Origin of the sequence: Marinobacter alkalisoli (genome assembly GCF_045449855.1) — a bacterium.
Taxonomy (GTDB): domain Bacteria; phylum Pseudomonadota; class Gammaproteobacteria; order Pseudomonadales; family Oleiphilaceae; genus Marinobacter.
In genome coordinates this window covers 1-57,181 of the sequence record NZ_JBJJLC010000048.1, presented here as the reverse complement: position 1 = coordinate 57,181, position 57,181 = coordinate 1, and the positions used below count along the sequence as shown (strand labels likewise).

Annotated in this window: 49 protein-coding genes (1 of these 49 cut by a window edge); 33 read left to right on the top strand and 16 right to left on the bottom strand. The window is 59.3% G+C overall.

Annotation, left to right across the window (positions count from 1 at the left end; genetic code table 11):
• Window positions 1–145: the start of a proteobacterial dedicated sortase system response regulator gene (gene pdsR / locus ACJO5Y_RS17625; RefSeq protein ID WP_406989046.1), read on the bottom strand. It extends 557 nt beyond the left edge of the window; the window shows 145 of its 702 coding nt (coding positions 1–145); its start codon is at window positions 143–145; its stop codon lies beyond the left edge, outside the window.
• A 201-nt stretch (window positions 146–346) separates the two neighbouring features.
• Between pdsR and ACJO5Y_RS17620 the strand changes: the two genes are divergently transcribed.
• The 5 genes from ACJO5Y_RS17620 to ACJO5Y_RS17600 all read left to right on the top strand — a co-directional run bounded on the left by ACJO5Y_RS17620 (window position 347) and on the right by ACJO5Y_RS17600 (window position 4,577).
• Window positions 347–2,476 carry a marine proteobacterial sortase target protein gene (locus ACJO5Y_RS17620; protein WP_406989045.1) on the top strand — a complete coding sequence of 710 codons (2,130 nt, stop codon included), beginning with the start codon at window positions 347–349 and terminating at the stop codon, window positions 2,474–2,476.
• A complete protein-coding gene (locus ACJO5Y_RS17615) occupies window positions 2,473–3,084 on the top strand; it encodes a class GN sortase (RefSeq protein ID WP_406989043.1) in 612 nt (203 codons plus the stop codon). The genes ACJO5Y_RS17620 and ACJO5Y_RS17615 overlap by 4 nt, the downstream gene beginning before the upstream one ends.
• Window positions 3,085–3,132: 48 nt before the next feature.
• The gene (locus tag ACJO5Y_RS17610) at window positions 3,133–3,834 is read left to right on the top strand and encodes a lysophospholipid acyltransferase family protein (protein ID WP_406989042.1); all 702 of its coding nucleotides are present in this window, start codon (window positions 3,133–3,135) and stop codon (window positions 3,832–3,834) included.
• A 96-nt stretch (window positions 3,835–3,930) separates the two neighbouring features.
• A complete protein-coding gene (locus ACJO5Y_RS17605; RefSeq protein ID WP_213477575.1) occupies window positions 3,931–4,173 on the top strand; it encodes a GlsB/YeaQ/YmgE family stress response membrane protein in 243 nt (80 codons plus the stop codon).
• A 2-nt stretch (window positions 4,174–4,175) separates the two neighbouring features.
• Window positions 4,176–4,577 (top strand): MAPEG family protein, encoded by a 402-nt coding sequence (locus tag ACJO5Y_RS17600; protein ID WP_406989041.1) that lies wholly within the window; start codon window positions 4,176–4,178, stop codon window positions 4,575–4,577.
• A 60-nt stretch (window positions 4,578–4,637) separates the two neighbouring features.
• On the opposite strand, the gene ACJO5Y_RS17595 is transcribed toward ACJO5Y_RS17600, so the two are convergent.
• Complete coding sequence (locus tag ACJO5Y_RS17595; protein WP_406989040.1) at window positions 4,638–5,081, bottom strand: OmpA family protein; 444 nt, start codon at window positions 5,079–5,081, stop codon at window positions 4,638–4,640.
• 298 nt (window positions 5,082–5,379) lie between these two features.
• Between ACJO5Y_RS17595 and ACJO5Y_RS17590 the strand changes: the two genes are divergently transcribed.
• Complete coding sequence (locus tag ACJO5Y_RS17590; protein ID WP_406989039.1) at window positions 5,380–6,828, top strand: rhomboid family intramembrane serine protease; 1,449 nt, start codon at window positions 5,380–5,382, stop codon at window positions 6,826–6,828.
• 120 nt (window positions 6,829–6,948) lie between these two features.
• Here the strand turns inward: ACJO5Y_RS17590 and ACJO5Y_RS17585 are convergent, their stop codons facing one another.
• On the bottom strand, window positions 6,949–8,403 hold the full coding sequence (locus ACJO5Y_RS17585; RefSeq protein ID WP_406989038.1) for a hypothetical protein: 1,455 nt from the start codon (window positions 8,401–8,403) through the stop codon (window positions 6,949–6,951).
• 300 nt (window positions 8,404–8,703) lie between these two features.
• On the opposite strand from ACJO5Y_RS17585, the gene acnA reads away from it, so the two are divergent.
• The 4 genes from acnA (at window position 8,704) to ACJO5Y_RS17565 (ending at window position 13,258) form a co-directional block, all read left to right on the top strand.
• Complete coding sequence (gene acnA / locus ACJO5Y_RS17580) at window positions 8,704–11,460, top strand: aconitate hydratase AcnA (protein ID WP_406989036.1); 2,757 nt, start codon at window positions 8,704–8,706, stop codon at window positions 11,458–11,460.
• A gap of 141 nt (window positions 11,461–11,601) precedes the next feature.
• The gene (locus ACJO5Y_RS17575) at window positions 11,602–11,928 is read left to right on the top strand and encodes a DUF2288 domain-containing protein (RefSeq protein ID WP_406989035.1); all 327 of its coding nucleotides are present in this window, start codon (window positions 11,602–11,604) and stop codon (window positions 11,926–11,928) included.
• A gap of 18 nt (window positions 11,929–11,946) precedes the next feature.
• Complete coding sequence (locus ACJO5Y_RS17570; protein WP_406989034.1) at window positions 11,947–12,318, top strand: PA4575 family protein; 372 nt, start codon at window positions 11,947–11,949, stop codon at window positions 12,316–12,318.
• A gap of 31 nt (window positions 12,319–12,349) precedes the next feature.
• A complete protein-coding gene (locus tag ACJO5Y_RS17565) occupies window positions 12,350–13,258 on the top strand; it encodes a LysO family transporter (protein ID WP_406989033.1) in 909 nt (302 codons plus the stop codon).
• A gap of 31 nt (window positions 13,259–13,289) precedes the next feature.
• Here the strand turns inward: ACJO5Y_RS17565 and ACJO5Y_RS17560 are convergent, their stop codons facing one another.
• Window positions 13,290–14,099, bottom strand: a complete 810-nt coding sequence (locus tag ACJO5Y_RS17560) for a TatD family hydrolase (RefSeq protein ID WP_406989032.1) — start codon at window positions 14,097–14,099, stop codon at window positions 13,290–13,292.
• Window positions 14,100–14,260: 161 nt separating this feature from the next.
• On the opposite strand from ACJO5Y_RS17560, the gene ACJO5Y_RS17555 reads away from it, so the two are divergent.
• On the top strand, window positions 14,261–15,532 hold the full coding sequence (locus tag ACJO5Y_RS17555) for a D-amino acid dehydrogenase (RefSeq protein WP_406989030.1): 1,272 nt from the start codon (window positions 14,261–14,263) through the stop codon (window positions 15,530–15,532).
• Window positions 15,529–16,812, top strand: coding sequence for a methyltransferase (locus ACJO5Y_RS17550; protein WP_406989028.1), 1,284 nt, complete (start codon window positions 15,529–15,531; stop codon window positions 16,810–16,812). Before ACJO5Y_RS17555 ends, ACJO5Y_RS17550 begins: the two co-directional genes overlap by 4 nt.
• Here the strand turns inward: ACJO5Y_RS17550 and ACJO5Y_RS17545 are convergent.
• The 3 genes from ACJO5Y_RS17545 to ACJO5Y_RS17535 all read right to left on the bottom strand — a co-directional run bounded on the left by ACJO5Y_RS17545 (window position 16,769) and on the right by ACJO5Y_RS17535 (window position 20,990).
• Window positions 16,769–17,251 carry a DUF4124 domain-containing protein gene (locus ACJO5Y_RS17545; RefSeq protein WP_406989027.1) on the bottom strand — a complete coding sequence of 161 codons (483 nt, stop codon included), beginning with the start codon at window positions 17,249–17,251 and terminating at the stop codon, window positions 16,769–16,771. The two genes, ACJO5Y_RS17550 and ACJO5Y_RS17545, sit on opposite strands and share 44 nt — an antisense overlap.
• 70 nt (window positions 17,252–17,321) lie before the next feature.
• Entirely contained in the window at window positions 17,322–18,515 is a 1,194-nt protein-coding gene (locus tag ACJO5Y_RS17540) for an OmpA family protein (RefSeq protein WP_406989025.1), read from the bottom strand.
• Window positions 18,516–18,668: 153 nt separating this feature from the next.
• Entirely contained in the window at window positions 18,669–20,990 is a 2,322-nt protein-coding gene (locus ACJO5Y_RS17535) for an ATP-dependent helicase (RefSeq protein ID WP_406989024.1), read from the bottom strand.
• A 36-nt stretch (window positions 20,991–21,026) separates the two neighbouring features.
• Between ACJO5Y_RS17535 and ACJO5Y_RS17530 the strand changes: the two genes are divergently transcribed.
• The 3 genes from ACJO5Y_RS17530 (at window position 21,027) to ACJO5Y_RS17520 (ending at window position 24,136) form a co-directional block, all read left to right on the top strand.
• Entirely contained in the window at window positions 21,027–21,404 is a 378-nt protein-coding gene (locus ACJO5Y_RS17530; RefSeq protein ID WP_406989023.1) for a DUF2237 family protein, read from the top strand.
• Window positions 21,404–23,554, top strand: a complete 2,151-nt coding sequence (locus ACJO5Y_RS17525) for a tRNA(Met) cytidine acetyltransferase TmcA (protein ID WP_406989022.1) — start codon at window positions 21,404–21,406, stop codon at window positions 23,552–23,554. Before ACJO5Y_RS17530 ends, ACJO5Y_RS17525 begins: the two co-directional genes overlap by 1 nt.
• 69 nt (window positions 23,555–23,623) lie before the next feature.
• On the top strand, window positions 23,624–24,136 hold the full coding sequence (locus tag ACJO5Y_RS17520) for an ankyrin repeat domain-containing protein (RefSeq protein ID WP_406989021.1): 513 nt from the start codon (window positions 23,624–23,626) through the stop codon (window positions 24,134–24,136).
• Between the two features lie 71 nt (window positions 24,137–24,207).
• On the opposite strand, the gene ACJO5Y_RS17515 is transcribed toward ACJO5Y_RS17520, so the two are convergent.
• The 4 genes from ACJO5Y_RS17515 to ACJO5Y_RS17500 form a co-directional block, all read right to left on the bottom strand.
• Entirely contained in the window at window positions 24,208–25,362 is a 1,155-nt protein-coding gene (locus tag ACJO5Y_RS17515) for a porin (RefSeq protein ID WP_406989020.1), read from the bottom strand.
• A gap of 124 nt (window positions 25,363–25,486) precedes the next feature.
• Window positions 25,487–26,671 carry an acyl-CoA dehydrogenase family protein gene (locus tag ACJO5Y_RS17510; protein ID WP_406989019.1) on the bottom strand — a complete coding sequence of 395 codons (1,185 nt, stop codon included), beginning with the start codon at window positions 26,669–26,671 and terminating at the stop codon, window positions 25,487–25,489.
• Window positions 26,672–26,688: 17 nt separating this feature from the next.
• Window positions 26,689–28,239 carry an AMP-binding protein gene (locus tag ACJO5Y_RS17505; protein WP_406989018.1) on the bottom strand — a complete coding sequence of 517 codons (1,551 nt, stop codon included), beginning with the start codon at window positions 28,237–28,239 and terminating at the stop codon, window positions 26,689–26,691.
• A gap of 167 nt (window positions 28,240–28,406) precedes the next feature.
• The gene (locus ACJO5Y_RS17500; RefSeq protein ID WP_406989016.1) at window positions 28,407–30,098 is read right to left on the bottom strand and encodes a SulP family inorganic anion transporter; all 1,692 of its coding nucleotides are present in this window, start codon (window positions 30,096–30,098) and stop codon (window positions 28,407–28,409) included.
• 116 nt (window positions 30,099–30,214) lie between these two features.
• Between ACJO5Y_RS17500 and ACJO5Y_RS17495 the strand changes: the two genes are divergently transcribed.
• From ACJO5Y_RS17495 to ACJO5Y_RS17470, 6 genes are all read left to right on the top strand, one after another.
• Window positions 30,215–31,216: an IclR family transcriptional regulator gene (locus ACJO5Y_RS17495; protein WP_406989015.1), complete on the top strand. Its 1,002-nt coding sequence runs from the start codon at window positions 30,215–30,217 to the stop codon at window positions 31,214–31,216.
• 48 nt (window positions 31,217–31,264) lie between these two features.
• Window positions 31,265–33,205: an alkyl/aryl-sulfatase gene (locus ACJO5Y_RS17490; protein ID WP_406989182.1), complete on the top strand. Its 1,941-nt coding sequence runs from the start codon at window positions 31,265–31,267 to the stop codon at window positions 33,203–33,205.
• A gap of 5 nt (window positions 33,206–33,210) precedes the next feature.
• The gene (locus tag ACJO5Y_RS17485) at window positions 33,211–34,152 is read left to right on the top strand and encodes a LysR family transcriptional regulator (protein ID WP_406989013.1); all 942 of its coding nucleotides are present in this window, start codon (window positions 33,211–33,213) and stop codon (window positions 34,150–34,152) included.
• A 109-nt stretch (window positions 34,153–34,261) separates the two neighbouring features.
• Window positions 34,262–35,221, top strand: a complete 960-nt coding sequence (locus tag ACJO5Y_RS17480; RefSeq protein WP_406989012.1) for a tripartite tricarboxylate transporter substrate binding protein — start codon at window positions 34,262–34,264, stop codon at window positions 35,219–35,221.
• 36 nt (window positions 35,222–35,257) lie between these two features.
• A complete protein-coding gene (locus tag ACJO5Y_RS17475; RefSeq protein WP_406989011.1) occupies window positions 35,258–35,710 on the top strand; it encodes a tripartite tricarboxylate transporter TctB family protein in 453 nt (150 codons plus the stop codon).
• A 9-nt stretch (window positions 35,711–35,719) separates the two neighbouring features.
• Entirely contained in the window at window positions 35,720–37,219 is a 1,500-nt protein-coding gene (locus ACJO5Y_RS17470) for a tripartite tricarboxylate transporter permease (RefSeq protein ID WP_406989010.1), read from the top strand.
• A gap of 10 nt (window positions 37,220–37,229) precedes the next feature.
• Here the strand turns inward: ACJO5Y_RS17470 and ACJO5Y_RS17465 are convergent, their stop codons facing one another.
• Window positions 37,230–38,333, bottom strand: coding sequence for an enoyl-CoA hydratase/isomerase family protein (locus ACJO5Y_RS17465; RefSeq protein WP_406989008.1), 1,104 nt, complete (start codon window positions 38,331–38,333; stop codon window positions 37,230–37,232).
• A 121-nt stretch (window positions 38,334–38,454) separates the two neighbouring features.
• Here ACJO5Y_RS17465 and ACJO5Y_RS17460 point away from each other — a divergent pair, with 121 nt between their 5' ends.
• A complete protein-coding gene (locus ACJO5Y_RS17460) occupies window positions 38,455–38,787 on the top strand; it encodes a c-type cytochrome (RefSeq protein ID WP_406989007.1) in 333 nt (110 codons plus the stop codon).
• Between the two features lie 36 nt (window positions 38,788–38,823).
• Here the strand turns inward: ACJO5Y_RS17460 and ppnN are convergent, their stop codons facing one another.
• Window positions 38,824–40,206 carry a nucleotide 5'-monophosphate nucleosidase PpnN gene (gene ppnN / locus ACJO5Y_RS17455; RefSeq protein ID WP_406989006.1) on the bottom strand — a complete coding sequence of 461 codons (1,383 nt, stop codon included), beginning with the start codon at window positions 40,204–40,206 and terminating at the stop codon, window positions 38,824–38,826.
• A 160-nt stretch (window positions 40,207–40,366) separates the two neighbouring features.
• On the opposite strand from ppnN, the gene thiI reads away from it, so the two are divergent.
• Window positions 40,367–41,821, top strand: a complete 1,455-nt coding sequence (gene thiI / locus ACJO5Y_RS17450) for a tRNA uracil 4-sulfurtransferase ThiI (RefSeq protein WP_406989004.1) — start codon at window positions 40,367–40,369, stop codon at window positions 41,819–41,821.
• Window positions 41,822–41,824: 3 nt separating this feature from the next.
• Here the strand turns inward: thiI and ACJO5Y_RS17445 are convergent, their stop codons facing one another.
• Window positions 41,825–42,841 carry a histone deacetylase family protein gene (locus ACJO5Y_RS17445; RefSeq protein WP_406989003.1) on the bottom strand — a complete coding sequence of 339 codons (1,017 nt, stop codon included), beginning with the start codon at window positions 42,839–42,841 and terminating at the stop codon, window positions 41,825–41,827.
• Window positions 42,842–43,022: 181 nt separating this feature from the next.
• Between ACJO5Y_RS17445 and ACJO5Y_RS17440 the strand changes: the two genes are divergently transcribed.
• Window positions 43,023–44,477 carry an NAD-dependent succinate-semialdehyde dehydrogenase gene (locus tag ACJO5Y_RS17440; protein ID WP_406989002.1) on the top strand — a complete coding sequence of 485 codons (1,455 nt, stop codon included), beginning with the start codon at window positions 43,023–43,025 and terminating at the stop codon, window positions 44,475–44,477.
• Between the two features lie 240 nt (window positions 44,478–44,717).
• Window positions 44,718–46,883 (top strand): DNA helicase II, encoded by a 2,166-nt coding sequence (uvrD, locus tag ACJO5Y_RS17435; protein ID WP_406989001.1) that lies wholly within the window; start codon window positions 44,718–44,720, stop codon window positions 46,881–46,883.
• Here uvrD and modA read toward each other — a convergent pair.
• Complete coding sequence (modA, locus tag ACJO5Y_RS17430) at window positions 46,880–47,629, bottom strand: molybdate ABC transporter substrate-binding protein (RefSeq protein ID WP_406989000.1); 750 nt, start codon at window positions 47,627–47,629, stop codon at window positions 46,880–46,882. The two genes, uvrD and modA, sit on opposite strands and share 4 nt — an antisense overlap.
• A gap of 297 nt (window positions 47,630–47,926) precedes the next feature.
• Here modA and ACJO5Y_RS17425 point away from each other — a divergent pair, with 297 nt between their 5' ends.
• From ACJO5Y_RS17425 to arsJ, 3 genes are read left to right on the top strand one after another with little or no spacing between them, the layout of a single operon-like run.
• Entirely contained in the window at window positions 47,927–48,691 is a 765-nt protein-coding gene (locus ACJO5Y_RS17425) for a metalloregulator ArsR/SmtB family transcription factor (protein ID WP_406988998.1), read from the top strand.
• A 45-nt stretch (window positions 48,692–48,736) separates the two neighbouring features.
• Window positions 48,737–49,741, top strand: a complete 1,005-nt coding sequence (locus tag ACJO5Y_RS17420) for an ArsJ-associated glyceraldehyde-3-phosphate dehydrogenase (RefSeq protein ID WP_406988997.1) — start codon at window positions 48,737–48,739, stop codon at window positions 49,739–49,741.
• Between the two features lies 1 nt (window position 49,742).
• The gene (arsJ, locus tag ACJO5Y_RS17415; protein WP_406988995.1) at window positions 49,743–50,939 is read left to right on the top strand and encodes an organoarsenical effux MFS transporter ArsJ; all 1,197 of its coding nucleotides are present in this window, start codon (window positions 49,743–49,745) and stop codon (window positions 50,937–50,939) included.
• Between the two features lie 62 nt (window positions 50,940–51,001).
• Here the strand turns inward: arsJ and ACJO5Y_RS17410 are convergent, their stop codons facing one another.
• Window positions 51,002–51,406 (bottom strand): acyl-CoA thioesterase, encoded by a 405-nt coding sequence (locus ACJO5Y_RS17410; protein ID WP_406988993.1) that lies wholly within the window; start codon window positions 51,404–51,406, stop codon window positions 51,002–51,004.
• Window positions 51,407–51,600: 194 nt separating this feature from the next.
• Between ACJO5Y_RS17410 and ACJO5Y_RS17405 the strand changes: the two genes are divergently transcribed.
• The 5 genes from ACJO5Y_RS17405 to phoU all read left to right on the top strand — a co-directional run bounded on the left by ACJO5Y_RS17405 (window position 51,601) and on the right by phoU (window position 57,123).
• The gene (locus tag ACJO5Y_RS17405) at window positions 51,601–52,650 is read left to right on the top strand and encodes a substrate-binding domain-containing protein (RefSeq protein ID WP_406988992.1); all 1,050 of its coding nucleotides are present in this window, start codon (window positions 51,601–51,603) and stop codon (window positions 52,648–52,650) included.
• A gap of 150 nt (window positions 52,651–52,800) precedes the next feature.
• A complete protein-coding gene (pstC, locus tag ACJO5Y_RS17400; protein WP_406988990.1) occupies window positions 52,801–54,189 on the top strand; it encodes a phosphate ABC transporter permease subunit PstC in 1,389 nt (462 codons plus the stop codon).
• On the top strand, window positions 54,182–55,459 hold the full coding sequence (gene pstA / locus ACJO5Y_RS17395) for a phosphate ABC transporter permease PstA (RefSeq protein ID WP_406988989.1): 1,278 nt from the start codon (window positions 54,182–54,184) through the stop codon (window positions 55,457–55,459). The genes pstC and pstA overlap by 8 nt, the downstream gene beginning before the upstream one ends.
• 65 nt (window positions 55,460–55,524) lie before the next feature.
• Entirely contained in the window at window positions 55,525–56,367 is an 843-nt protein-coding gene (pstB, locus tag ACJO5Y_RS17390; protein WP_406989181.1) for a phosphate ABC transporter ATP-binding protein PstB, read from the top strand.
• 33 nt (window positions 56,368–56,400) lie between these two features.
• The gene (gene phoU / locus ACJO5Y_RS17385) at window positions 56,401–57,123 is read left to right on the top strand and encodes a phosphate signaling complex protein PhoU (protein ID WP_406988988.1); all 723 of its coding nucleotides are present in this window, start codon (window positions 56,401–56,403) and stop codon (window positions 57,121–57,123) included.
• Window positions 57,124–57,181 lie beyond the last annotated feature (58 nt).

Sequence of the window (57,181 nt, the reverse complement as noted above, 5' to 3'; positions counted from 1 at the left end):
GGTCCGGCAGGCTGTGGCGCAGCACCTGGAAGGCACTGCTTCGGTCACCATAGGCGGACACGCGGTAGCCCCGGCGCTCGAAAGCGTCCCGGTAGTTTTCGCGAATCGCGGGTTCGTCCTCAATCAAGACAATATGCCGCTTCATGTGTCCTTTCTGTCCTTTCCAGCGAGTACAGTAGTGTGCAGCGTCTATTTAATCACGCCTGCGTACGATCACAAGGAAACGGGGCGCTTTTGCCACAATTCACCACAATTGGTCGCCGCACCGCCAGATTCTGGCACAGGATGACCGCTTCCATGGGTTGAAATCAGCATCACGATTCATAAAAAAGAAAGGAATCCAACGATGCTGACTAGCGCTGTAGCAACCCCATCCCGCGGTGCGGCCACTCGCCCGACCGCACGTCGCGCCATCCGCTGTATGGAAGGGATCAGCCTCTGGCTGGCCGTCCTGCTGATGCTCGCCAGCCATTCGATGATGGCGGAAGCCATGGAGGCTCCCGGCCAGCCTGAGGGTGCCGGTGCTTTCCACTTTGTGGACAGTGACGGCCAATGGCAGGAGCCCGCCACCCTGTTGACCACCAACTACCGGGTCACGGTCAGCGGCCTGATTGCCGATACCCGCCTGCGCCAGAGCTTTGAAAACACCAGCCAGCAATGGCGCGAGGGCGTGTTCGTGTTCCCGCTGCCGGAGAACGCCAGCGTCTATGCCCTGACCATGACCGCCGGGGAGCGGGTGATTGTGGGTGAGATCAAGGAGCGCGCCGAAGCCAGGCGGCAGTACGATCAAGCCAAGAAGGAGGGGCGCAGGGCGGCTCGGGTGGACCGGCAGCGGCCCAACCTGTTCACCACCCGTCTGGCCAACATCCCACCGGGAGAGACGGTGAGTGTTGAACTGCATTACCAGCAGGCGGTGCGCTACCAGTCCGGTGAGTTCGAGTTGCGCCTACCCACCACCCTGACGCCCCGTTACATGCCCGGAACGCCCATTGCCGAAGGGCCGAAACAGTGGCAGGGCGGCTGGGCCACCCCCACCACTCAGGTGGCCGATGCTGACAAGATCAGCCCCTTCACCGTGCTGCCGGAGGATGTCGGCCCGGACAGCCACCGGGCGAAGGTGGAGCTGGTGATCAACGCTGGCCTGCCGGTCGCTAAGGTCTCCAGCCCGAACCACGGTCTTACCAGCACCTGGAACGGCGACGCGGTTACGGTCACCCCGGACGACGGCGCCATCCTGATGGACCGGGACTTGGTGGTGCGCTGGGCACCGGTGCGGGGGCAGGAGCCTTCTGCCGCGGTGTTCCATGAGCAGTGGCAGGGCGAAGACTACCTGCTCGCCGTGCTGGTGCCGGGCCTGAACCGTGACCGGAACCTGCCCCGGGAACTGGTGTTCGTGATCGACACCTCCGGCTCCATGGCCGGCCAGTCCATCGGCCAGGCCCGGGCCTCGCTGTTGCGGGGGCTGGACACCTTGTCGCCGGACGATCGCTTTAACGTCATCCAGTTCAACAGCCAGACCCATTCGTTGTTCATGCAGGCGGTGCCGGCCAATGGCCAGAATCTCGCCCGCGCCCGGCGCTATGTGGAGGGGCTGGGCGCCAACGGTGGCACCGAAATGGCACCGGCGCTGAAGGCAGCGCTGGGCAATGATTCGCCGCAGGGTGAAGCGAGCGGCCATCACGTCCGCCAGGTGGTGTTTATCACCGATGGCGCCGTGGGTAATGAAAACGCTTTGTTTGACCAGATTCGGCAGCAGTTGGGGGACCGCCGGTTGTTTACCGTCGGCATTGGTTCGGCCCCGAACATGCACTTCATGCGGGAAGCGGCGCGATACGGCCGTGGCAGCTACACCGCCATCAGCGATACCGCCGATGTTGCCGGTCCGCTGGACGATCTGTTTGCCAAAATGCAGTCGCCGGTACTGACCGATATTGATGTGGACCTCTCGCAAGCCGTCGGCAGCCCCGAAGCCTATCCCGCCAGACCCGGTGACCTGTTCGCCGGCGAGCCGCTGGTTCAGGTGATTCGCGGTGCGGGCAATGAGGGTTACCTGGGCGTCTCTGGCCGCTTGCCGGACGGAAGCCGCTGGCAGACTTCGCTGGACTTGTCCCGCGCCGCTACGGGCAAGGGCCTTCACCGTCACTGGGGGCGTGAGAAAATCGACAGCGTGATGGACCGGGGGCTGTCTGGGCGTGTTGATGACGAGGAGAAGCAACAGGTTCTCGAACTGGCGCTGACACATCAACTGATCACCCGTTACACCAGTTTCGTGGCGGTGGACCAGACGCCGGTACGGACAGCGTCGGAGCCCCTGGAAACCGACCATGTGCCTACCCTGTTGCCGGCAGGAAGCAGCTCCACCATGCTGCGTTATCCGCAAACCGCGACCATGTCGCCCTTGCTGATTGCACTGGGACTGCTGGGGCTGATGTTCTCGGCCGCCGCCTGGATGCTGCAACGGAGGGTGTTCGCATGAATCGCCTCCTGCTGTTGCTGACGATGACCTGTGGTGTTGTGCTGACTGTCGGGCTGTGGATTCCGTTCAAGGCTCTGGTGGCCCAGGAGCTGCTGGAGCTGGCTTGGGCCGAGAGCCAGGCCCGGCAAACGGAGACCCGTCCCTGGCCCTGGGCCGATACCTGGCCGGTGGCCCGCCTGTCGTTGCCCGAGCTCGGGCAGTCCATGATTGTGCTGGAGGGCGCCCACGGCGAGAGTCTGGCCTTTGGGCCGGGACAGGTACTGGGTAACGCCGCCGGGCCGGGGCCGGTGGTGATCGCCGGACACCGGGATACCCATTTCAGCAGCCTGCGCCACCTGCAATCCGGCAGTGAACTGAAGCTGCAGACGCGCTCCGGTCGCTGGTACAGTTATCGGGTCGATAACGTCCGCGTTGTCGACAGTCGTCATGAGCGGATCGATACCGGCCAGCTTGATGACGATACCCTGTTGCTGGTGACCTGCTATCCCTTTGACAGCCTCAATAACCGTGGCCCCCTGCGTTATGTCGTGGAAGCCAGAGCCGGCCAGCCGCCGGTTGCCAGCATTGATCATGAGCCCGTACAAATTGATACTGTTGCCGGGTTGTGAGTATGGCTTACACTTGTGCGCAAAATTACGTACGCGGGTTATTGTTCCATGGGTGTCCTGAGAAAAATCCTGGCCTGGTTGAGTGTGCCGGTTATCTGTTTTTTCGCGCTGTTGCTTTATATCGCGCGCCCATTCAATCCGGATAATAACCGGTTGCTGGGCTGGGCCGTTGCCCGGGTGGGGCGGTTTATTCTGGGCATGCAGCGACCGCTGAGCGGGCAGGAGAATATGCCCCGGGATCGGCCGACAGTCGTCATCGCCAACCATCAACACAACGACGACCTGTTCGTGATGGGGGATCTGTTACCGCCCCGCACCGTGACGGTTGGCAAATCGTCCCTGGTCTGGATTCCTTTTTTCGGTCAGGTCTTCTGGCTTGGCGGGAATGTGGTGCTCAATCGCGCCCGTTCCCACAAAGCCATCGCGGTGATGCAGGCGACCAGCGACGCCATCGTACAGGAACACAAGAGCCTGTGGATCTTCCCGGAAGGCACCCGCAGCCGCGGTCGCGGGCTGCAAAAACTCAAGAAAGGCGCCTTCCACGCCGCCGTGGCGTCCGGTGCCCCGATCACCATGGTGTGTGCCAGTCAGTATGAGGATGGCACCCTTGGCTGGTCCGGTCGCCGCGAGCCGGTGTCGATCCGGATTCTTCCTCCCGTTGAAACCTCAGGTCTGACCAGCGAAGACATTCCCGAGCTGATGGCGCGTTGTCACCGCGAGATGGAAGCAGCCATCGCGTCGATGGCCTGACCGCGGCCTGGAGCGGAAGTGCTTGAAGCAGAACAGAAAACAGGGCAGTCTTTCGGAGTCTGAACAATTCGTCCGAAAGGCGGGGAGAAGCGTGTTATGAATCTGATTCTGTTTCTGATTATTGGTGGTGTTGCCGGCTGGCTTGCCGGCCTGATCATGAAGGGCCGCGGCTTTGGCGTTCTGGCCAATATCGGTATTGGTATCGTTGGCTCTTTTCTCGGCGGCTTTGTCTTTCGCCTGCTGGGCCTCGCAGCCCAGGGCGCGGTGGGAGAGCTGGTGACCGCCACGGTCGGTGCGGTGCTGCTTCTGGCCATCGTCAGCGCCATCAAGAAGGCCTGAGCATGATTGTACCTGTTACTGCGGTATTCGCAGCGGTTACTGGCCTGCTGTTGCTGGTGTTGTCGACCTACGTGGTGCGTTTCCGCCTACAGTATAGAAAAGGTATGGGCGTCACCGATGACCGGGATTTTGAAGCGGCTGTGCGCGCCCATGGCAACCTGGTGGAATATGCGCCGCTGGGTTTGCTCATGCTGGCGCTCGCCGAGCTCAATGGGGTGCCCGGGTACCTGGTCTACTGGGCTGGCATGGCGCTCGTTGTCGGGCGTATTCTGCACGCCTGGGGCATGATCAGTGGTCGTGGGGGCACCCACAAAGCCAGGATGGCGGGCATCGCCCTGAACTGGCTGGCCATACTGATGACGGCAGTGCTGTTATTGTGGAATGTGTATCGGGTCTATGGCTGAGGAAAGACTCAGGGTGAATATCACGCCCTGAGCCTCCCGGCTTTCACTTGTGTTAAGTCCTCAGAGCGCCCTGGCCATTTCCTGGGTCAGGTACTCCAGTTCCAGGCGGCGGTTCGCCGCCCGATCCTCCGGTCGCGCGAGGGGGCGTGTACTGCCCCAGCCGCTGACCACAATCTGGGATTCCCTCACACCTTCCTGAACAAGTTGGCGGGCGACCGCGGTGGCCCTGAGTCGGGACAGGAAGCAGTTGTAATCCTCCGCCCCGAAATTGTCTGCGTGACCGTGGATATGAATACGCACGCCAGGCTGCTGGCGCAAATAGGCCGCATGCTGGCGCAAAATCTCCACATCCTGGCTGTCCAGGGCGTGCTTGTTGAAACCATAGTGGAAGCGCATCCGGTGAGGTTTGCGCGGGCTGCTTTCCGTGGTGGCAGACATCATCAGGCCCGCCTCTACAGCGGCTCTTGCCAGCATTTCCGGGTTGTCCAGTATGAGTACGGTCATGTCAGGGTCCTTGTTTCCGGTGTCCGGTTTTTTCTTGTTGTCCCCGGCTACTATTGGCGTAGCCGGGGACAACGGCAATTGGCGAATGGTCGATAACGGGTGTTTCACGCCTTACCGGTTGCCTGGGAGCTGTTCAGCGGCTCCCCTGATTGAATGGCATTTGTGTGAATCTGATGTGACAGCCATCCAATAACGGGGGTTGTGAATTACCCTGACTTCCATTTGAACGCGAAAAACTGGCCTTGCTGTGGTAAAAAGCAGACTTTCAGGGACAAATTATGATGAATTGTGACCGCCTATGCTGATTATTCCTGCCGAGAACGCCGTTAACTGGCGCCGACCGCCCTGGGTAACCCTGGGGCTGATCCTTACCTGCCTGCTTGTTTTCCTGTTCTATCAGGGTGGTGACAGCCGATTGCTGGAAGGAGCCATTGACGAATACCTGGCCTCCGACCTGATCGAGCTTGAAGCGCCGGTCTACGAGGACTACCTGCAACGGGAGATCCGCTTTGAGGGTGAGTCTGAACGGATTCTGGAGTTGCAGGATTTTCAGCAGTTGCAGGAATCCGGTGAAGACATCTGGGTAGCCGTCAGCCTGCTGGTCAACCCCGAGTTCTATCAGTACATGCGGGAAAACCGGGAGCTGCTGTGGGCGCCTGCCGAGAGACAGCAGTGGCTCCAGCAACGCGAGGCCATCCAGACCCGCTATATCGATCGTCTCAGCTCCAATCAACTGGGGCTGGTGCCTTCGGAACTATCGCTGTACACCCTGATCACCTATCAGTTCCTCCACGGTGGCTGGGGCCACATCATTGGTAACCTGGTGTTCCTGTTTCTGCTGGGCTTCACGGTGGAAAAGGCGCTCGGGCCGGGTCGTTATCTGCTGGCGTACCTGTTGTGTGGCGCCCTGTCGGGCCTGGTGTTCACCGCCTTTTCCCTCGGCAGTCCGGTGCCCCTGGTCGGCGCCTCCGGTTCCATTTCGGGGTTGATGGGGATGTATGTGGCCATCTACGGCTTGCAGAAAATCCGCTTTTTCTACTTTATTGGCGTCTATTTCAATTATTTTCGGGCCCCGGCGCTGGCGATTTTGCCGGTCTGGATCGGTAAGGAAATCTATGACTACTGGTTCGCCGGCGCCACCGGGATAGCCTACATGGCCCACGCGGGCGGTCTGATTGGCGGGGCGGCCCTGGTGTGGCTGCTGGGGCGAAGCGTGCTGCAGGTTCGTGAGGCGTTTTTCGAGCCGGAAGAGGAAGAACAAGACGAGCGCTTTACCACGGCCTACGCCCAAGCCATGGGTAGCCTGGGCCGTATGGAGTTCGAAATAGCCCGTCGTCAGTTTGAGGCTTTGCGGGAGCGTTATCCGGAACGCCCCATCCTCTTGGAGCATCTGTATCAACTGGCTAAATTACGACCGGACTTGCCAGAGTACCGGGAACGAACCCGCGAACTGATGAACGAAACCATCAGCCGCCGTCAGCCGGAGCGCCTGGTGGAAATCTGGCAGGAATACCTGGGCAAAGGGGAAGGGTTCGCTCCGCTGGCTGCCGAAGATCACAGCCGGGTGCTGTTTACCAGTTTGCGGCACGATGATCTGAAGGCGGCGGAAAAGGCCTTTGAGCGATTGCGCAGCACCGGCGATGAGTTGCTCACCAGCGAGGCCTGCCGGTTACTGGTGGAAGAATTCGAAAAACGCCAGATGGCGCCGAAAGCCCGTCACTATCGGCAGTTGTTGCCGGCTAACTGAGAGATTTGGGGCCATCGGTTGGGAGTGCTGTCCAAAACCCTGCGGAGCCATGGATGGCGGAGCGGAGCGTACAGGGACGTATTCACAGCGTGTTTTGGACAGCACTCCCAGCCGATGGCCTTACTCCTCAACCAGGAACGACGCCTTCGGGCCCTTCAGTGGCTCCCGTTTTTCTGCCTGTTTGAGATAGGTCGCGACTTGGTCGTGCAGCGGGTGGTTCACGCAGCGTTTCTGGACGTAGTTGAGAAACGCCGTAGCCTTTTCCCACTGGTTCAGGCCGTTGGCCAATGCTTGCGCCACCAGGATGTATGCGGGCGCCAGTTCGTCGCTCTTGGGAAAGCGTTTGTGGAAATCCTGCAGGAGCTTCAGCACAGCCTTGAGGTGGCCGCGCAGGTAAAGCGCCCGCGCGCATTGCACCGCCAGTTCCGGGTCATCCAGGCGGAAGCCGGGTTCCGCTCTTTCCAGGGTTTCCAGCAACCTGGCGATGCCGTCTCCGTCATTGCGGGCGGCCAGCCATCCCAGCAGTCGCGGGTGATAGCGGTACAGCTCGGCGCTGTCGTTGCGGGCGTCCAGTAGCTGGTAGAACTGGCCAAGACGCTGGCTGTTATGGGGATCCTTCTTCAGGGCTTCCTTCAACATGGCGTGAACCCGGTCGTAATTACCGTCCTTGAGGTTCATGTCAATGTCGGCATCCAGGCGGACGCTCCGGTCCTTCTTATGGGAAGGTGTTTCAGCTTCTGTTTCCTGAAAGTCGCTGGCGAAGCCCAGTTCTTCCTGATACTGGAACAGTAGGTAGCCAAGCATGTGGAACAGGATCAGGGTAAAGGTGCTGTTCAGGAAGCCGGCCAAAGGCTGGGAGAACCAGAAGGGAAAGTGGTTGACCGCAAAGTCCTGGGCGGCGCCGGAGGCGAGGGTCAGCAGTATCAGGTAGCCGTAAAGCAGAAAGTAGGGGGTGCCGATACGGGAAATCAGCACCGCCAGGTTCATCGGATTCACCGCCGCGCCCACGGAATGCTCCATGGCCAGCACCATGATGCTGGCGGGCAGGGCGAGAATGACAAATGCCAGCACCAGCATCATCAGTAGCGGCCCGCCTACCATAGCGGCCGCACCCACCAGGCCACCCATCAGGACAAAAACCAGCAACTGCAGGATGACAATGTCGAAACCGCTGCCGGTAAAGGCGACCGCCAGTGGTGGGGGCTTCATGTGGCCTTCGGCGGTGTGGTTGATGACAGCATAGGTATATTTCAGCAGCGCCACGGCCAGCAGCAGGGTGATGATGATCCCCACGATGTTGGGTGTGGTCAGCAATGGCACCAGGGTGCAGATGGCGATGACCAGCAAGGGGTCGGTGTGGAACGGGTAACGGAAAAACGCACCGAGCCGGTTCCAGAACGGTACCGCCTCGGTTGCGGCGCCGAGGTAGCGCATGACGCGGCTGCAGTGTGGGCAAAGGGCGTGGCGTTTGCGGCTATCGGCGTCGGGCATGCAGCGGCTACAGTAATGAATCTGACACTCACCGCAGTGCCACTTGGCGGGGTCGCCCGGGTGGTAATGACAATCGTGTTTCACAATCAACCTGGTTCTGGTCCATCAGAGAATCGGGGCTTAATAATGACAGAAGCCTGGCCTTCGCCACAATGGAACGGGTCGACAATTGTATGCTGGCGGCCCCGGCGCATTCACCGGAGTGATCCCGAACATTCATGCAACAGAGGTTGAAGTCTCGCCAATCGCTGCAATAGTTATAGGTGACTTCTCATGCGGGCGCCTTTACCCCAATCTATTCCAGACCAGTTGGAGTACATTGGGGTAAAGGCGCTTGTATAGCCTTCCGGAATGCTCGGATAACGACGAAAAAGGAGGCATCTCATGTCGACTGACAGTCCTGGTAAAGACAGCCTGAATACCTTTTCCAGCCTCAAGGCTGGTGGTAAAACCTTCCATTATTACAGCCTGCCCAAGGCAGCGGAGACGCTAGGGGATCTCAACCGTTTACCTTTCTCCCTGAAAGTATTGCTGGAGAACCTGCTGCGCAACGAAGACGACACCACGGTGGATCGCAGTCACATCGACGCCATGGTGCAGTGGATGAAAGAGCGCAAATCCGACACCGAGATCCAGTTCCGTCCCGCACGGGTGCTGATGCAGGACTTTACCGGCGTCCCGGGGGTGGTGGATCTCGCTGCCATGCGTGAGGCGGTGAAAGTGGCGGGTAAGGACCCGGCGATGATCAATCCACTGTCGCCGGTGGATCTGGTCATCGACCACTCGGTGATGGTGGACAACTTTGGTGATGCGTCGTCATTCAAGGACAACGTCACCATTGAGATGGAACGTAATCAGGAGCGGTACGAGTTCCTGCGCTGGGGCCAGCAGGCCTTCGACAATTTCCGCGTGGTCCCCCCGGGTACCGGCATCTGCCACCAGGTGAACCTGGAGTACCTGGGCAAGACCGTGTGGCAGAAAGAACAGAATGGTAAGCACATTGCCTATCCGGACACCCTGGTGGGTACCGACTCCCACACCACCATGATCAACGGCCTGGGGATTCTTGGCTGGGGTGTCGGGGGTATTGAAGCCGAAGCCGCGATGCTGGGGCAGCCGGTGTCCATGCTAATTCCGGAAGTGGTGGGCTTCAAGGTCACCGGTAAGTTGCGGGAAGGCATCACCGCCACTGACCTGGTGCTGACGGTCACCGAAATGCTGCGCAAGAAGGGCGTCGTCGGCAAGTTCGTCGAGTTCTACGGCGATGGCCTGAAGGACATGCCCGTGGCGGATCGGGCCACGATTGCAAATATGGCGCCGGAGTACGGTGCCACCTGTGGTTTCTTCCCCGTGGACGAGCAGACCATCAAGTACATGCGTCTGACGGGCCGGGAGGAAGAGCAGCTCGAACTTGTGGAAGCCTACGCCAAGGCGCAGGGGCTTTGGCGCGAGCCGGGCCATGAGCCGGTTTATACGGATAAGCTGGAACTGGACATGGGCGAAGTCGAGGCCAGCCTTGCGGGTCCCAAACGGCCCCAGGACCGGGTTGCTCTCAAGAACATGAAGGCGTCTTTCGAGTTGTTGATGGATACCGGGGAGGGGACCGGGAGCCGCGAAGCCAACCTCGAATCCGAAGGCGGCCAGACCGCAGTCGGTGTCGAAGACAGCTACGAACACCACGCCAGTCAGCCGCTGGAGATGAACGGCGAGAAAAGCCGGCTGGACCCGGGGGCCGTGGTCATTGCTGCCATTACCTCCTGCACCAACACCTCCAACCCCAGCGTGATGATGGCCGCCGGCCTGATGGCCCAGAAAGCGGTGGCCAAGGGGCTGCAAACCAAGCCCTGGGTGAAGACCTCCCTGGCACCGGGTTCCAAGGTGGTGACCGATTACCTGAGAGTGGGCGGTTTCCAGGACGATCTGGACAAACTGGGCTTCAACCTGGTGGGTTATGGCTGCACGACCTGTATCGGCAACTCCGGCCCGCTGCCGGAGGCGGTTGAGAAAGCGATTAACGAGGGCGACCTGACGGTGGCCTCGGTGCTTTCAGGTAACCGTAACTTTGAAGGTCGGGTGCATCCGCTGGTGAAAACCAACTGGCTGGCTTCACCGCCGCTGGTGGTGGCCTATGCCCTTGCGGGTAATGTCCGTCTGGACCTGTTCAATGATCCCCTGGGTACCGACAAGGACGGTAACCCGGTGTACCTGAAAGACCTGTGGCCCAGCCAGCAGGAAATCGCCGAAGCGGTTGAGAAAGTGAAAACCGACATGTTCCGCAAGGAATACGCGGAGGTCTTTGACGGTGACGACACCTGGAAAGCCATCAAGTTTCCGGAGAGCAAGGTGTATGAGTGGTCCGACACGTCCACCTACATCCAGCACCCGCCGTTCTTTGAGGGCATGGGCCCGGAGCCCGATCCCATTGAGGACATAAAGGAGGCCAATATCCTGGCCCTGCTGGGGGATTCGGTGACGACCGACCATATCTCCCCGGCCGGTTCTTTCAAGCCGGATACACCGGCTGGCAAGTACCTGCAGGAGCACGGGGTTGAGCCCCATGATTTCAACTCCTACGGCTCCCGTCGGGGTAACCATCAGGTCATGATGCGCGGCACCTTTGCCAACGTCCGCATCAGGAATGAGATGCTCGACGGCGTGGAAGGCGGGTACACCAAATTTGTTCCGACCGGCGAACAAATGGCCATCTACGATGCCGCCATGAAGTACCAGGAGCAGGGCACACCGCTGGTGGTCATCGCCGGCAAGGAATACGGCACCGGCTCCAGCCGTGACTGGGCGGCCAAAGGCACTCGCCTGCTGGGCGTGAAGGCCGTGGTGGCCGAATCCTATGAACGGATTCACCGTTCCAACCTGATCGGGATGGGCGTCATGCCGCTGCAGTTCCCGGAAGGCGTGGATCGCAAGAGCCTGAAGCTGACGGGGGAGGAAACCATCAGCATTGAAGGTCTGTCCGGTGACATCAATCCGGGTCAGAGCCTGAAAATGACGGTGAAATACAAAGATGGGTCAACCGAAAGCTGTGACCTGAAATCCCGGATCGATACGGCGAACGAAGCGGTCTACTACAAACACGGCGGTATCCTGCACTATGTGGTGCGAGAGATGCTGAAGTCCGCCTGACAGGCACACGGCCACCACTGCGCTTGAGGTGTGGTGGCCGTTGTTTTCCTTTCATTTACCTGCCGGGAGCAGATGTCTCGAATCAGGATTTCAGGTAAGCTGGAAACAATACAGAAAGTCTGAAGTTGCCGAGGCCTCGCCATGTCATCTACCCCGTCCCGGGACGAACTGCTTGCCAAACTGAACCTGGAAACCTCCCTGATAAACTGGCATGACCTGCAGACCTACTATGCCCGTGGTCATGTGGTCCGTGTCGCGTCCGACCTTGATTTGCTGGATGTTGCCGCGGAGCTTGCCGCCGACAACAAGGAACGTTTTGAACAATGGATGAGCGAAGAGCGGATCGGCGATGTGCCGCCGGACATGGCCCGGGCCTGGTATGACCGCAACGCCGAGTTATGGGCGGTGGTCGTCGCGCCTTGGGTACTGGTGCAGGATCAGGACCAGTCCAGCCATGCGCTCCACTGACCGGAGCGGGTGGACACGGTGAAGCTTCACTACTTTCATGGTCGCGGGCCCCTGCGGGCGTTGGTGATGGTCCGTGACGGGCGGCGGGTAGAGCTGTTTATAAAGCCTGTGGGTGAGGACATCTGGGCACTGGTTGCCCTGAGTGGCGCCCAGTCCGGCCAGCCGGAAAAACACCGTTGTCAGGGCCCATATCACAGTATTGGCCAGGCCGAAGCCGTGCTTCGTGCGGTTGCCGGTGCACTGCTGGAAAGTGATTATCAACCGCGGCCGGAGGATCATGTGGTCTGGTCGGTTCCGGCCCAGCGCCTGGCCCGCACCATTCGCACAGACAGGACTGCCAGTGACGGCAGCTGCCTGTTTGATCCCGACCAGTACGAACCCATCGGCTGAATCTCTCCATTTCTTCTGTTTCGAGGACGTCATGCTAACCGGCGCATTGCTGATTCTTGCCCCGTTGTTTCTGGGCTTTGCCCTGGCCCTGGAAAACCGCCGGTTAATGACCGCGATTCACTACACCGTGGAAGGTCTGGTGTATTTCATCCTCGCGCTGCTGGGGCTTGGCCTGGGACAAATGGAGGGGCTTGGCCAGCAATTGGGTAACATGGCGGTCCAGGTGGCTGCCTTGGTGACGGTGCTGTTGCTGGCGAACATGGCGGGGCTGTGGCTCTTCCATCGCTGGCAGCCGATGGACGTGGTCACCGACGGAGACTCGCCCCGCCCGGGCTATCAGCGCCTGTTCCTGGCTGGCCTCAAGCCCCTGGCTGCCGTTGCCGTGGGTGTGCTGGCCGGCTATTTTTTGTTGCCTGACCTGCCGATGGCAGAAGACCTGGCGACCTGGTCGCTGATGTTGCTGTTGTTCCTGATCGGACTGCAGTTGCGCAATGCCGGGTTGTCGCTGCGTAAGTTACTGATGAACAGACAGGGTCTGGGTATCGCCCTCGCCATGGGTGGCAGCTCTTTGTTGGCGGGGTTGGCACTGGCGCCCTGGATGGATCTTGCCTGGCATGAGTCCCTGGCGCTGGCTTCCGGCTTTGGCTGGTATTCGCTGTCGGGCATTGTGGTTGGCGATGCCCTGGGCCCGGCCTGGGGTGGTGTGGCGTTCCTCAACGACGTGATCCGGGAAATCATCGCCCTGGCCATTATTCCGCTGCTAATTGTCCGGCGTCCCGCCATGGCGATTGGCTACGGTGGCGCCACCGCCATGGATTTCACGCTTCCGGTCATACGCAGCAGCGGCGGGCTGACCTGCGTACCGGTGGCGATTGCCTCCGGTTTTGTGTTGTCGTTCCTGTCCCCGGTACTGATGGGGGTGTTCCTCTCCCTGGGCTGATTTTACTCAGGGAGGGTTTGACACACCGGCATCAGTGCCCGGGGAAGAACGTCCTCAGGCTGTTTTGATAGGTGTGGGCAAGTACCTCCGAAAGCGGCAAATCCTTCACTTCGGCGATTTTCTCCGCCACAAACGGGAGGTAAAACGGTGCATTCTCCCGTCCGCGATAGGGCACCGGCGTCAGGAACGGCGCATCGGTTTCCAGCAGGATCTGCTCAATGGGTGCCATACGTACGATGTCCCGCACATTTTCCGCTTTGTTGAAGGTGGTGATGCCATTGAATCCCAGGCACCAGCCCTGGTCCAGGGCGTACCGGGCGAGCCCCGGCCCAGAGGTGAAGCTGTGAATGACGCCGCGACGGGTCAGGGTGTCCTCGAACTCGCCCAGGATGGCAATGGTGTCTTCGTCCGCTTCCCGGCTATGGATGACCACCGGCCTGTCCGTATTACAGGCGATCTGGAGTTGGCGGCGGAACACCTGCCGCTGAACCTCTCGATCCGCGTTGTCATAGAAGTAATCCAGCCCGATTTCCCCTACGGCAATGATTTTTTCGTCACCGGCATGGGTCCGGATTTCGGCTTCCGCCGCATCGGAGTAGCTTTCTGCATCATGGGGGTGAATGCCTTGTGTGCCATAGACCCAGGGGGCAACCTGACTGAGCTCACGGACCCGGGCAAGGTTGTCCGGTGACACTGCAATGGTGATCATTTTCTCAATGTTGACCTGCCGGGCCTGCTCCAGGGTTTCCTCCAGGGGACGGTCCTTGAGGTAATCCAGGTGGCAGTGGGTCTCAATGATCGGATGATCAAATACGGGAATCTCGCGACGTTTCTTACTCATTGCCAGCTACTACACTCCATCGCAACCAGGAATTTGGCTGCTATTCTGAAAGTTTGGTCGAACAAGTTTAACAGCTTGTACGATTGTTGACCTGTATAGCATTGATAGGAAACTGCAGGGCGCCCTGGAACAGGGCTCCAAGTTAATGAAACGGAGAGCGCATGCATATTGTCGTCGTCGGTGGCGGTGTGGTGGGTATGACCACGGCTTATGAGCTGAATCGCAGAGGCCACCAGGTCACGGTGCTGGAGCGCCACGGGGTAGCGGGAAACGAAACCAGCAAGGGCAATGCGGCCCAGCGCTCCTACGGGGTGGTCTACCCCTGGGCCGATCCGGCGATGGTGTTCAAGGCGCTGCCCTGGCTGTTCAAGCAGGACGGCCCCCTGAAGTTGCGGGTACCGCCTTCGGTGGAAACCCTCCGGTTCATGTTTGCCACCCTGCGTTATGCCTGGTCCCCGGGTCTGTTCGGTCTGAACCGGCGTGCGATGTTACGGCTGGGTATGCACAGCCGGGAGCGCTTTCTGACCCTCGAGAAAGAGCTGGACCTGGCGTTCGATGGCGCCCACCAGGGCTTGCTCCATCTGGCCAGCACGCCGGAAGCACTGGAAGGCTACCGCGCCACCCACGAACTGCTGAATGAGTTGGGGATCCCCTCTCGTCTGCTGACGCCGGAGCAGGTCCGGGATGCAGAGCCGGGCATGGTGGGCGACGGTCCGCTATACGGCGCACTGCGCTACGACACCGACGGCACCGGTGACTGCCACCTGTTCTCCCGGGAACTGGCAAAAGCCTGTGAGGCAGATGGTGTGACGATCCGCTATAACGTTGAAGCAGAGGCACTGATTGCCGATGACCACCGGGTAAATGCCATTACCCTGCGAACCGACGGTGGCGCTCTGGAATCCCTGGAAGCTGACGCCTTCGTGATCAGTGCCGGCTGCTGGTCAAGCCACCTGGTGAAGCCGTTGGGGCTCGAACTGCCGATCTATCCGGTCAAGGGCTATAGCCTTACGGTACCCTTGAAAGACCTGGACTGTGCCCCGGTTTCCACCATCCATGATGACAACTTCAAAGTCGTCTCCACCCGCCTGGGCAACCGCCTGCGCGCCACCGGATTCGTGGAACTGGCCGACTTCAATCGCGACATCCCCGAGGCAAGGCTGGCGACGATCCGCAAATCCGTGGAATCCAGATTCCCGGGCTGCGCCGATCTCGACGCCGCCGAGAGCTGGACCGGCTTCCGCCCCATGACCCCGGACGGCCCCGCCATCATCGGCCGCGGTCCCAGAGACAACCTGTACCTCAACACCGGCCATGGCACCTTCGGCTGGACCCTGTCGGCTGGCAGCGCGGATGTGATTGCTCAGGTGATTGAGGGAGAGGAACCAGCGGTTTGTCTGGATGCTTTCAGGCCCGGACGATTCAGGGAATGATTCGACAAGCCAGTGCCTCGGTGGCGAATTTACACGACCCGGCAGAAAGTGTGTACAGCCGGTGGCAGCGACTCAACCAGTGGTTGTCAGCGCACCAGATACTGTGGCGGCCGGCGCCGTATACGGATCCCCGACCGGCCTGGACGGTGCAACACCGTGACCTTGTCTGTGACATCGAGGGACTCAGTGACAGTGCCTGTGAAGCCTTCGACGACTCCCCCGAACAGCTGGCGGAGCGGCTGGCGAGATTCCTGCCATCCCTCGGCGAAAGACAATCGCTGGTGGCACTGCCCGACATGAGGGATCAACAGGAAACCGTTGCGGCGAGCACTCTGCCGGAAACCCGCGCCACCGATATGCCGGGGCGCAAGCGCCTGCAGGCCGGTGCATTCGCTGCCGCAGTCTCACCCCTGACAGAGTCCGTCGTGGACTGGTGTTGCGGCAAGGGGCATCTGGCCCGCACACTCGCGGCACAGTGCCCCACACCGGTTACAGGGTGGGAGTGGGATGGTGCATTGGTGGCCGATGGCAATCGCCTGGCCCGCCACTTCAATGACGACGTTACCCTGCTCCGGCAGGATGTCATGGCCCCGGATCTCACCCTGTCTGAGGGGGTTCACGGCGTGGCGCTTCACGCCTGTGGGGACCTGCATCGCAGGCTGATTCGCAAGGTTTGCGAGGGCGGCGCGGCCAGGGTGAGTTTTTCACCTTGTTGCTATCACCTGACCGCCACGGCGAACTACCGGCCGCTGGCGGAGCGGGTCAACGGCTGCAAGGATACGCTGTCGCTGAGCCGCAGTGAATTGAGGCTGGCGGTTAGGGAAACGGTCACGGCGCCGGCCCGGGTAAGGGCGGAAAGGTCGCGCATCAGAAGCTGGCGCCTGGGCTTTGATGGCTTGCAGCGCGCCCTGCGCGGGATCGATGATTACCTGCCAGTGCCTTCCCATCCGGCGCGGCTGGCGGGTGAGGATTTCGAGACATTCTGTCGCTGGGCTGCGGAAAAGAAAGGGCTGGCATTGCCGGCTGGAACCGACTTTCACTATTGGCAGAGCGTTGGTGAGCAGCGATTAGCGCAGGTGCGTCGCCACGAACTGGTGCGCCACCTGTTTCGCCGGCCACTGGAACTCTGGATGGTGCTGGATTATGTGCTGTTTCTGGAAGAGCAGGGATACCAGACCAGGCTCGGCACCTTCTGTGACCGTGCGCTGACGCCCCGCAATATTCTGGTCGATGCCGTCAGGGCTTGCGGTAGTCCACCCGTTCCACGCAGCCGTCCTTGAAGTACACGTAGGTCAACTCGTACAGCGCACCGTAGTATTTGGTGTGGTACACCCAGGTTTCCTGGGGTGTCGGGTAGGTTTCGGGCGGGCGTCCAAAGGCCCTCAGAACATGATCCTTGGTCATTCCTTTCACCACCTGGTTGCGGGTCAGGTAGGTGCGCAGATCGGTCGAGTTGATGAAACGGCAGGTGTCTTCACTCTCCTGGCGGGCAGGCTGTCTGTCCTCTTCGTCGGTTTCTGTCGGGTCCGATGGCTTCGGCAGGTTATCGCCAAAATTGCCGCCAATGCGATTGTCCCGAATGGTGACGGTTTCGGAGTCCTCTCCGCAGGGCTGATCCGAGAAGCTGGTGCCGGTGTCGGTCTCACAACGGTAAACCTGCGCCTGGGCGGCGATGGGCAAGGTCATCAACACCAGCAGCAGTGACATCAGACGGACCATGACATTCTCCCGATAGAGACAGAAAAGGCGCCCGAAGGCGCCTTTTCTTGGAGGATAGCCTATCGGTTAATCAGCGGCTAACCTGGATGCGGGCCTCAACCCGACGGTTCTGGGCGCGGCCTGCCGGCGTGTCGTTGCTGGCAATCGGCTCTGCCTCACCGTACCCGGTGGCACTGACGCGGTCTTCATCCACACCCAGTGACTGGGTCAGACGCTCGGCAACCGCCTCGGCACGACGCTGGGACAGGTCGCGGTTGTACGCTGCATCACCAGTGCTGTCGGAGTGACCGGCAATTTCCACGGAAGTTTCCGGATACTCGGCCATGAAATCGGCGACCTTGCGGATTTCCGAATCGTAGGTGTTGTCGATCACCGAGCTGTTGTTGGGGAACTGAACGCGAAGCTCAATGGTTTCCACGGTTTCAGTCACACCCTCGCAACCGGTTGAATCAACCTCGGCGCCGGCTGTGGTGCCCGGGCACTGGTCTTTGCTGTCAACCACGCCATCGTTGTCGCTGTCCAGTTCGCAGCCCTTGCTGTTGACGCTGGCACCTACCGGAGTGTTCGGACACTCGTCGCGGCTGTCAACCACGCCATCGATGTCGCCGTCACGCTCGCATCCAGCGCTGTCCACCGTGGCACCTGGAGGTGTGCCGGGGCACTGGTCACGATTATCCGCTACGCCATCGTTATCGGCGTCCGCCGGCTTCGGATCCGACGTGGTGCGGTGGAAGGCCAGGCTCAGGCCCAGGGATACCTGGGTATCGAATGTGCTCTCGTCGATGCCATGGAATTCGCGCAGGTCACCGCGAATGGACACCAGATCGCTGACGTTATAACGAACGCCTGCGCCCACGTTGACGCGGGTCTCGTCGTGGTCGGAACCGGCTGTCTGCACTGCGAGCACGTCATCACCGAAATCGGCGTGGCCGGCACCCAGAGAAACATACGGGTTCCAGGCTTCATCCTGACCGGCAAAGTAGTAAGTGCCGTCGAGACGGATTTCGTCGAAGTCGGAAGAGCCGGGGCGGTATTTACGATCGGCATCGGCACGGGAGTAAACCGCTTCGACCGCCCAGTTCGGAAGGAACCGGTACTCTACGCCCACACCAAAGGTGCCGGTTTCACTCAGGTCGCGCTTGTCATCAAACAGCTGGTAAGCGGCGAACGGGTTGAGATAGAGAGATTGCTGATCGTCGGCCAGAGCCGGAGTTGCAAGGGATGCAGCCAGGGTGGCCACGGCAAGTGGGCGCATGATGTTCATGCAGAACCTCCTGTTCAGTTATCGTTAACAGCGACTTGTGAGAGTTGCTTCGAGTATTCCTGACGTTGAATTTACGTGACAGGTTTCAAAAAAACAAAGAAAGTTACATGAACGTCATTGTACGCATGACTTGCCACAAACGGATCTGGCTGATCAGGCCACGACGGTGAAGTACAGATGCGCGCTTTTTTTGCTGAAGTTCAGGGTTTCGCCAGAATCGAAGCGTACTTCAAACGCGCTGTCGTCTTCCGAGATAACCGCCCCCTCACCGAATATCGCGTGGCTCAGCCGGTCCCGGGCCCATAGCGGCGCGCCACTGGCTTTGGGATCCTGCTGCGTCCCTTCGAGTGTCACCGCTTCGCGGTCCGCATAACGATTGGCAACCGGCGTCAGCGGTGAGTTCGCCTGGAAGGCTTCGGTGTCATCGTCAGACCGCTGGTCAAGCCAGGCGCCAAACTCTGCGGACAACGGGAAGCACAGCTCATTGATGAACCGGCTGGGGCCCAGGTCGCCATCCAGATGGGGTTGGGTGCTGGCGGGGCGGGTGATCAGGTGCAGCTGTTCCCGTGTCCGGGTCATGGCCACGTACAGCAGTCTCCGTTCGCTCTCCATAAAAGCGCGGGGATCATCTTCGGCCCGGGGGCTGTAGGGCAGATACTTTTCCTGGAGTCCGGGGAGGATGACAGTTGGCCACTCCAGCCCCTTGGTGCGATGGATGGTGGATAGCAGTACCCCATGGCTGGTGGTCTCGCTGGCCTGTTTTTTCAGGGCCTTGAGGTGTTGCAGGGCACCGGCGGCATCTACGTCGAGGCCTTTCAGGTAGTCGCGGAAACCGTGGATGGTATCGATACGCTCATCCGCGGCTTCGTGGGTCAGTGCCAGGCTGCGGATGCCCTCGTACAGATCGGTGTGTTCGGCGTAGACCGCAATCGCGTTGGATACGGGGCCTCGATAACCCTGTAACCGGGCCAGAACTTCGCCCAGTTTCCGCAGCTTTTTTGCCGCCATGGGTGCCAGCGCGTTGAAATCCAGCGCCAGCAGCCGTTCATGCCAGCCGTTGTCGAAACCGGACAGAAAGCTGGCGAGTTGCTCCAGTTCCGGCTCCTTCAGACCAACATGGGGAAAGCGCAGGAGTTGCCGCGCCACGGTCAGGCGATCCTCCGGCGGCAGCTTTTCCAGCTTTCCGGCAATGACCGTCAGCAATGCGCCAACCGCCTGAATTTCACGGCTGAACAGGGCGCCCTTGCCAGCGTCGATACGGTAAGGGATCTGCCTGGCCAACAGTTTCAGCTCAATGGGTACGCTCTGGCTCCAGACCCGGAACAGAATGGCGGTGTCTGCCCGCTGCTCGGCAGCCTGTTGCTGGAGGATTTCCAATACGGTGTCGCTGTCAGTGGCGGACTCGTGCAGGGCGATACCGGTGTCCGGCGTGGAGGGGTGAGAGTGGCAGAGCACGTCCTTGCGACCGGTGTTGTGGCAGATCAGGTGGTTGGCCAGCAGGGCGACCTGATGGCCGTAACGGAAGCTGTAGCTCAGGGTTTGTTCCAGCGGGCTTTCGAACTCATCACTGAACCGCTTGAGAATGAACTCCGGGCTGGCGCCGCGAAATTCGTAGATGGTCTGGTCCGGATCCCCGACCACGGTGACGCGGGCCCGTTCGCAGGCGACGTAACGCAGCAGCAGGTGCTGGATTTCGTTGGTGTCCTGATATTCGTCCACGAGGATCAGGTCCATCTTGTTGCCGACCAGGCGTTGCAACGGCGGGTTCTGGTGAATCGCCATCACCGGTTCATACAGCATGTCAGCGTAACTGATGCGGCTCTGGCCTTTGCGCCACTGCTCAAAGCTGTGGAACAAGTCGATCAGGTAGCGATGCTTGTCGGAATACCCCAGTTCCTCGAAGACCACGTCCACCGGCGACAGGGTGGTTTTCACCAGATCAATGAAGCTGGTGGCGGTTTCCACAAAGTCTTTCTTGTTGCGGCGGATGTCATCGGCCAGGTCTTCCGGTGCCAGTCGCCGGGTCAGTTGCCAGGCCTGATAGCTGATTTCCTGCTCGCTCAGAATCTTGTCGGAGAATCCCGGCAGATAGCCCTCTCGCACGAAGCGTTTGTACAGGCGCAGGCCCATGGCGTGATAGGTGCGGACTTCTGGCGTTGCCAGCCCACTTTGACTGCACACCGCCTGCAGCTTACGCTCAAAGTCTGTCCGGGCGCTGCGATTGAACATCAGTACCAGCATGCGCTCGGGGGCATGGCCCTGCTGCAGGAGATAGCGGATGCGCCAGGCCAGTGTGGATGTCTTGCCGCTGCCGGCCACGGCGGTAATCACCGAATGCTCGTAGCCGGCGGTGATGATCGCCTGCTGCTCATCGGTAAGGTAATCCGGCAGTTCGGTGGTATCGGCTGTTTGGGGTTGGGTTTGCATGGGCGGTATTGTAGCGGGCGACTGGTAGTGCGGATACCGGTCCGACATAATTGCCCGCTTACTCCCAAACCAAAGGAGAGCATCATGCAGATGGCAGAAGCAGTAAATGTACTTGGCGAGCAGCTTGAAGCCTGTGGCAGGGATCCTGAGACCGGCTTCTACCGGGATGGCTGTTGCAACACCGGTCCGGACGACTTTGGCTCCCATACCGTCTGCGTTGTGGTCACCGACGACTTCCTGGCTTTCTCCAGAACCCGTGGCAATGACCTCAGCACTCCCAGGCCGGAATTCGGGTTTCCTGGCCTCAAGCCGGGGGACAACTGGTGCCTGTGCGCCGCGCGCTGGCAGGAAGCGTTCGAAGCCGGCTGTGCACCGAGGGTCAGGCTGCGCGCGACCCACCAGGCTGCCCTGGAAATCTGTGCGCTCACCGACTTCAAGACCCATGGAACCGACCTCAGCTAATGGGACCCGCCACCGCCAAGCCGGCACCGGACATTGACGCCTGGCGCAGACTGCAGCAACGGATGACCACCAGGGGTGAGCGCCGCCTTGTACTGCTGGAGGGTGACCGCGCCTGCGCCATCGACTGGCTCCGGCAGCTGTTGCCGGCCCTGCCATGGCAGGGCGGCATCTGGACGGGGAGGCCGGAGGTCGTGCCGGACGATCGTCTGCTTCCGGTGCCGCCGCAAAAGGCCCGCCAGTGGCTGGGGCGAGAGCTTGATGTGGTGGTCTGGGACGGCTGGCAGGGGAATTCTCCCGACAGTCTGGCGGCGTTGGCGGGTACCCTCAAAGCGGGCGGTTTGCTGATCTGGCTGATGCCGCCGCTGGATCAGTGGTCCACTTTCAACGATCCCGACTATGTCCGCACCGGCCTCGACGGGGCCGATCATCACCCGTTTGCCGCCAGGCTATCCACGGTTATCGCGGCATCGCCGGCGGTTATCCGCTTCAACCCGGCGGAGGACGCCGCCCCGGCCTTGCCGCAGTTGGATGGTCCGCGGCAACCGTTCGAGGTTGGCCAGACACGTGATCAACAACAGGCCATCGAGGCGATCATACATACCGGTCAGGGCCGTCGCCGCCGGCCGCTGGTACTCACCGCTGACCGTGGCCGGGGCAAGTCGGCGGCGTTGGGTATAGCGGCGGTCAAGCTGCTCCAGCAGGGCCGAAGGCATGTGGTGGTCACTGCGCCCGGTATCGAAGCCGTCGCGACCCTGTTCCATCATGCCAGGTTGACGGCCGGGGAGGGTGGTTATAAAGAAGGTCCGGCCGGAGAACTGGTGTTGCCGGAAGGTGCTTGCCTGAGCTACTTGCCGCCGGATCAACTGCTGGCTCAGGCGCCGGAAGCGGAGCTGATTCTGGTGGATGAAGCGGCGGCCCTGCCTGCCGAGCGTCTGGCGCGGATTCTCACCGGCTGGCCACGGGTGGTGTTCGCCTCCACCGTTCATGGTTATGAAGGGTCGGGGCGTGGTTTTGCCATCCGCTTTCGCCAGGTGCTTGATAGCCGTACCCCCCAGTGGCGCGGCGCGACCCTGAAAGCGCCCATCCGCTGGTCCGCCACCGATCCTCTGGAGCCGCTGATTTCACGGATGTTTCTTCTGCACGCCGATGCGCCCGATCAGGTACCCGGTGATGGAGAGACAAGAATAGAGCCCTGGGTCCCGGCCCGGGCCAGCGAACAGGAGCTGGCGGAAGCCTTTGGCCTGCTGGTGAACGCACACTACCGCACCACGCCCGCGGACCTGCGCCAATGGCTGGATGACCCCCAGGCGGTCAGCTGGCGACTGACGGTCGGAGGGCGGCTGGCGGGTGTGCTCTGGGCCAGACGGGAAGGGGGCCTGAGTCCGGAGCTGGCGGATCGGGTGATGCGCGGACAGCGTCGCGTGCGCGGCCACCTGTTGGCCCAGTCTCTCGCCAATCACAGTGGTTTTCCGGAAGCGGCCTGCTGTCACTGGCTGAGGGTGGTCAGGATTGCCGTGAGTGAGCAATGCCGGTCACGTGGTCTGGGAACCCAGCTGGTGGAAACCGCGTGCGCCTATGCGTCGGGCCGGGAATACGATGGGCTGGGTACCAGCTTTGGCGGCAGTGTGGCCCTGATCCGGTTCTGGCAGCAGGCAGGCCTGGCGCTGATCCGCCCGGGCATGACCCGGGAGACGAGTACCGGGGAATACCCGATCCAGATGCTCCGCAGCACCTCCGCACGCGGCGATGACCTGCTGCCAAGGATTCGCCGGCGCCTTGCCGAACACTGGCTGACCCTGGTTCCGCTCTACTGGCGGGATATGGACCCGGAACTGGTACACTTGCTGACAGCCGAACTGGCAAACGGACAGACCCTGAGTGACGAAGACCGCCGTGACCTGGAGAGCTTTGCCGGAGGCTATCGCGGTTTTGAGCTAATGGTGCCAGTATTGCGGAAAGTGAGCCTGGGGCTTGTCGCCGCCCGGGTTCTGGGCGAGAGCGACGACCGGGACCTGTGGCTTCGCCGGGTGCTCCAGGGTTGGTCGTGGCCAGAATTACAGGACGTCGGACTGTGTGAGGGACACAAGGACGGCGAGCGGCGATTGCGTCGGTTGGTCGGCAATATCATGCAGAACTCCGGTAACTTGTGACCGGCTCGATTTAATTCCTGCCCGGACCTGATCAGAATACGGTCAGAAAACACCAACAGAGACCTCATAATGGCCAAGGGAACCGGCACCCGCTGTATTTCACCCTTAGTATTCTGCTTCCTGTCGCTTTTTATCAGTAGCTGCACATCCGGTCCCCCGACACCGACGGACTTGGAGCGGATCCATTCCCTGGCTGTTGGCGATGGCGAAACACCGCTGATGGTGGCTTCCGAGAGTGGCAGTCGCCGGCTCGTGCAGCAGTTACTATCCGCCGGAGCGCAGGTGAATGCGGTGGACGCACGGGGTTCGACACCGGTTATTCGCGCCGCCCGCAACGGTCACGTGTCGGTGGTCAAACTGCTGGTCGCGGCCGGAGCCAACGTCAATGTTAGTCAGGACGGGCGCTCGTTGCTGATGCACATTGTCGAGAGTGGCGACATGCTGACCTCTGAAAGGCTTCTCGCCGCCGGCGCGGACGTCAACTACCGCTCGGGGGCTGGAATGACGGCCCTGGATGTGGCCCGGAACAACCATAACCGGGATCTGGAGATGCTGTTGATTCAGGCGGGGGCCAAGTTCTAGATCGACAGAAAAAAGCCCTGACACCAGGGTCAGGGCAAACTCCGTGCGTTGGGAGGGAATGCATGGAGGGGTTAGAAAGAGTACTGAGCCCCTACGGAGAGTGCGAACGGTGATCCCCCGCGAACGGTGGAGACACGATCGCCATGGGCATAGTCAGCTGTTCCGTAACGGCCGTTATCGTCGTTATCGGTCATGGTCGCGACCACATGCAGCGCCACGGGACGATAGGGCAGGTAGTAGGCGCCAACTGAGTATTGATCGGCGCCGTCATCACCTAACGCAAAATCCGATTCTCCGGCTCTTGCCCACTGGGTGCCAATGAGGAAGCGCGGCGTGAGTTTATACCGGGCGAAGACGGCATACTCCTCCCGTGACAGGGTGCCAGCCGCTGCCGAGAGGTCTGTGTCGATATCCCCGTACATGGCGCCGACGGTGGTTCTGGTGCCCTGGTACTTGATACCTGCCCGCCAGGCTTTGATTTCACCACCGAAGGCCTCTGACCAGTTTTCGTAGGTGCCCATGAAGGTCAGGTTTTTCAGCGCGTAACTGGCACTCAGGCTGTAAAGATCGCCGTCGTTGTTGTCAATGAAACGGTCCGAGGTGTCCTCAAGGCTTCTTTGGCCATCCATCGAATACAGCGCTGCCAGCTGAAAGCCCCCGACTCCATGATTCCACTGGATGGCGTTCTGAGCCCTCAGGTCCAGTCGGGCCGGTGACTGGGAACTCTTGCCAATGATGGCGTGGGGGTCGCCCACAGTGGATGAGTAAATGGTGCTGTTCAGGCCCATTCTCTTGTAGGGCGTGTCCATATGGCCGGCACGAAATAATCCGACTGGCGTCTGCAGCCCCAGGAAGGTATCCCGGGTACCGAGGGTATCCCCACCGTCGTTGTCGGGATTGAATTTCTGTTCGAGCTGCCAGACCACCTTGTAGGGCTCGTCCGCCAGTCCGTACGAACCCCTTAGGCCGAAAAGGGTGGTATTGGATGACAGGCCCACGCTGCCATCGGTGAGGCCGATGGATTGATCCTCCGGAGTGTCTCCCAGGTCCGAGTCGGCGTAGTCGACGGACAGCCTGATGACGCCATAGAGCTCAAGGGTTTCCCGGGTTTCCGGGTTCTGGTCGATATCTATATCGATCTCGTATGCGGCAACTGGAACGGACAGGACCGTCAGGCCAGTGAACGCGAGTGGCAGAATGGCATTTCTTGTCAGTGTGTTTTGCATGTCAATCTCCTGTTGTATTTGTTGTTTGTGGTTGTGGTTTGCGGGTTTTAAGGCAAAGCGGGCCTTATGGGGCCAGGCCACGTCTGGCCCCGGAAAAGTAATGAATCGGTGTGTGTCTGGACGGCTAGCTAGCGGCTTTCAGGTCTTTCAGCATGCCTTTGGCGATGGTGTTGCGCTGGATTTCACTGGTGCCGGTCACTATGCGGTACATGCGCAGCGCCCGGAATATCCATTCCACCTTGCTGCCTTTCATCAGGCCGGCGCCGCCGTGAATCTGGATTGCGCGATCGGCGATCTGGAAGGCGCGCTCCGAGGCAAAGAGCTTGCACATCGCCGAGGCTTCCCGGGTGTCTTCTCCGCGATCCAGTCTGCTTGCGACATCAAGCACCATGCTGCGTGCGGCATGCAGCTCCGTAGCCATATCGGCCAGCATGTGCTGGATGGCCTGGAAGCTGGCGATCGGCGTGCCAAACTGTTCGCGGCTTGTTGCATAACTGGCCGCTTCCATCAGCGCCTGGCGAGCAAGGCCCAGCATGGTTGGGCAATGCAGCAAACGGTTTACATTGATTCGGGACATGCCGAGCAGGAAGCCGCGACCGAGTCCGCCGACGATGTGACTTTCCGGAACCCGGACATTGTCCAGGCGTATGTCGGCGTGGCTTCGTTGGCCGGAAATCGGCAGGTAATCGCTGTTCAGCGATACGCCCGACCTATCGAAATCCACTAGAAAGGCAGTGACGCCCTTGGCACCAGCCTCCGGATCGGTCACGGCCATGAGAATGGCAAAATCCGCATAGGGTGCGCCTGAGATGTAGCGCTTCTGTCCGTTCAGGACGTAGTGATCACCCTCCTTCACCGCCCGTGTGGCTAAGCGGCTGGCGTCGGATCCGGCATTGGGCTCGGTCAAAGCAAAACAGCAGGTGCGCTCGGCACGCACTACGGGCAGGAAATGGGTTTCCAGCTGTTTCTCCGTGGCAAACTGAAACAAATGACCAACCCTGGGTGGTCCGCCAAGCTCTCCGAGGACGTGAGCCCCGAGTTTCGCTCCGGCAGAGACGACGTCTTCCTTCAAAAGGCACTGGTCGTATATGGTCAGCCCGCGGCCCCCAAGTTTTTCCGGTAGCTGCGCACCGTAAAGACCCGCCTCCCGGGAGGCTTTCCAGACCTGGCGCAACAGATCAATGGGCACCTCGGATTCGTAGGTGATGCGGTGTTCCTGTTCCAGTGGTTTCAGGTAATTCTCGATGAATTCGCGGGCTTCACGGCGAACCTGCTCGCCCGTTTCCGTCCCGGTAAATGTCTCAAACATGATCATGCCTCCGCGTGTTAACCGACCTGACGGTCCTGTTGCTGCCAGTATTTTTCCCGCACCAGGCGACGAGCGACTTTGCCGTTGGGATTTTTGGGCAGCTCTTCGGTGAACTGGATGGATCTCGGTTTCTTGAATCGCGCCAGGCGCGCGGCGCAGAATGTCGCCAGCTCGTTTTCCGAGACGGACGCTCCCGGCTTGGGGACCACCAGGGCGGTGATGCTCTCGCCCCACTCCTCATCCGGCACCCCGACCACGCAGCATTCGGACACGGCGGGATGATCAAAGAGGACGGATTCGACCTCGGCCGGGTAGACATTGAAACCGCCGGAAATGATCATGTCCTTCTTGCGGTCGATGATGTAGAAGAAACCTTCCTCATCCGCGGTCGCGATATCACCGGTGTGGTACCAGCCATCCTTCATCACTTCCGCCGTCAGATCCGGCGCCCGCCAATAGCCTTGCATCACATCAGGGCCGCGCACGAGGATTTCCCCCGGCTTGCCGGTTGCCACGGGGTTGCCGGCGTCGTCGGCAATGATGACGTCCGACTCGCCAAAGGCGCGTCCGCAGGACGCCAGCAACTCCGGTTTGTCAGCGAGACCGCGAATGTGGTCCGAGGTGAGCAGAGTAGTGATGGTGGATGTGGTTTCGCCTGCGCCGTAGCCCTGCATGAAAATGGGCCCGAAAGCGTCAATCGCCTCGCGCAGTCGTGCCGGTGCCATGGGGGCTGCGCCATAGGTGATGCGATTGAGGCTGGACAGGTCGTACTTGCCACCTTGTTGGGCATCCAGAAGGCGATAGATCATTGTGGGGACTGCAAAGAAGCGGGTGATCTTCTCACGCTCGATGGTGGCCAGCAGAGAGTCGATATCGAAGCGATCAACGAGGTAGTTGCACCCCCCGTTAAACAGCACCGGCATGATCTGCATGCCACTGGCATGGGTGACCGGCCCGACGTGCGCCACTTTTTCGACGTCGTTGCTGCGGGCCTCTGGGAGCATGAGAGATTTACGAATCAATGCCATGCGGTTGCCGAATGTCTGCACTGCTGCTTTCAGCCGACCAGAAGAGCCGGATGTGTAATGCAGAACGGCGGGTGCGTCGGGATCGAGTTCGATGTCAGGTGAGTTCGGCGCGCCTTCGGCGAGCAGCCCTTCGTAATGAGTGCTGCCGGATTTTCCAATCACCACAATATGTTCAATGGAGGGCAGGTCAGCCTGTTGATCCTGTACTTGTTCGGCATGCTCCGGGCCAACAATCAGAACTCGGGCATCGGCATCCTCGAGTACGTGAATGGCCTCATCCAGGGACAGTCGGGCGTTCAGTGGTGCCTTTACCAGACCGGCTTTGTAAAGCGCCACCTCAATCTCAACCAGCTCTTTGCGGTTGAGCGAGTACATGGCTACCCGGTCGCCAGGCTCGAGCCCGAGGCCCAACAGGGCATTCGCCAACTGGCTGGAGCGTTGGTCCAGTTCGTCGTAGGTAATTGAGCCCCTGGAATCAGCGACGGCGGGTGCGGTCGGCCAGTACCGTGCACTGCGACTGATAAATCGACCGAGGTTCATTGTTTTCTCCTTGTGTTCGGCGTTTCACAGAGTCATATCCAGATGATGCCGACAGAAAGAGATCAAGAAAAATATTATTTTTATTTGTTAGGTATCATGAAAAATGATGTCTAAAGGGAAGGTTGTGGGTAAGCCGCCTGGAAAAGCCTTGTGCGGCGGCTCCGGGCTCAGGTCAGCGAGTCAATGGCCTTCTCATCAGTGGCATAGATGTGTTCTTCCCTGATCAGTTGCGACAGCCCCGACCGCGACAGTGCTTCCCGGACGGCAAGCTTAGGTCCGGACAGGCAGAGCGTGATGCCTCTTGAGTCAAGGAAAGACCAGATATCCCGTAACGTGTCGAGACCCGTGGAATCCACCTGGTTCAGTGACGATGCCGAGATCAGCAGCACTCGAATATTCGGATCGGCGTCTACTTTTTTGCGGATGTAGCGCTCGAGCATGGGGGCGGTCAGATAGGTCAATGAAGCGTCCATGCGCACGCCCAGCACGCCTTCGGCAATGGGCGGAAGTTCGTAGAGCTTGCGGTCGCGAAAACCGCCGCTCTCATGGACACCCAGTTCAATGATGCGGGGCATGGCGTGGTGGTGGAGGAACGCCAGCAGGGAGGCGCCCATTCCCGCCAGGATTCCCCAATACAGATTGGGTACGGTTGCCAAGGTCACGATCAGTGTGACCAGTGCAACAAAGCCGTCCTTGGGGTTTTCCCGGCAGAGTCGGGTCAGTGACCGGATATCGATCAGTTGAGTGACCGGCACGATAATGATGGCGGCCAGGACCGCCGTGGGCAGGTGATACAGCAGCTGCGTCAGTCCGAACAGGGAAATTAGCACGATCAGCGATGCCAGGAGGGTTGCCCTGGCGGTTTTGGCGCCGCTGTAGGCGTTCAGTGCGGTGCGTGAAAAGGAGCCACTGACCGGAAAGGCACCGCTGAAACCGCTGGCTATTTTCGCCAGGCCCTGGCCGATGAGCTCCTGATTGCGGTTCCAGGGTTCGCCTGTTATCCGGGACATGGTGCGGCAACTGGACATCGCCTCGGTAAAGCTGATCAGGGCGATAATGGCAGCCGGCAGCAACAGAGCCAGATGCTGATCCAGCGAGAGGGTGAATGGCAGGGTCAGCCCCGGCAGGCCACTGTCGATAGAGCCAACGATGGCGCCGCCCAGTCCGTCAAACCCTGCCAGCAGGCTCGCTGCGACCCCTATCAGACACACAACCATCACGCCGGGCAGTCGTGAAGAAAACCGTTTGAGTGCAACCAGGGCCAGCATAGATCCCACGCCGAAACCGGCGGTCACCGCCAGGCGCACGGGTTCTTCCCGCCACGCTTGGGTGATGTGCGACAACCAGTGGCCATCAGCGCCGGAGGCAAAGCCCAATAGCGCCGGTAACTGGGAGATAATAATGATAACAGCGGCGGCATTGACGAAGCCCTGAACAACGGCATTCGACACCAGATTGGCCAGAATGCCCATCCGGAAGGCACCCATGAAAAACTGCATCAGACCGGAATAGACGGCGAGCCATATCGCCATGGCGATCCACTCTGGCGAGCCTGCAGCGGCCAATGGTTGCAGGGCGGCGAAGGTCAGCAGGCTTGTCAGTGCAACCGGCCCCACCGCCAGCAGGGAAGACGATCCGAACAGCGCCCCGACAATGCCGGGCAGCAAGGCGGCGTAGAGGCCGGTGACCGGAGGCATACCAGCGAGCTGGGCATAGGCCAGTGCCTGGGGGACCAATACCAGGCCAACGGTTATGCCCGCGATGGCATCGGCTCTTACCTGGCCTTTGGTGGGCGCGGGCCATGCCAGGAACGGGAAGAGTCTGATCAGCAGGCCGCCAAGAGGTGTTTTTGGATTCATTGCGTCTCCATTCAGAGAGTGACCGCGGGAAAGTGTCGTTAAGTTTTCGTACAAACGAAGTTGACATGCGATCCAAAAAATTACGAATATAGTAATCGATATCGGAGATTGTAATTATGTCGGACCCTAAAAACCAGTTAAGAACCCTCTCCAGAGGCCTGGATGTCCTCGAGTTGATTGAAGCGGCTCCCGCTCCGGTCTCGTTGACAGAGTTGGCACGTCAGATGGGAGAGTCTACGCCCATCGTGTTCAGAATCCTGCAGACCCTGGAAGAACGCAAGTACGTCTATCGCCGCGAGAGTGACAAGCGTTACACCCTCTCTGGTCGGCAGTCGGCCAGGGGCACGGTGTTCAGGGTGATGACGTTGTTGCGGGTGATTGCTGGCAGCGCATCCAGGGGGCGTTCACTGACTGAGTTGGCTTCCGGCACCGGGTTCGAAGCGGCGGTGGTTCAGGAATTGCTGGATCCGCTCATGGAGCGGGGAATTGTGGAAGTTAATCGTCTGGGTGAGGACCGGTGGCGCATGTCCGCCAAAGTCCTGGAGTTTGTTCGCCCCCTGCTTGCCGAAAATGACCTGACCACACAGCTGATCCCGGTGATGGAGCGTCTGGGGGCGGAAACCTCCGAAACCATCTCGCTTTTCCGGAGAATCAGCGACGAGCACGTGTTGACGGCTGTCCAGCCTAGCCGGCAGCCAATTCGTTATGTCATGGAAGTGGGTGAACGATTTCCCCTCCACCTGGGCGCGGCCGGGAAGGCAGAGCTGGCATTTATTTCTTCGGAGCAGAAGGCTCGGATACTGCAGCGATTGGGGGAAACTTCTTCTGCTCCCGATAAAGACCAGATGGATCGCCTTAACGCCGAACTGGAGCTCGTACGTCAACGGCGATACGCCGTTTCCGTAGGTGAGCGGGTAGAAGGAGCCACCGCAGTGGCATCACCCGTCAGGGACGCCGCAGGAGCTGTTTGTGGCGTGCTCAGTATCATGATGCCCTCCTTTCGGGTCAGTGACGAGCAGCTCCACCAGATGGGCGAAGCTCTGGTGAGCGCCTTGCAGAACGTATTCATCCCGGCCACGGGGGAGCAGTTCTGGCAGGGCCTTTCGCCCAAAGAATGACAAGGGCGCGCGGCGCCAAACAAACCATCAGGAGAAATCATCGTGAATATGCAGCCCGGTGTTATCAGCGCTGAACCAGGGACCAAAGACGCGGAGTCAGAAACAATCCGAAAGCATCAGGCATGCTTGCATTCCATGCCGTTTGAAGACGATGCGGACTTCGAAGATGCCTGGAGGGGGTTGGTGGCAAAGCCGCACGTTGAAACCGTGGAACGAGCTGATGGGAAGATCGCCTGGGATTTCCGTGCCTATGACTTCGAGCAGGAGGAGCAGGCGCCGCTGACGGTTAACCCCAGCCTTTGGCGCCTTGCCCGGCTGAATAACATTGCCGGCCTGTTTCAGGTAACGGACCGGATCTATCAGATTCGTGGCTTCGATTTGTCCAACATGAATATTATTGAGGGTGACACCGGGCTGATTGTCATGGATCCGCTGGTGTCGACTGAGGTTGCCGCAGCGGGGATAGAGCTCTATTTTCAGCACCGGCCCCGAAAGCCCGTGGTTGCAGTGATTTACACCCATTGCCATGTTGACCACTTTGGTGGAGTGAAAGGAGTTGTTGACGAGGCCGACGTGAAGTCCGGGAAAGTGTCTATCCTCGCCCCTGACGGTTTTATGGAAGAGGCAGTCAGCGAGAATATCCTGGCCGGTGCAGCCATGGGGCGTCGTGCTCAGTACATGTATGGCGGGCTATTGCCCAAAGATCCCAGGGGGCAGGTGGACGCAGGACTGGGGAAGGCTACGTCCAGAGGAACCGTTACCCTGATTGCTCCAACAGACCTGGTCAGGGAGTCCATCGAGAACCGTGTGATTGATGGGTTGGAAGTGGAGCTCCAGCTGACGCCGGGAACCGAAGCACCGGCGGAAATGAATCTGTACTTCCCATCATTGCGGGCCCTCTGTGTGGCCGAGAATGCCTGTCGCTGCCAGCACAACATCCTGACCATACGCGGTGCACAGGTCCGGGATCCGAAAATCTGGTCCTATTATCTTGGGGAAACCCTGGCCCGTTACGGTGACAAATCGGACGTGCTGTTTGCCCAGCATCATTGGCCTACCTGGGGTCAGGGAAATATTCGCACCTTCCTGGAAGACCAGCGGGACATGTACGCGTTCCTGAATGATGAAACCCTGCGGTTGCTAAACCATGGCCTGACGCCGCTGGACATCGCCGACCACCTTCGGAAATTACCTGATCCCCTGGCGCAAAAATGGTACAGCCGCGATTATTACGGGTCCGTCAGCCACAACGTGCGGGCGGTCTACCAGCGTTACATGGGATTCTATGACGCCAATCCGGCCAACCTGAACCCGTTGCCAACGGTGGAGTCGGCACGCCGGCATATCGACTGGATGGGAGGCGCGGAGGCCGTTCTTCATAAAGCGAGAGCGTCATTTGCACAGGGTGATTATCGTTGGGTGGCTGAAATCGTTAACAAAGTAGTCTTCGCAGATCCTGATAACCAGGCGGCGCGTCAGTTGCAGGCAGACGCACTGGAGCAACTGGGCTATCAGTGTGAGAATACAACCTGGCGTAATGCCTACCTGACCGGGGCCATGGAGCTTCGGCACGGCGTTGCCGAGCCCGGAAACAAAGGCGGTGTGCCCAGTGACTTGCTCAAAGCACTGACACCCTCCCAGTTTTTTGATGTGCTGGCCGTGCGACTCAATGCCGGTAAAGTATCGAGAAAGGACGTCGCCATTAACTGGTACTTTACCGATACTGCCGTGTGTTACTCCCTGACGCTCCGCAATGGCGTGTTGACCCATCGCCAGGACGATCGATTTGATCACGCCGATGTGGAGGTGCAGATGGCTCAGGCTCTACTGCCGGTCGTGGGCGGTAGACCTGCCGCCATGCAGGAGGCCATCAAAAAGGGTGATATCCGGTTCCTGGGCGATGCCAGTGAGCTACTGACGCTGTTTTCATCGCTGGATCGGTTCTCGGGACGATTCAATATCGTCACACCTGCGACTTTGCCGGAGTGAGCGCAATGAATTTCAAGCATCTTCGGTCTCTGGTGGCCGTTTGGGAAGAAGGCAGCTTTTCCGCGGCGGCGGAAAAGCTGAATATTGTCCAGCCAGCCCTGAGCCAGCACATCATTGCCCTTGAGCGGGAGTTCGAGGCGGAGCTGTTCAAGCGTACGCGCCGGGGGGTGGATATCACCCCGACGGGAAAACGCCTGCTGAGCCACGCGCTGCTGATCCTGAAAAATACGGAGATCGCCAGGAACGATATCAAGGCCTCTCTGAACAATGAGCCGGCCGGCGAGGTGTCGGTCGCACTACCGTTCACCATGGCTCATTACCTGGCGCCGCGATTGATTTATGCCATTGAACAATCCTATCCCCGGGTCAACATTCAGATTGTCGAGGGCCTGAGCTCGGACACTGGCAATGTAATCGACACGGGCAAGGTCGAGATTGGCGTGATTCCCAGCGCGGCGGAGCTGGAAAATGCCGAAGCGATTCCCGTGCTCCAGGAGTATTTTTGCCTGATTGGCCAGCGGAGCCGTCCGGAATGCTCAACGGAGCCTGTGCCACTGGCGGAAGCCGTGAGCGCACCGCTGGTGTTGGGCGACCGGCAGTTGAGCATGCGGCGGGTCCTGGATGAGCAGGTGCTGGCCATTGGAGCCTCGTTAAACCTGCGCATGAGTCAGAATTCGCCGCGTACTCTCAGTGGTCTTATAGATTTCGGTATGGCTTGCACCATCTCCAATGTGGTCACTGCCGGTGGGCGCCAGGGGATGTCCCGGAACCATTTCGCTCGCAGGATCGTTGAACCGGAAGTGACCCGCACCATTTCCCTGGCCTGGCCAAGGAACCGTCCGCTTTCCCGTCCCGCCGAGTGTGTCCGTGATGTCCTTATGGGAATCATGCGGGATGCTGTCCGTGTGGGGGATTGGGAGGGAGAGCTGATCGCTGCTGACCGGTGACATCATAAAATATGATTGCCGGCATTCTGAAATAGTATTTTATTTGATCTTGTCGCGCGGATAAGGTGGATCTGAAACCAACAATAATGCGACATAGAGGTATCTGGTTATGCAAGTCCTTTCCTGGGGCGGTTCTGCCGCACGCATCATGGCCGTTTTTCTCTCCGTGCTCTTCCTCGGTGTGTTTCCCGGTATTTCCACTGCTGAGACGTGGCCAACCAAGCCCCTCACTCTGATGGTCGGGTTCGGCGCCGGCGGTGGTGCTGACACCCTGTCCCGGCTGGTGGCCCGGGAGCTGGAAAAGGAAGTCGGGCAACCGGTCGTTGTGAAGAACGTACCGGGTGGCGGCGGGGTGGTGATGGCCACGAAGCTGAAAAATGCAGAACCCGACGGCCATACGTTCGGGCTGGCTGCCAACTCTTCCTTCGACAGCATGCCCTGGTTGGCGGATCTCGATTACACCGCCGGGGATTTCGATTACCTCACCACGGTAACCCAGTTGCAGAGCGCCATCGTGGCGAGTGGTGATGCGCCCTTTTCCTCCTGGGATGAGATGGTTGAACACGGTAGGGAGCATGGCCTTACCTACGCTTCGATCTCGCCCATCACCCGCAGGTTCATCAATCTGGTCGCGGAAAAAGAAGGCATCGATATCCGTATCATTCCCATGCGCGGTGGTCTGGAAATCATGAACAGCCTGATCGGGGGACATGTTGATATTGCCTGGAGCGCCGGGGTTCATCAGGCCTTCCTTTCTGACGGAAAAATTCAGGTTCTTGCTGCACTGAACGATGCGCGGCTGAAAACCTCGCCGGAGAAGCCAACCGTGAGCGAACTGGGGTATGAAAATTCTTACACAGCCTACTTTATGTTCGCGACCCCGAAGGACGTTCCCGAGCCTGTTTTCCGGAAGCTCGCCAGCGCCCTTCAGAAAGCGAGTTCTGCCCCGGAAGTTGCCAAGCTCGCCGAGGAGCGTATGGCGTTTCCCAACGTGGTTCTTGATCCCGAGGCGCTGGAGACATTCATCCTGGATAACTCCGCCCACTACCGTGAGGAATTCCGGCAGTAATGCCGGCATTCCCCATCTGACCGGAGCTGAAGACTCATGACAGAACAAAAAGTCGATCTCTGGGCTGGCGCGATCATTCTCATTGCCGGTCTCGCTGCCACCTTTTATGTCATCCCGTTCCACGTAGACGGTGGATTCGGCTTCGGGCTATCGCCCCGATTCTTTCCGTACATCTGTTCCGTGGCCATCACCGCTCTGGGCGCTGTTCTGGTGTTTTCCCGAATGTCTGGCAAAGGAAACGCCGACAAGCGTTCACCGCTGACAACCAGGGTTTCAGGGCGCCTTGCACTTTTTTCGGGTTTGTTGGCCGGCGGGCTTCTGGTGATGACTATCTGGGGCTATCTGCCTGGAGGAATGCTCCTGGTCGCCGCATTCATGATCGCCATGGGAGAAAAGCGTCCGCACTGGATTATTCCCACCGCTGTCTGCTGGCCGTTGTTTCTATGGCTGCTTTTCGAAAAACTTCTTGAGACTCCACTGCCGGGCTAGGTCGTTATGATGAATGAAATTCTCCTGGGATTGTCCGACGCACTGACGTTAACCAATTTTCTCTACATTGCTGCGGGTGTTTTGATTGGACAGGTGTTCGCTGCAGCCCCCGGAGTCGGGGCGTTGACTGCGGTAACCATAGCCGTACCCTTTACTTTTTACCTGAGCCCGGTGACTGCAATCGGCTTCTTGGTAGGTATTAACAAAGGGGGGACTCTGGGTGGGGCTGTCTCCTCGATACTCATGAATACACCGGGGTCACCGGAAGCGACGGCAACTGCATTCGATGGCTACCCCATGGCGAAGAAAGGCCGGGCATTGAAAGCGTTGAGAACCGCGCATGCCTCTTCTGTGACCGGAGACGCCATCAGTGACATGGTGCTATTCCTGGTCGCCGCGCCCCTGTCGATTGTGGCTCTCCAGATGGGGCCTGCCGAAATGGCGGCGGTGATACTGGTGGCGTTGGTGGTCGTAGGGGGGCTTGTCGGGGACTCCATTGTAAAAGGGCTGATTGCCGCATTTTTGGGTGTGTTGTTCAGTCTGGTGGGAACCGACCCTGAAACAGCGGGTGGTCGCTTTACGTTTGGTGTTCCCGAGCTGATGGATGGTCTTTCCATTAGCGCGGTGGGGATCGGGGTTCTGGCACTGGGCGAGATCTTTCGACAGATGGTGTTCCACAGGGATGACGTCCATGGTGACGCCCAGGTGGCCGAACTGGGAACCAGGGAGGCCAATCGCTTTCGCTGGCGGGATTTTCGCTTTGTGGCGCCAACCATTCTCAGGTCGTCGGCAATAGGCACGGTTATCGGGGCGATTCCCGGCCTTGGCTCTACCGCAGCGGCATTCCTGGGCTATGCCTCGGCGAAACGGGCAGCGCCGGACCCGGATTCCTTCGGTAAAGGGGATATCCGTGGTGTGGCAGCCACCGAAGCCGCCAATACAGCGGTTGTCGGTGCAAACTTTATTCCGCTGCTTTCCCTGGGGATTCCCGGCAATGTGGCGGCGGCCCTGATTCTCGGGGCGTTTATTATTCACGGAATTTCCCCGGGCCCACAGTTGTTCACAGAACAACCGAGACTGGTTTACGCTCTTTTCGGCGCCATGATGATCGGGACCTTCTGGAACCTCATCATCGGCCTGTTTAGCATGAAACTGTTCTCGAAAGTGGTGCAGCTGCCCCTGGTACTGGTTCTACCTTGTGTCGTGCTGTTGTGTGTCACGGGTATTGTGGTCGCGACCAACCTGTTCAGTGCCTGGTTGCTGGTCGGATTCGCGGTTATGGGCTTTCTGATGAGGATTCTGGACTTCTCATTTGTGACGTTCATTATCGGTTTTGTGCTGGGTCCGATGTTTGAGCTGAACATCCGACAAACCGTTCTGCTGGCCGATGGCAATCTGAGCTTCCTGCTCGGACGGCCCATTGCCTGTGGATTTATCCTGTTGGCGCTATTTATAGCCTGGCGGCTCGCAAAACGCCGCAGGGCTGGTGAGGCTCAGCTGTCGATGTGAAAGTTGGCGATTATTCCAGCTTCATCGGATCGGTCTCGTCATCCCACTCCGGGTGGAAGTGTGCGTCGATCACTTCCTCCGGCACCTCCTGAAGCGTGTTGAATGACCATCTGGGGTTGTGGTCCTTGTCCACCATCCGTGCCCGTATGCCCTCCGGCAGATCCGGGCGACGGGTGCATTCGGTGGCCATCGCCAGTTCCATCCGGAAGACGTCCTTGAGCGGCATCTGTTGCGCGCGTTTGAGCTGGTGCCACACCAGCCACATGGACACCGGGCATCCGGTTCTCAGGTTGTGGACAGCGCTTTCCCACCAGTCGCTGTTGATGTCCGCCGAGATCAGGCGGTCGACAATGGCGGCCAGGTCATCACCCGCACCCAGTCTGGCGATGGCCTGTTCATGGTTCGCCAGTTCGCCGGAGCCGAGGGACCGGTAATCCACACCATCCAACTGGTTGAGCAAGCGGAACAGCCGGTTGTCGTCCGCTGCCGACTCACCGGTCCAGCGTTCGTTCTGCAAACGCTCCAGCAGGGAGGTTTGCTCTTCCGGACGAACCACCATATCCGCCAGACCGACCCGAATGGCATCGGAGGCGTTCAGCCGGCATCCGGTCAGCCCCATGAACAAACCCAGTCGCCCGGGCAGACGATTGAGGAACCAGCTGGCGCCCACATCGGGGAACAGGCCAATGGCTATTTCCGGCATGGCCATGGTGACGTCCGGAGTGATCAGCCGGTAACGACAGCCGCTCAGCAGGCCCAGGCCTCCGCCCATAATCACTCCATGACCAATGCCGATCACCGGTTTCGGGAAGCGATGAAGGGCATAGTCCAGCCGGTATTCACGGGCGAAGAAGTCCGCAGCGCGGACGGACTCATCGGTGTTGGTCATGGCGTCGTATAACTGACGGATGTCACCGCCAGCGCAAAAAGCCCGGCTCCCTGCGCCCTGGAGGGCTACCAGTGCAATCCGGTCATCGTTGGCCCAGCGGTCAAGAGTGTTCTGGGCGGCATCGATCATGTCGCCGGAAAGCGCGTTCAGGGTGGCGGGTGAATCCAGGGTGATCAGGCCGATGCGGCCTTCCAGGCATTCGAGTTCTTGGGCCTTTATGGGCATTTTCGGGTCTCCGCATTGCCTTGACCTAACGCATTTGAGGTTTGAAGGCTCTGTGCTATAAGTTCACGCAGTTTGATGGCTGTCGGACGCCGTATATAAAAACGATGAGAGGGTAAAATTAATGAGTTTGAAACACTATACCATTGCCGGTTTGTTTGCACTTGGTGCCATGGCTCCTGCCCTGGTTTCCGCCGCCGATGCGGAAGCGGGCAAGGCCAAGGCTGCCGTCTGTGCGGCTTGTCACGGCAAAGACGGTATTGCCGCCATTCCGGGGTATCCGAACCTGGCGGGCCAGAACGAGCAGTACCTGGTGTCAGCCCTGGAAGCCTACAAGAACAAGCAGCGTTCCGGCGGTCAGTCAGCCGTCATGCAGGGCCAGGCGATGGGCCTGAGTGATGAGGACATCGCCAACCTGGCGGCGTATTACGCCAACTTGCCCGCAGGTGGCGAGTAATCACGGGTAATACCGCAGGGTTCTCAGCGGGCCGGTTCAGGCCGCCCCGCTGACAATCCGGTAGCTGGGTTTGTAGCAACTGGAACCGGGCAGTTTCATCCGGTCCTGAGCCACGAACTGCTCAAGCATGGCTTCCAGGGGCTTGATCAGATTGGGGTCACCGGAAATTTCAAACGGCCCCTTTTGCTGAACCTGTCTGATACCACTTTCCTTGACGTTCCCCGCCACAATGCCGCTGAAAGCCTTGCGCAGGTTGGCGGCGATCATGTGCACCGGCTGGTCCCGGTGCAGTTCCAGTGCCAGCATGTTTTTGTGGTTGGGTTCGAAGGGGAGCTGGAACACCGGATCGATTTTCAGCATCCAGTTGAAGTAATAGGCATCCTGCATTGCGCGGCGGAAGGTTTCCACCTCTTTCATGCCGTCCTTCATGGTTTGCGCCACCCGCCCCGGATCATCGATGATGATCTGATATTTGCTGGCGGCCTCGTCACCCAGGGCATTGCGGATGAAATTGTCGATCATCTCGAAGTATTCGGCGTTTTCCTGCTGGCCGGTGAAAACCACCGGGAAGGGCAGGTCTTCATTGTCCGGGTGCAGGAGAATACCCAGCAGATAGAGAATTTCCTCGGCAGTACCGACGCCGCCAGGGAAGACAATGACGCCATGGCCGGTGCGCACGAAAGCTTCAAGGCGCTTTTCGATATCCGGCATGATCACCAGTTCGTTGACGATCGGGTTGGGGGCCTCGGCGCCGATAATGCCTGGCTCGGTCAGACCGATGTAGCGCCCGTTCTTCACCCGTTGCTTGGCGTGACCAATGGTGGCGCCCTTCATCGGACCTTTCATGGCGCCCGGGCCGCAACCGGTGCAGATGCTCAGCGCCCGCAGGCCGAGTTGATGCCCCACTTCCTTGCTGTACTGGTATTCCTGCTGGTTGATGGAGTGCCCGCCCCAGCACACCACCAGATCCGGGAGACGACCGGCCTGCAGGACCCGGGCATTGCGCAGGATGTGAAAAATCAGGTTGGTGATGTCTTCGGGGTCGTCCCGCCGAAAGCCGGCCGCTGACTGTGGAATCGAGTAGGAATAGATAATGTCCCGCAACACCGAGAACAGGTGCTCGCGAATGGCCCTCAGCATTTCGCCATCCACGAAGGCATGGGCCGGGGCGTTCACCAGTTCCAGTTTCAGGCCCCGTGGCTGCGGTACCAGACGGACGTCAAAGTCCGCATGAGCTTCCATCAGGGTCTTACAGTCATCGGTTTCAACGCCGGTGTTCAGAACCGCCAGGGCACACTGACGGAAGAGTCGGTAAAGACCACCTTCACTCCTGTCTTTCAGTCGGTTGACTTCGTGGTTGGAAAGAATCTCAAGGCTGCCCTCGGGTGACACCAGGGCATTGATGGTCGGTTCGGTCATGAACAGTATGGCTCCTGAACATTGTGCGGAATGGATGTCATGGTCGGCCCTGCGGGTCGGTGATTATAGTGTTACGGCAATGCCTGATTTTGAGGCATCCGTCAAAACCGTTAGACTAGGCCTATTCTTTCCAATACGCCACCCGACAAAATTCTGATTTATGAAACTCCTGATTCGTCCTGCGGCGGAAGTCGCCATTAAAAGCAAACCTGTACGTCGCCAGCAAATGCGGCACCTGCGCCAGAACATCCGCAAGGTGCTGTCGCGTCAGGACAGCGACATCCAGGTGGATGGCAGCTGGGACCGTGTGACCGTGGAAGTCCCTGATGGCCGGGGACTGTCCAGCGTGGTCATTGACGAATTGATGCGCATCCCGGGTATCTCCACGATCCAGGAAATAGCCGTGTTCCCGTTTGTCAGTATGGACGATGTGGCGGACAAGGCCGTAGAGGCGTTTGCCGAGCGTATCAACGGCAAGACCTTTGCGGTTCGGGTGCGGCGTCACGGAAAGCATGACTTTCGCTCCATTGATCTTGAGCGGCATGTGGGGGGCGCACTGGTGCAGGCCTCCAGTCCGCAGGGCGTGAACCTGAAGGCTCCCCAGGTAGAGGTCCGTATCGAGATTCAGGATGACCGCTATCACATCGCCCACCGCAAGCACCGGGGCCTGGGTGGCTATCCCCTGGGTAGCGTGGAAACCGTGATGACGCTGGTTTCCGGCGGGTATGACTCATCCGTGGCCGCCTACCTGATGATGCGCCGGGGCCTTCGCAACCACTTCCTGTTCTTCAACCTGGGCGGCACGGCCCATGAGGTGGGCGTTCGCCAGGTGACGCATTACATCTGGGAACGCTACGGGTCCTCCCATGGCGCCAAGTTTATTTCCGTGCCCTTCGATGGCGTTATCGGCGAAATCATGCGCTCGGTCAATCACCGCCACTGGGGCGTGGTGCTCAAGCGCCAGATGCTGAAGGCGGCATCGGACATCGCCCGGCAGAGCAATGCCGTGGGTCTGGTGACCGGTGATGCGGTCGCCCAGGTGTCCAGCCAGACCCTGACCAACCTCAATGTGGTGGATCGCGCCAGCGATGAGGTGGTGTTGAGACCGCTGGTCTCCATGGACAAGGAAACCATCATCCGGATCGCGAAGGAGATCGGCACCGAGCCCTACGCCCGTACCATGCCGGAGTACTGCGGTGTGATTTCCCAGAAGCCGGCTACCCGGGCGAAACTGCATCGGGTGGAGGAAGACGAGGCTGAAATGGACGCGACGGTCCTGCAGCAGGCGATCGACAGCCGTGAAGAAACGCCGGTTGCCCGTCTGCTGGAAACCACCACCACGCCGGAAGAGGTGGAGCTGGTGCATACCCCGGACGTCAACGACGTCATCATCGATGTGCGCCATCCGTCCGAGGGGGAGCAGTCACCCCTGACGATGACCAACAACGAAGTGCTGCAGATTCCTTTCTACGAGCTGAATCAGCAGATCGAATCGTTGCCTCAGGGGAAGCAGTACCTGCTGTACTGTGACCGTGGCACCATGAGCCGGATGCACGCCGGCCACCTGAAGGCCGAGGGGCATACCAACATCAAGGTGTATGCCCCGGCGTCCTGATCGTTACCCTTCAATACCCTTGAAGAACTGCTGAACGTTGGTGCTCAGGGTGTCCAGGTCATAACCGCCTTCCTGCACCACCAGGGTGGGAAGGCCGGTCTGGCGAACATGGGTGCCGATGCGCGAAAAGCCCTCGGATGAGACGGACACCTTGGCCTGGGGATCGTCCTTGTAGATATCAAAGCCCAGGGTCAGCACCAGTGCATCCGGCTGGAACAGGCGGATGGCCGCCAGTGCCTCATCCAGTTTGTCGAAGAAATCCTCTTCCGACGAACCATGGGGCATCGGCATATTGATGTTGTAGCCGTAGCCTTCACCTTCCCCCCGCTCGTTCTCGAACCCGCTGACCACCGGATAGAAATTGGTCGGGTCGCCGTGAATCGAGATGTAGAGCACGTCACTGCGGTCGTAGAAGATTTCCTGAATGCCCTGGCCGTGGTGCATGTCCGTATCGAGTATCACCAGGCGCGGGAACCGGCTTTTCATGTGTTCAGCGGCAATGGCGGCGTTGTTGAGGTAACAGAAACCGCCAGCGGCGTCCTTGCGGGCGTGATGCCCCGGTGGGCGGCACACGGCATAGGAGATCCGCTCTCCGGCGATCAGGGCATCGGCGGCGCCCAGCGCGGTCTGCGCCGACCAATAGGCCGCAGACCAGGTATTGGCGCCGATCGGACAGCTGCCATCCGCCATGTAACGGGCCGCCTCGGCAAGAATGCCCTTCATGGCGTTGGGGGAGCGTACGAAGATATTGGACATCACCTCATCGCCCCAGTCATCGGGAATCTCCATCCAGCGGCGGTGAGCTGACTCCAGAAACCGCAGGTAGCCCAGATCATGAACCCTGGAAATCGGGCCCGCGCCCTGGTCTGCCGGCTGCAGCACCGGAACACCCATGGCCTTCAGACCATCCAGCATCTGAACGGTGCGGTCGGGCACTTCCTGAGGCTGGCGCATCTGACCACGTGTAAAGTAAGTCTTGGGAATATGCTGGTCCTGAGCAGGGTGGAAAAATGCTTTCATTTGCCGGCCTCCTGAATGGGTTACTCTCCGAGTATAGGCGCAGAAACCAAGTGGTCAAAACACCTTAGTCTTACTTTACAGCCCGTGTTTCTGCATCCACTATGAGAGTCATGCTGCTGTGATGCAAACACCAACGGAACCCTGCTTTTCGACCGTTAATCATTGAATGAGAGGAGCCGAGATGATCGAGTCACCCCTGCTTGAAAAGTTGACTGGCTATATCGGCGGTCGCTGGTCTGATTCTGCCGAAGGTCACACGTTTGACGTCTACAACCCCGCGACGGGCAAAGTCATTGCCAGCCTTCCCTCCATGCCCGAGGCGGACGTGGTGGCGGCGGTGGAAGCGGGTAAATCCGCGCTTAGGCTGACCAACCCCTACCCCCTGGAAACTCGCCGCCGGTGGCTGGAAGGCATCCGCGATGCGTTGAAGGACAACAAGGAAGAAGTGGGCCGCATACTGTGCATGGAACATGGCAAGCCGCTGAAAGAAGCCCAGGGCGAAGTGGATTATGCGGCCGGTTTCTTTGATTACTGCTCCAAACACATCCAGGCATTGGACGCCCACACCCTGACTGAAAAGCCCAAGGACTGCACCTGGACCGTTCACTATCGGCCCATTGGCGTGGCTGGACTGATCACGCCGTGGAACTTCCCCATCGGCATGATCGCCAAGAAGCTGTCCGCCGCCCTGGCCGCCGGCTGCCCATCGGTGATCAAGCCGGCCAGTGAAACCCCGCTGACGATGATCGCCCTGTTCAGCCTGATGGACAAGCACGTGGAGCTGCCCGATGGCATGGTCAATCTGGTGATGGGCAAGGCCAGCGTCATTGGCAAGGTGCTGTGCGAAAGCCCCGATGTGCCGATGCTGAGCTTCACCGGCTCCACCGAAGTGGGCCGCAAACTGGTTATCGATACCGCCGAACAGGTCAAGAAACTGGCCCTGGAGCTGGGCGGCAACGCGCCGTTTATCGTATTCGATGACGCCGACCTGGATGCCGCCGCCGACAACCTGATCGCCAACAAGTTCCGCGGTGGTGGCCAGACCTGCGTCTGCGCCAACCGGATCTTCGTCCACGAGAAAGTTGCCGAGGCCTTTGGTGAGAAACTGGCGGAGCGGGTCAACAAGATGACCGTGGGCGACGGCCTGACCGAAGATGTGGATCTTGGCCCGCTGATCAACAAGGCCGGGTTCGACAAGGTCAAACGCCATCTGGAGGATGCCCTCGAGAAAGGCGCAGGTCTTGTGGCCGGTAAGAAGCCGGAGGAACTTGGTGAAGGCCATCTGTTCTTCCCGCCGACCGTGATAACCGACGTTAACCGGGACATGTGCTGCTACCGGGAAGAAACCTTCGGCCCACTGGTGCCCATGGCACTGTTCCGCACCGAAGAAGAGGTCATCGAAGCCGGTAACGACACCGAGTTTGGACTGGCCTCTTATGTGTTCACAAACGACGCCGAACGTGCCCAGCGTGTCGCAGCTGGCCTGCGTTTCGGTCACGTCGGCTGGAACACCGGCACCGGCCCCACGCCCGAGGCGCCGTTTGGTGGCATGAAGGCATCCGGTATTGGTCGTGAAGGGGGGCTGGAAGGCCTGTTTGAGTTCGTGGAAGCCCAGACAGTTCCCAGAGGCTTCTGATAGAAAAGCATTCTCCCGAGCTTGATAAGCGCGAGGGAGGGCCCCTTTCCGGGACTATGTGTGGCCAAGGATGGCCACACCTAAGCGCACAGGGATGTGCTCGTAGCGTGTCCCGGAAAGGGGCCCTCCCTCGTGCGACCCACCAAAAGAAAGAGGGCTATCCAAGGCCCACCGGCAAACCCCGTTTTCTCCTGTTATAATCCGATACCTGTTCATTTAACCAGTAGCGACCGAATCTCTATGGATGTCTCCCACATAATCGACGCCCTCAACGACGCCCAACGCGAGGCCGTGACCGCACAGAACGACCACCTGCTGGTGCTGGCGGGTGCCGGCAGCGGCAAGACGCGGGTGCTGGTGCACCGGATTGCGTGGCTGATGCAGGTGGATCGGGTGCCGCCAACCGGGATTCTGGCGGTGACGTTCACCAACAAAGCGGCCAGGGAGATGCGTTACCGCATTGAGCAGATGATGGATATCCCGGCCCGTGGCCTGTGGTTCGGTACCTTCCACGGCATTGCCCATCGCCTGTTGCGCTCGCACTGGCAGGACGCCGGGTTGCCGGAGAATTTTCAGGTGCTGGACAGCGACGATCAGTTGCGGCTGGTCAAGCGGGTGATGCGGGAGATGCAGATTGATGAGAGCCGCTGGCCGCCGAAACAGGCCCAGTGGTTCATCAACAGCCATAAGGATGAGGGACTGCGGGCGGATCACATCCAGGAGAACCCTGGCGATCACTTCACCTCCACCATGCTGGTTGTCTATCGTCAGTATGAAAAGCTGTGCCAGCAAAGTGGCCTGGTGGATTTCGGCGAACTGCTGCTGCGCTCCCACGAGCTATGGCTGCACCGGCCGGAATTGCTGGCCCATTACCAGAGCCGGTTTCAGCACATTCTGGTGGATGAGTTCCAGGACACCAACACCATTCAATATGCCTGGCTGCAGGTGCTGGCCAGTAACCGGGTGCCGCTGACCGTGGTGGGGGACGACGACCAGTCCATTTACGGCTGGCGGGGCGCCAAGATCGAGAACATCCAGCAATATCAGCGGGATTTTCCCAACGCCCGGCTGGTCAAGCTGGAGCAGAATTACCGGTCCACGCAACTGATTCTGAAAGCGGCCAACTCGGTGATTGCCAACAACCAGGGGCGTCTGGGCAAGGATTTGTGGACCGACGGGCCGGACGGAGAACCGATCAGCCTGTACGCCGCCTTCAACGAGCAGGACGAAGCCAACTACATCGCCGACACCATTTCCGGCTGGGCGCTGGACGGCAACCTGCGCAGTGAATCCGCGATTCTCTATCGCTCCAACGCCCAGTCCCGGGTACTTGAAGAAGCACTGATGCGCCAGGGCATTCCCTACCGGGTCTACGGTGGTTTGCGGTTCTACGACCGCCAGGAAATCCGCAACGCCCTGGCATACCTGCGTCTGGTGCACTACCGCCGTGACGATGCCGCCTTTGAGCGGGTGGTGAATGTGCCGGCGCGGGGTATCGGAGCGAAAAGCCTGGCGGAATTGCGGGAAGTGGCCACGGGCCAGAGTATTTCCCTGTGGGAGGCCGCCGAGCGACTGCTGGAAGCTGGGCTGATGAAAGGCCGCGCCAAGACCGGGTTGCAGTCGTTTATGCAGATCATCAACGACCTGTCGGAGATGGTGGACGACGCCTCCCTGCACGGACTGATGAAGCAGACCATTGAGGCCAGCGGGCTGAAAGACTACCACGCCAGTGAAAAGGGCGAGAAGGGGCAGGCCCGGGTGGAGAACCTGGAAGAACTGGTCAACGCGCTGTCGGATTTTGAGGTGGAGGACGGCGTCGATCCGTTGGCGGAGTTCATCGCCCAGGCGGCGCTGGACGCGGGCGAATCCCAGGCGGAGTCCCATGAGGACAGTGTCCAGCTGATGACGCTGCACTCCGCCAAAGGGCTGGAGTTCCCGCTGGTGTTCCTGGCCGGTGTGGAGGAGGGGCTGTTTCCCCATAGCATGTCCCTGGAAGAGCCGGGGCGCATGGAGGAGGAGCGCCGCCTTGCCTACGTGGGTATTACCCGGGCCATGAAAAAGCTGGTGCTCACTTACGCGGAATCCCGCCGTTTGTACGGGCAGGAGAAGTTCAATGCCCTGTCACGGTTTGTGCGGGAGATTCCGGGGGATTGCATCCAGGAAGTGCGGCTGCGTAATACCGTTAGCCGACCGGCGATGCTGGAGCGCCCCAACGAAAGCCTGTTCAGTCAGGACTCCGCGGCGCAATCCGGCTTCAGCCTGGGGCAGCGGGTGCGTCATCCGAAGTTCGGGGAAGGCATCGTGATGAACAGCGAAGGTACGGGGCATCACACCCGGGTGCAGGTGAATTTCGATGAAGGCGCCAAGTGGCTGGTGCTGGCCTACGCGCCCCTGGAGGCTTGTTAAGGGTTCTCGGGCAACTCGAATCCGTAACGATCCATTATCGCCCGGGTCTGGTCGCTGTTGATAAAATCGGCAAAGCGCCAGGCCAGCTCATTGTCCGCAGCCCGACGCGTAATGATGAAGCCCTGCTTCAGCGGCGAGTGCAGGGTGTCTGGCACCAGGGAATAGCGACCCACCTTTGCCAGTGACGGGCTCAGCACCAGCGACAGCGCCACGATGCCAGCATCGGCATTACCGGTTTCAACAAACTGTGCGGTCTGAGCAATGTTGCTCCCCAGCACCAGGCGCTCCTCGACTTTATCCCAGATTCCTGCAGATTCCATGGCTTCCTGCGCGCGTTGTCCGTAAGGGGCGTGCCTGGGATTGGCGATGGCTATTCGCTTTATATCAGCTCGGGGCAGGTCTGCCAGCGACAGCGGTTCACCCTCTGCGCTGGACCAGACGACCAGTCGGCCAACGGCGTAGGGATAAACCGGAGACGCTGCCAGCCCTGCCTCCTCAAGTCGTTCCGGATAGGCGATGTCCGCCGAGAAATAAAGGTCGTACGGGGCGCCGTGTTTAATCTGCGCATGAAATCTGCCGGAAGAGCCATAAACGACCTTAACGGTCTGGTTGGCGTTCTGCTGGTGAAATTCGTCCAGTATCTCATCCATTGCGAACTTCAAATCCGAAGCGGCGGCCACGGTCAGGTTTCCTGCCCAGGCTGGGGTAATGGTGAATAATGTCAGTAGTAGTGTGCGGATCATCATTGAACTAACACCCCAGAGATAATGACTGCGAGAAGAATCCCGTAAAACGGAAGGTCGCCGTATTGGCCGGCGCAGACAGGTTAGCGCCGGCTCTCGAATACTTCCAGTAACCGGGCCCGGATTGTTGGCACTGTGCACCAGTATCAGGGCACAGCTATCAGCTGCGCTATGCCGCGGGCTGTCTGTTTCTGTCCGGTGGCGGCATTTCCGACCATAGAAGGGTTTACTTTACCGTTTTGTCTACTTAGTATCCGAAATATCAGATATTCATCAATCAATATATGTGGATAATCGAATATGAAGCGTCGGGTTTTGTTTGTCTGCAGCGCCAACAGCGCCCGCTCCCTGATGGCAGAGGCCCTGCTTAAAGACATGGCGGGGGACCGTTTTGAAGTGGCCAGTGCCGGCACCGAGCCAACCCGTCCGAACCCCATGGCATTGCAGGTTCTGGAGGAATCCGGGATTGCGGTGGCTGGTTTGCACAGCAAACGGCTGGCGGATCTGCAGGATGAATCCTGGGATTACGTGATCACCCTGTGTGAGAAAGCGGCCAACGAGTGTGGAACCGTATGCCAGCCGGCCCAGCAAATTGCCTGGGACTTTCCGGACCCGGCGCCTAGCAACCGCCATGCGACTTTTGCCCTGACACTTAAGGAGCTGAAGGAACGGATCGGGCTGTTTACCCTGGTGCACCAGAAGGAAACGGGTCTGAAGTCCCTTGAATACAGCCCGGTGACGGTGTTTCGGGCCCTCGGGGACGAGTTGCGGCTGACTATGCTGATGCTGGTTCGTGACCAGAAAAAACTCTGCGTGTGTGAGCTGACCACGGCACTGGATGCGCCACAGCCAAAGGTCAGCCGGCATTTGGCGACCCTGAAAGATGCGGGATTGCTTGAGACGGAACGCCAGGGCCAGTGGATCTACTACTACCTTCATCCCCTGTTGCCCCAGTGGGTGTTACGGGTGCTGGATGAGACCTCGGACAGCCATACGAAACTGATAGAACAGGAAAAAGAACGGTTGAAGGCCATGCCCGACCGTCCTGTTATCCGGTTTCTCTGAATTCAGCGTGACTCATCGGATTACAGAGCATTCAAGGAGCGCATCATGAGCAAGATCAAAGTCGGTATTAACGGGTTCGGCCGTATCGGCCGCCTCGCCCTCAGAGCCGCCTGGGAGTGGCCGGAGATGGAGTTTGTCGCTATCAACGATCCAGGCGCCGACGCCGGCACGCTGGCCCATCTGCTGAACTTTGATAGCGTGCATGGCCGCTGGAACCACGAAGCGATTGCCGATGGCACGGACATCGTTATTGGCGACCAGCGCATGCGCGTGACCCGCAACAAGACCATCGGGGAGACCGACTGGTCCGGCTGTGATCTGGTGATCGAAGCCAGCGGCAAGATGAAGAAAGTGGATGTGCTGAACACCTATCTGAACCAGGGGGTGAAGCGGGTGGTTGTCACCGCGCCGGTTAAGGAAGCCGGCGCGAAGAACATTGTGGTGGGGGTGAATGACGATATCTTTGATCCGTCCAATGACCGCATTGTTACCGCTGCCTCCTGCACCACCAACTGCCTGGCCCCGGTGGTGAAAGTGATCCACGAAAAACTGGGCATCAAGCACGGTTCCATTACCACTATCCACAGTCTGACCAACACCCAGACCATCATCGATGCGCCCGATAAGGACTTGCGGCGGGCACGGGCCTGCGGCAGTTCGCTGATCCCGACCACCACCGGCTCGGCCACCGCCATTATCGAGATCTTCCCGGAACTGAAGGGCCGGCTGGATGGTCACGCGGTGCGTATTCCGCTGACCAATGCTTCACTGACCGACTGTGTGTTCGAAGTAGAAACGCCGACGGATCGTGACACCGTAAACCAGTTGTTGAAAGAAGCCGCCGAGGGTGAGCTGAAAGATATTCTGGGCTATGAGGAACGCCCGCTGGTGTCCATCGACTACAAGACCGACCCGCGCTCGTCCATCGTCGATGCGCTGTCCACCATGGTGGTTAACGGCACCCAGGTGAAGATCTACGCCTGGTACGACAACGAATGGGGCTACGCCAACCGCACCGCCGAACTGGCGCGCAAGGTAGGTTCTGCCTGAGATGACGACTGCCATCCGACAGTATCTGGTCATCACCGGCAACTACTGGGCCTTTACCCTGACGGATGGGGCCCTGCGGATGCTGGTGGTGCTGCACTTTCACCAGTTGGGCTACTCGCCGCTGGAAATCGCCCTGTTGTTCATCTTCTACGAGTTCTTCGGGGTGGTGACCAACCTGGTAGGCGGCTATCTGGGTGCCCGCATGGGCCTGAACCGCACCATGAATATCGGGCTGTTCCTGCAGATTGTGGCACTGGCCATGCTGGCGGTACCGACGGCCCTGCTCACTGTGCCCTGGGTCATGGCGGCGCAGGCCATGTCCGGTGTTGCCAAGGATCTGAACAAGATGTCCGCCAAGAGTGGCATCAAGCTGCTGGTGCCGGATGAGCAGCAGGGTACCCTGTACAAATGGGTCGCCATCCTCACCGGTTCCAAGAACACCCTCAAAGGTGTGGGCTTTTTCCTTGGTGGTGTATTGCTGATGACAGCCGGCTTCGCGGGCGCGGTGATCCTCATGGCTGTGGCTCTGGGCCTGGTTTGGCTGGCGAGTCTGTTTCTGCTCAAACAGGAGCTGGGCAAGAGCAAGGCGAAACCGAAGTTCAGTGAGATCCTGTCGAAGAGCCGGGCCATTAACGTGCTCTCAGCGGCGCGTATGTTCCTGTTCGGCGCCCGGGATGTGTGGTTCGTGGTGGCGCTGCCGGTGTATCTGCACACGGTGTTTGGCTGGGATTTCTGGAAAGTGGGTGGCTTTATGGCCACCTGGATCATCGGCTATGGCTTCATCCAGACCATTGCACCGCGTATTACCGGTAATCAGGAAGGAAAACACCCCGCAGCGGCCTGGGCAGCAGCCCTGGCGCTGATCCCCGCCGCGATTGCCGTTGGTCTGATGGCGGGTTGGTCACCACAGGTGGTGGTGATCGTTGGCCTGCTGTTGTTTGGCGTACTGTTTGCCATCAACTCCTCCATGCACAGCTATCTGATCGTCAGCTATGCGCGGGGCGATGGCGTATCCCTCGATGTGGGCTTCTATTACATGTCCAACGCCGCCGGTCGGCTACTCGGCACTATCCTGTCAGGCTGGGTTTACCAGGCCTATGGACTGGAAGCCTGTCTGTGGATATCCGCCGGGCTGGTGGCGACGGCGGCGTTGCTCTCACTGCTGTTACCAGAGAAGCGACCGGTGATTGTGGGGTAGTGATAAACACGGGCTATCGAGGCAATAGCGCCTGCGATAACCGTGGGCACAGTCCCGGCTGTTCAACCGTTTTGGTCGGGCACTTCACGAATGCGGCCATGCTCATCAATGGCCACATAGACAAAAAGACCCTCGGTGACTTTGCGGGGGGTGCTCGCCGTGCGGTCCAGAGTCCAGACTTCGACTTTGATTTTCATCGAGCTGCGCCCGATGTCCACCAGTTCGCAATAACAACCCACTTGTGAACCGACCCGCAGAGGAGAGAGAAACTCCATCCGGTCCATGGCCACGGTGGCGTTACGGCCCTGGGAGATTCGCCCGGCGATGGTGGCCGCGGCAATGTCCATTTGTTTAACCAGCCAGCCGGCAAAGACATCGCCGTTGGCATTGGTGTCTGAGGGAAGGGGAACAATCTGGAGAATCAGCTCGCCTTTCGGCGTGGGTTTGTCATCATCGAGCGCTGTCATGGAGCCTGCCTTTTATATTGCCGAGTATTGTTTTACACGCATGTTAACGGCCTGCGGGCAGTCTGCAAGAAAAATTGAACCCTGTGATCTATATTTCAGTAGCTGTAACAAAGTTGTCACAGAGCCCAGTTAGTCTTCACTCATCGGTAGAGCAAATCCGACTATAAAGTCCAAATGAAAAATGGAGACTCAGCGTGATTAAACTGAAAACCGCCCTTACAACTGTGGCACTGGCAGGCAGCATTGCCGCCGTATCCACTCCGGCCATGGCTCGCGATACCATCAACATCGTGGGTTCTTCAACGGTTTACCCGTTTGCCACCGTGGTTGCCGAGCGTTTCGGTCGTAACACCGACTTTCCGACTCCGAAGCTGGAATCCACCGGTTCCGGTGGTGGCCTGAAGCTGTTCTGTGAAGGTGTGGGCACCCAGCACCCGGACATCACCAACGCTTCCCGCCGCATGAAGAAGAGCGAGTTCGATAACTGCCAGGCCAACGGCGTTCAGGAAATCACCGAAGTACGTATCGGCGCTGACGGTATCGTGATCGCCAACTCCAATAACGCCGAGAAACTGGACCTGAGCCTGGAGCAGGTGTTCCTGGCCCTGGCCAAGGATGTTCCGAACCCTGACGGTGGTGACGAGCTGGTCGCCAACCCGTACCAGAAGTGGAGCGAAATCGACTCCAGCCTGCCGGATATGGACATCAGCGTGATGGGCCCCCCTCCGACTTCCGGTACCCGTGACGCCTTTGTTGAGATCGCAATGGAAGGTGGCTGCAAGCAGTACGACTTCATCAAGAAGATGGATAAGAGCCAGATGAAGTCCGTCTGCCACAGCATGCGTGAAGACGGTCCGTTTGTTGAAGCTGGGGAAAACGACAACCTGATCGTTCAGCGTCTGGCTCAGGATCCGGATACTTTGGGCATTTTCGGCTACAGCTTCCTGATGGAAAACGAAGGTCAGATTCAGGCATCCACCATTAACGGTGTAGAGCCGACTCCTGAGTCCATCGCGGCTGAAGAGTATCCGGTCGCCCGCTCACTGTTCTTCTACATCAAGAAGGCACACGTTGGCGTCGTTCCGGGTATTCAGGAATACGTGGCCGAGTTCACCAGTGAAGGCACCTGGGGCGACAACGGCTACCTGGTCGATGTGGGCCTTATCCCGAACCCGCGTGATGAGCGCATGAAGACTGCCAAAGCGGTCAAGGAACTGAAGCCGATGACCGGTAACGAGCTGTAAGGTTCGGCAGAGACACGTCAGGGATGACAAAAAGGAACGCGGGCCGGCAGGTCCGCGTTCCTTTATTACGTTCAGATGAATATTTCTGGCCAGCTTGCTGGCAAAATAGACGCCTTAGCTAACTAATACGCCAACACGACAGAGACTGTTATGCAGACGGCTAACCTTTTGCCCCTTGTTCTGGTTCTCGCGGTTGTTGCCTATGGACTCGCATTCATGCGCTCCAGGGCGGTAGCGGCTCCGCTTGGCGGAATCCGGAACCTCAAGGCGCTTCCATTCTATTACGCAGCGCGGGCTGCCCTCTGGTGCGCGATTCCCGCCCTCGTTGTTCTGGCAGCCTGGGCCGGCTTTGAGGGTAAAGTCATTCAGGGCATCGTTATCGCATCACTGCCACAGGATGTGTGGCCGAAATCCCCCGGCGAAGCCAGCCTGGTACTCTCCCAGATCAGTAACGTGGCTGCCGGCAAACTGAATCCTGATTTTGTGCCGGAGCATATCGCCGGGGCTGCTGGCCTACTGGAGACGCTGCGGGACCAGAGCAAGAACTTCAAGGCGATCCTGGTTGTACTGATCGCCGTGCTGGGGGCCGCCTTTGCGTGGACCCGCGTGGCACCGCACATCAATGCCCGCGAAAGTGTGGAGAAAACCCTCCGCCGGATTTTCTTCGTGTGCGCTGCCGTTGCCGTACTGACCACCGTGGGCATTGTGTTTTCGGTGATTTTTGAAACCGTGCGTTTCTTCGGCAAGGTGCCGATCACCGAGTTCCTGTTTGGCACGTCCTGGAGTCCGCAAACTGCCTTGCGTGCGGATCAGGTGGGCTCGGACGGCGCCTTTGGCATGATCCCCCTGTTTACCGGCACGCTGTTGATTTCAGCAATCGCTCTTTTTGTTGCGGTGCCGATCGGTTTGCTGTCGGCCATTTACCTGTCGGAATACGCCAGCAAGCGCATTCGCTCCACGGTCAAGCCGCTGCTGGAAATGCTGGCTGGCGTGCCGACGGTTGTTTATGGTTTTTTCGCGGCACTGACGGTCGCGCCGTTCATTCGTGATCTGGCGGAGTTGGTCGGGCTGGAGGCATCCTCCCAGAGCGCTCTTGCGGCGGGGCTGGTGATGGGCATCATGATCATTCCTTTTGTCTCATCCCTGTCGGACGACGTTATCAACGCGGTCCCCCAGACCCTGCGGGACGGTTCCCTCGCCCTGGGTGCGACCCAGTCAGAAACCATGAAGAACGTGATTTTCCCGGCGGCATTGCCGGGCATCATCGGCGGCATCCTGCTAGCGGCATCGCGGGCCATTGGTGAAACCATGATCGTGGTGATGGCGGCAGGCCTGGCCGCCAACCTGACCGCCAACCCACTGGATTCGGTAACCACGGTGACCGTTCAGATTGCCACGTTGCTGGTAGGTGACCAGGAGTTCGACAGTGCCAAGACCCTGTCGGCATTCGCCCTGGGCATGATGCTGTTCATCGTGACGCTGGCGCTCAACGTGGTTGCACTCAAAATTGTACGTAAATATAGGGAACAGTATGACTGATCAACGTTCTCAGGCGGAGTTAGTCCGTCAGTCACTGGCGCGCCGGTACCGTAAGGAGCGCCGTTTCCGTCTGTACGGCATTCTGGCCATTTCCATCGCGCTGGCGTCTCTGTTCATCCTGTTTGCCGACATCATCGGCAAGGGTCACACCGGGTTTGTGAAGACAACGATCACCCTCGATGTGACGCTGGATTCCGAAGCCATGTACCTGGATGATCCGACGGATGAAGATCAGATTTCCATGGCGGATTTCGCCGCACCGATTATTGCGGCGCTGCAAGAGCATTTTCCGAATGCCGAAGGTGCGGCGGCCAGGCGCGAACTGGGCCGGATGGTCGGCAGCTACGCAGCCAGCGATATCCGCGATTTACTCGAAAACAATCCGGATTTGCTGAATACCACGCAAACCATGGAGTTCCTCGCGCACGACACGGTGTCGGTTTATGTGAAGCATGCTGACAATCCCAGCTACAGTATCCGCCTGTCGGAGCGACAGCAGGGATGGGTTGACGAATTGCTGGAGAAGGGCGTTATTGATACCGGTTTCAATGATGTGCTGTTCAGCCGGGGTGACTCGCGGGAGCCCGGCAACGCCGGCATTCTGGGTGCTATCGTAGGGTCGTTGCTGACAATGCTGGTTACTCTGGCGATCTCGTTTCCGATGGGGATTGCGGCTGCCATCTATCTGGAAGAGTTCGCACCCCAGAACAGGATCACTGACTTCATCGAGGTCAACATCAACAACCTGGCGGCGGTGCCCTCGATCATCTTTGGTCTGTTGGGTCTGGCGGTGTTTATCGGGCTGTTCGGCATGCCACGTTCGGTGCCGGTGGTGGGTGGTCTGGTGCTGGCACTGATGACCCTGCCAACCATCATCATTTCCAGTCGTGCGGCCATCAAGAGCGTGCCGCCGTCGATCCGGGAAGCGGCCGAAGGTATTGGCGCGTCGAAAATGCAGGTGGTGCTTCATCATGTGGTGCCGCTGGCCATGCCCGGCATGCTGACCGGCTCCATCATCGGTATGGCGCAGGCACTGGGTGAAACCGCGCCGCTGTTGTTGATTGGCATGGTGGCCTTCATTGTCGAAGTGCCGGACGGTTTCTTCAGTTCCGCAACTGTACTGCCGGTACAGATTTACCTTTGGGCAAGCAGTTCCGAGCAGGGCTTTGTCGAGCTGGCCTCCGCCGGCATCATGGTGCTGCTTGCCTTTATGATCAGTATGAATGCATTGGCCATCTGGCTCCGTAAGCGTCTTGAGCGCCGGTGGTAAAGGAGAAAGCTATGAATATGAACGAATCGATTACCAGCGTAGCTGAAACATCGGATGACAGCGCGATGACGTCTCAGGAACCTACCGCCGCCACAAAGCGGGAAGACATTGCGGTTGAAGAGGGCAAAACCGTCGGCGTTCCCTACGCTGACGACCCCAAGTTCAAGCTTCGCAACGTCGAAGTGTTCTATGGCGAGGATCGCGCCATCAAGGACATCAGCCTGGATATCGCCCGTAACGAGGTGATCTCCTTCATTGGCCCGTCCGGCTGCGGTAAGTCCACGTTCCTGCGCTGCCTGAACCGCATGAACGACAGCATTGATACCTGTAAGGTCAAAGGGCAGCTGATGCTGGATGACGATGATATCTATCACTCGAAAAGGGACGTGGTGGAGTTGCGTGCCCGCGTGGGCATGGTGTTCCAGAAGCCGAACCCGTTTCCCAAGTCGATCTACGACAACGTGGCGTACGGCCCGCGCATTCACGGCCTCGCCAACCGCAAATCGGAACTGGATGAGATCGTTGAAAACAGCCTGCGCAAGGCCGGCCTCTGGAACGAGGTGAAAGACCGCCTGGACGCCACGGCAACCGGTATGTCCGGTGGTCAGCAGCAGCGCCTGTGTATCGCCCGCGCCATCGCCGTCAGCCCGGAAGTGATCCTGATGGACGAGCCGTGTTCAGCGTTGGACCCCATTGCTACGGCCCGGGTGGAAGAACTGATTTCCGAAATGTCGGAAAGCTACACCATCGTGATCGTGACCCACTCCATGCAGCAGGCAGCCCGGGTGTCTCATCGCACCGCGTATTTCCATCTGGGGCACTTGGTGGAAGTCAACGAAACCACCAAGGTCTTTACCGCCCCCGAACATGAGCTGACCGAATCCTACATCACTGGCCGTTTCGGCTAACCCGGTCATTGTTGAACATTGGAGAACAGAGCTATGCCAAATAAAAAGGACGACGTATACGGCGATCACATATCGCACAAGTTCAATGATGAACTGATGGAGCTCAAGACCGAGTTCCTGACAATGGGCGGTATGGTCGAATCCCAGGTGGAACGCGCCATCCAGGCGCTGGTCGATAACGACGGCCACCTGGCAGACGAAGTGCGTGCTGGCGACAAGAAGGTCGACCAGATGGAAATCGACATCGATGAAGAGGCGACTTTGATCATCGCCCGCCGTCAGCCCACCGCGCGGGATCTGCGCCTGGTGATTTCGGTGATCAAGATGGTAGCGGACCTTGAGCGGGTAGGGGATGAAGCGAAGAAGATCGCCAAGTTCGCCATCAAGCTTAATGAAGAAGGCCAGGCTCCCCGCGGCTACGTGGAAGTCCGTCACATCGGCAACCATGTGCTGAGCATGCTGCACGATGCTCTGGACGCCTTTGCCCGCCTGGATTCACAGCAGGCGCTGCGGATCATGAAAGAGGACAAGCGGGTTGATGAAGAATACCAGGCAGCCACGCGAACGTTGCTAACGTTCATGATGGAAGACACGCGCAACATCTCACGCTGCATGTCGGTGATGTGGGTGCTTCGTGCCCTGGAGCGGGTGGGTGATCACGCCTGCAACATTGCCGAGAATGTGATTTTCATGGTCAAGGGCGAGGATGTTCGCCATACGCCGGTGGAAGAAGCCGAGAAGGTCGTCGGCCGCTGACTTGGTTCTTTTGGCCGGGCTTGATCAGGCTTGGCGGGAGGGCCGGTGTGCGGTTCGG

Bases quoted from the DNA above. Each gene is read 5' to 3' on its own strand.
- ACJO5Y_RS17620 (WP_406989045.1), top strand. From the start codon at position 347: ATGCTGACTAGCGCTGTAGCAACCCCATCCCGCGGTGCGGCCACTCGC.
- ACJO5Y_RS17615 (WP_406989043.1), top strand. From the start codon at position 2,473: ATGAATCGCCTCCTGCTGTTGCTGACGATGACCTGTGGTGTTGTGCTG.
- ACJO5Y_RS17610 (WP_406989042.1), top strand. From the start codon at position 3,133: ATGGGTGTCCTGAGAAAAATCCTGGCCTGGTTGAGTGTGCCGGTTATC.
- ACJO5Y_RS17605 (WP_213477575.1), top strand. From the start codon at position 3,931: ATGAATCTGATTCTGTTTCTGATTATTGGTGGTGTTGCCGGCTGGCTT.
- ACJO5Y_RS17600 (WP_406989041.1), top strand. From the start codon at position 4,176: ATGATTGTACCTGTTACTGCGGTATTCGCAGCGGTTACTGGCCTGCTG.
- ACJO5Y_RS17595 (WP_406989040.1), bottom strand. From the start codon at position 5,081: ATGACCGTACTCATACTGGACAACCCGGAAATGCTGGCAAGAGCCGCT.
- ACJO5Y_RS17590 (WP_406989039.1), top strand. From the start codon at position 5,380: ATGCTGATTATTCCTGCCGAGAACGCCGTTAACTGGCGCCGACCGCCC.
- acnA (WP_406989036.1), top strand. From the start codon at position 8,704: ATGTCGACTGACAGTCCTGGTAAAGACAGCCTGAATACCTTTTCCAGC.
- ACJO5Y_RS17575 (WP_406989035.1), top strand. From the start codon at position 11,602: ATGTCATCTACCCCGTCCCGGGACGAACTGCTTGCCAAACTGAACCTG.
- ACJO5Y_RS17565 (WP_406989033.1), top strand. From the start codon at position 12,350: ATGCTAACCGGCGCATTGCTGATTCTTGCCCCGTTGTTTCTGGGCTTT.
- ACJO5Y_RS17560 (WP_406989032.1), bottom strand. From the start codon at position 14,099: ATGAGTAAGAAACGTCGCGAGATTCCCGTATTTGATCATCCGATCATT.
- ACJO5Y_RS17555 (WP_406989030.1), top strand. From the start codon at position 14,261: ATGCATATTGTCGTCGTCGGTGGCGGTGTGGTGGGTATGACCACGGCT.
- ACJO5Y_RS17550 (WP_406989028.1), top strand. From the start codon at position 15,529: ATGATTCGACAAGCCAGTGCCTCGGTGGCGAATTTACACGACCCGGCA.
- ACJO5Y_RS17545 (WP_406989027.1), bottom strand. From the start codon at position 17,251: ATGGTCCGTCTGATGTCACTGCTGCTGGTGTTGATGACCTTGCCCATC.
- ACJO5Y_RS17540 (WP_406989025.1), bottom strand. From the start codon at position 18,515: ATGAACATCATGCGCCCACTTGCCGTGGCCACCCTGGCTGCATCCCTT.
- ACJO5Y_RS17535 (WP_406989024.1), bottom strand. From the start codon at position 20,990: ATGTCGGACCGGTATCCGCACTACCAGTCGCCCGCTACAATACCGCCC.
- ACJO5Y_RS17530 (WP_406989023.1), top strand. From the start codon at position 21,027: ATGCAGATGGCAGAAGCAGTAAATGTACTTGGCGAGCAGCTTGAAGCC.
- ACJO5Y_RS17525 (WP_406989022.1), top strand. From the start codon at position 21,404: ATGGGACCCGCCACCGCCAAGCCGGCACCGGACATTGACGCCTGGCGC.
- ACJO5Y_RS17520 (WP_406989021.1), top strand. From the start codon at position 23,624: ATGGCCAAGGGAACCGGCACCCGCTGTATTTCACCCTTAGTATTCTGC.
- ACJO5Y_RS17515 (WP_406989020.1), bottom strand. From the start codon at position 25,362: ATGCAAAACACACTGACAAGAAATGCCATTCTGCCACTCGCGTTCACT.
- ACJO5Y_RS17510 (WP_406989019.1), bottom strand. From the start codon at position 26,671: ATGTTTGAGACATTTACCGGGACGGAAACGGGCGAGCAGGTTCGCCGT.
- ACJO5Y_RS17505 (WP_406989018.1), bottom strand. From the start codon at position 28,239: ATGAACCTCGGTCGATTTATCAGTCGCAGTGCACGGTACTGGCCGACC.
- ACJO5Y_RS17500 (WP_406989016.1), bottom strand. From the start codon at position 30,098: ATGAATCCAAAAACACCTCTTGGCGGCCTGCTGATCAGACTCTTCCCG.
- ACJO5Y_RS17495 (WP_406989015.1), top strand. From the start codon at position 30,215: ATGTCGGACCCTAAAAACCAGTTAAGAACCCTCTCCAGAGGCCTGGAT.
- ACJO5Y_RS17490 (WP_406989182.1), top strand. From the start codon at position 31,265: ATGCAGCCCGGTGTTATCAGCGCTGAACCAGGGACCAAAGACGCGGAG.
- ACJO5Y_RS17485 (WP_406989013.1), top strand. From the start codon at position 33,211: ATGAATTTCAAGCATCTTCGGTCTCTGGTGGCCGTTTGGGAAGAAGGC.
- ACJO5Y_RS17480 (WP_406989012.1), top strand. From the start codon at position 34,262: ATGCAAGTCCTTTCCTGGGGCGGTTCTGCCGCACGCATCATGGCCGTT.
- ACJO5Y_RS17475 (WP_406989011.1), top strand. From the start codon at position 35,258: ATGACAGAACAAAAAGTCGATCTCTGGGCTGGCGCGATCATTCTCATT.
- ACJO5Y_RS17470 (WP_406989010.1), top strand. From the start codon at position 35,720: ATGAATGAAATTCTCCTGGGATTGTCCGACGCACTGACGTTAACCAAT.
- ACJO5Y_RS17465 (WP_406989008.1), bottom strand. From the start codon at position 38,333: ATGCCCATAAAGGCCCAAGAACTCGAATGCCTGGAAGGCCGCATCGGC.
- ACJO5Y_RS17460 (WP_406989007.1), top strand. From the start codon at position 38,455: ATGAGTTTGAAACACTATACCATTGCCGGTTTGTTTGCACTTGGTGCC.
- ppnN (WP_406989006.1), bottom strand. From the start codon at position 40,206: ATGACCGAACCGACCATCAATGCCCTGGTGTCACCCGAGGGCAGCCTT.
- thiI (WP_406989004.1), top strand. From the start codon at position 40,367: ATGAAACTCCTGATTCGTCCTGCGGCGGAAGTCGCCATTAAAAGCAAA.
- ACJO5Y_RS17445 (WP_406989003.1), bottom strand. From the start codon at position 42,841: ATGAAAGCATTTTTCCACCCTGCTCAGGACCAGCATATTCCCAAGACT.
- ACJO5Y_RS17440 (WP_406989002.1), top strand. From the start codon at position 43,023: ATGATCGAGTCACCCCTGCTTGAAAAGTTGACTGGCTATATCGGCGGT.
- uvrD (WP_406989001.1), top strand. From the start codon at position 44,718: ATGGATGTCTCCCACATAATCGACGCCCTCAACGACGCCCAACGCGAG.
- modA (WP_406989000.1), bottom strand. From the start codon at position 47,629: ATGATGATCCGCACACTACTACTGACATTATTCACCATTACCCCAGCC.
- ACJO5Y_RS17425 (WP_406988998.1), top strand. From the start codon at position 47,927: ATGAAGCGTCGGGTTTTGTTTGTCTGCAGCGCCAACAGCGCCCGCTCC.
- ACJO5Y_RS17420 (WP_406988997.1), top strand. From the start codon at position 48,737: ATGAGCAAGATCAAAGTCGGTATTAACGGGTTCGGCCGTATCGGCCGC.
- arsJ (WP_406988995.1), top strand. From the start codon at position 49,743: ATGACGACTGCCATCCGACAGTATCTGGTCATCACCGGCAACTACTGG.
- ACJO5Y_RS17410 (WP_406988993.1), bottom strand. From the start codon at position 51,406: ATGACAGCGCTCGATGATGACAAACCCACGCCGAAAGGCGAGCTGATT.
- pstC (WP_406988990.1), top strand. From the start codon at position 52,801: ATGCAGACGGCTAACCTTTTGCCCCTTGTTCTGGTTCTCGCGGTTGTT.
- pstA (WP_406988989.1), top strand. From the start codon at position 54,182: ATGACTGATCAACGTTCTCAGGCGGAGTTAGTCCGTCAGTCACTGGCG.
- pstB (WP_406989181.1), top strand. From the start codon at position 55,525: ATGACGTCTCAGGAACCTACCGCCGCCACAAAGCGGGAAGACATTGCG.
- phoU (WP_406988988.1), top strand. From the start codon at position 56,401: ATGCCAAATAAAAAGGACGACGTATACGGCGATCACATATCGCACAAG.